This is a genomic window from Microbacterium testaceum, from assembly GCF_029761935.1.
Taxonomy (GTDB): Bacteria; Actinomycetota; Actinomycetes; order Actinomycetales; family Microbacteriaceae; genus Microbacterium; species Microbacterium testaceum_A.
This window is the reverse complement of the sequence record NZ_CP121699.1, coordinates 1353013-1410133: the sequence shown is the minus strand read 5'-3', so window position 1 is coordinate 1410133 and position 57121 is coordinate 1353013. Positions and strand designations below refer to the sequence as shown.

Sequence of the window (57121 nt, the reverse complement as noted above, 5' to 3'; positions counted from 1 at the left end):
GGTCGCCACACCCATGGTGAGAAGGGATGCCACGAGGGTGGCCTTGCGGCCGAAGCGGTCGCCGAAGTGGCCGAAGACGATGGCGCCCAGCGGGCGCGCGATCATCGCGGCGCCGAAGACGCTGAACGACAGCAGCAGCGAGGTGGTCTCGTTGCCGGTCGGGAAGAAGAGGATCGGGAAGACGAGGACCGCAGCCGTGGCGTACGCGTAGAAGTCGTAGAACTCGATCGTGGTGCCGATCAGGCTCGCGGTGATGACGCGGGAACGGGGGTTCGCGGGGGCCGCAGCGGATCGGGTGGAGGGGGAGGAGGTGGTCATGACTGCCTGACGAGAAGGTCGATCAATCGCGTCCGGGGTGGGGCGCAGCGGTGGCGCGCCGCGATCACGGGGGTGTGTGTGAGCGGGTGCGCGAGGGAGCACCGGAAACGTCTCCGAGTGGGGGGCGTTAGACCCTCCAGTCTATGCGCGTGCTGAGTGGACGCCGACGAGCGGCGTCGTCAGTGCCAGATCACCGCGAGACCGGCGTTGAGCAGAGCCAGGATGCCGATCGGCCAGAAGATCGCCGGCGACAGCGACCCGTTGCGCTTCTGTCGGGCCGAACCGATGCCCAGCAGTGCGCCGATGACGAGCAGGACGACGAGCTTGATGCCGATCTTGGCGTAGTTGAGCTCGTGATCGAGGCCCCACGGCGCCGAGAGCGCCAGGCCTGTGACCAGGGAGATGAGGAGGGCGTAGTTCATCAACGAGGTGACGCGCGCCCGGCGGCTGACCGCCTCGACGACCCACGCGCCGAAGAGGATGGCGAAGCCGACGAGGTGGACGAGGACGACGACGCTGCGCAGGATCTCCATACCCGACAGGGTAGGGACGCGGTGCGTCACCCGCCAGGAAGGGGGGCCTCACCGCGCGCGCTTCCTGGCCCGCGCGCACGGCCCCGGACCCGCGAGCCGCCCCTGAGGCTGTCGAAGGGCGCGCCCCGACGCGCCGACCTCGGTGGCGTCGACGGGCTCAGCCACCCGCACCCTCGGACGAGAACGGGCCCGGCGACCGCAGAGGTCACCGGGCCCGTCAGGAAGGACGCGTCAGCCGCGCAGCTCCCGCAGAACGAGGGCGGTGCGGATCGCGGCATCCGCGGCCTCTTCGCCCTTGTCCTCCTTGGAGCCTTCGAGCCCCGCACGGTCGAGGCCCTGCTGCTCGTCGTCCAGCGTCAGCACGCCGAAGCCGACCGGCTTGCCGGCGTCGAGGGCCACGCGGGTCAGACCGTCGGTGGCCGCCGACGAGACGAACTCGAAGTGCGGCGTGCCTCCCCGGATGATCACGCCCAGGGCCACCACGGCATCCGCTCCGCCCTCGAATGCCGCACTGGCGGCGACGGGGAGCTCGAACGAGCCGGGAACGCGCACGACGCGGTAGGTCGCGCCGGTCGCGTCGAGCACGCGCTTCGCGCCCGCGATCAGACCGTTCGTGATGACCTCGTGCCACGTTCCCGCGACCACGACGACGTTCAGGCCCGACGCGTCGACGCCGCCGGTCTCGGGTGCTCCACTACCGGCCATCAGGCGCTCTCTTCCTTCATGTGCGCGAGCGCGTCGCGCAGGTCGTCCTCGGCGATGATGTGACCCATCCGGTCGCGCTTCGTCTCGAGGTACTGGTGGTTGTTCGGGCCGACGCCCACAAGGAGGGGCACCTGCTCGACGACGTCGAGGCCGAAGCCGCGCAGCTGCTTCACCTTGTCGGTGTTGTTGGTCAGCAGGCGCACCTGCTCGACGCCGAGGTCGGCGAGGATGCCGGCCGCGGCGGCGTAGTCGCGCGCGTCGGCGGGAAGACCCAGGGCGAGGTTGGCATCCACGGTGTCGAGTCCGCGCTCCTGCAGGTTGTAGGCCCGCAGCTTGTTGATGAGGCCGATGCCGCGTCCCTCGTGGCCGCGCATGTAGATCACGATGCCGCCGTCGCGGTCGATCGTGTCGAGAGCCGCCTCGAGCTGCGGGCCGCACTCGCACTTCAGCGAACCGAACGCCTCGCCCGTCAGGCACTCCGAGTGCACGCGCACGAGGGGCGCCTTCTCGGTGAGGTCGCCCGAGACCACCGCGAGGTGGTCGGTGCCGGTGATGCGGTCCTTGTAGGCGAGGAAGCGGAAGGTGCCGTGCGAGGTGGGCACGTTCGACTCGGCGCGCAGGCTCACGCGGCGGCGGGCGGGCGCGGTGGCGGGCAGTGGGTCGGTCTCGTTGAGGTGAGCGATCAGCTGTTCGATCGTGATGACCGGGATGCCGTCACGCTCGCCCAGCTCGAAGAGTCCGGGCAGGCGCATCATGCTGCCGTCCTCGGCGACGACCTCGGCGATCGCACCGACCGGCTCGAGACCCGCGAGGCGCATCAGGTCGACCGCGGCCTCGGTGTGGCCCGCGCGCTCGCGCACGCCGCCATCGACGGCGCGCAGCGGCAGCACGTGTCCGGGACGGATGAGGCTGGTCGGAACCGACGCGGGGTCGGACAGCACGTTGAGGGTGCGCGCGCGGTCGGCGGCGCTGATCCCGGTGGTGACTCCGGATGCCGCGTCGACGCTGACCGTGTACGCGGTGCCGCGGGCGTCCTGGTTGACCTCGACCATGGGCGGCAGGTCGAGACGGTCGGCCCACTCGGCGGGCATGGGGGCGCAGACGTAACCGCTGGACCAGCGGACGGTCCAGGCGAGCCACTCGGGGGTCGCGAGCTGCGCCGAGATGATGACGTCGCCCTCGTTCTCGCGGTTCTCGTCGTCGGCGACCAGGATCGGCCGCCCCTGACGCAGGGCTTCCAGGGCCTCGGGGATGGTGGACAGGCTCATCGGGAGCCCCTCTCGGTCTGTGCGGCGGTCGCCGCGGGATTCTCTGTCGTGCGGAAGGCAAGCATGCGCTGGACATGACGGGCCAGGATGTCGGTTTCGAGGTTCACGGGCGTGCCGGCTTCGGCGCGGCCGAGTGTCGTGGCCGCGAGGGTTTCGGGGATGAGCGAGACCTCGAGCCACGGCTCGGGCTCGGAGGCTTCGCTCACGGCGCTCACGGTGAGCGAGACGCCGTCGATCGCGATCGACCCCTTGTCGACCACGAGCGGGGCGAGGGGGGCCGGGATGCCGACGCGCACGACGCTCCACTGCGCTCCGGGCCGCACCTCGCGCACGACACCGGTGCCGTCGATGTGGCCCTGCACGATGTGCCCGCCCAGGCGGCCGTGCGCGGCGGTCGCGCGCTCGAGGTTGACCGCGCGGCCCGGGGCGACGTCGGCGAGCGTCGACATGTCGAGGGTCTGCTTCATCACGTCGGCGGTGAACCAGTCGTCGCCCTGATCGACGACGGTGAGGCACACACCGCTCACCGAGATCGAGTCGCCGTGGCCGGCGTCCGACACCGACAGGGGGGCGCGCAGCGTCAGGCGCACGCCGTCACCCGAGGGGTCGACGGCCGTGACGGCCCCGATCTCTTCGACGATTCCGGTGAACATCAGGCGTCTCCTTCGTTCTCGCCCGCGGTCGCGGGCACAGTCTCGGTGCTTTCGGGTGCGGTCTCGGCTGGGCGGGCGACGACCAGCAGGTCGTCGCCGAGGGAGGTGACGGATGCCACCGCCAGGCGCTTCGCCGCGTCGATACTCGGCACGCCGACGTCTCCGAGTGCGAGGCGCGAACCGCCGAGCAGCACGGGCGCGATGTAGACGAGCAGCTCGTCGGCGAGGCCTTCGCGCACGAACGCGCTCGCGAGGGTCGGCCCGCCCTCGACGAACACGCGCTGCACGCCCTGCTCGGCGAGGTCGGCGAGCACCGCGCGCAGGTCGCGCGTCGAGCAGAACAGGGGATTGCGCGGGTGGCGGCGCACGGCGGCATCCGGAGCCGTTTCGCTCTCGCCGATGATGACCGGCATCGGCTGGTCCTCGAGCAGGGTCCCGTCATCCGCTCGCGCGGTCAGCGCCGGATCGTCGGAGCGCACCGTGCCGGTGCCGGCGACGATCGCGTCCGCCTGCGCGCGGCGCGCGTGCACGTCGCGGCGGGCGTCGGGTCCGGTGATCCACTGGCTCGTGCCGTCATCGGCCGCGGCGCGACCGTCGAGACTCTGCGCCCACTTCACGGTGACGTGCGGGCGGCCGCTGCGTTGCAGGTGCGTCCAGTCGGCGACGAGCGCCTCGGCGGCATCCGCCTCGGGTCCCGCCTCGACGTCGACCCCGGCTGCGCGCAGGCGGTCGGCTCCGCCGGCTGCGGCGTCGGTGGGGTCGTCGAGCGCGTAGACAACGCGCGCGATGCCCGCCTCGATGAGCGCGACAGCGCACGGGCCGGTGCGACCGGTGTGATTGCACGGCTCCAGGGTCACCACGGCAGTGGCGCCTTGTGCGGCACCGGGGGAGAGCTTCGACAGCGCGTCGACCTCGGCGTGGGCGGTGCCCGCGCCGCGATGGAATCCCTCGGCGAGAACCTCACCCGCGGGCGACAGGATCACGGCGCCCACCTGGGGGTTGAGTCCGCGCGGGCCGCGCCGGGCGAGCAGCAGAGCTCGCCGCATGGCGTCGATCTCGACGGCGGATGCCATTTCCTTGTCCTTCCCGCGGAGTCGGGGCAGGGCCAGCGGGAAGGCGCGTCGCGCCGTCCGTGCTGCCTCCTATCCGGACTAGCGAGGGCTCACCCTCGCATCACCGTCGGTCCCGGAATTCCACCGGATCGGCCCCACCGCGTGAGCGGAGGGGTTCGCGGACTGTCACCGCCGGTTCGGATTCTCACCGACCCCGGAGCACGTTTTTGTACTTCTGATCCTACTCAACGTGCCTCTCGCGGTTTCATTCCCGGTCATACGGCGACGTTTCGTGGTAGTTCTCTCCGGCTCCCGCGGCGCTGCGTCTCGCCCCCCGCGTCTCGCGATGCGGTCACTTGAGCAGTCGCGACAGTCGACGGTCGGCGAGCAGCTTGCCGCCGGTCTGGCAGGTGGGGCAGTACTCGAGGGAGTTGTCGGCGAAGAACACGCTGCGCACCTCGTCGCCGCACACCGGGCACGCCTCGCCGCGGCGTCCGTGCACGCGCATGCCGCGACGCTTCGCGTCCTTCAACTCGGCCGGAGGCTTGCCGCGGGCCGCGTCGATCGCCTCGGCCAGGGTCGTCGTCATCGCGCTGTAGAGGTGGTCGACCTCGGCCTCCGATAGGTTCGCGGCCAGGGCGTACGGCGACATCTTGGCCGCATGCAGGATCTCGTCGGAATAGGCGTTTCCGACCCCCGCGATGATCGACTGATCGCGCAGCACACCCTTGATCTGCGTGCGACGGCCCTCGAGCAGCGAGCCGAACGTCGCCCGGTCGAAGCCTTCGCTCAGCGGATCGGGACCCAGCCGCGCGATGCCCGGCACCTCGGCGGGGGAGCGCACGGCGTAGACGGCGAGCGACTTCTTCGTGCCGGCCTCGGTGAGGTCGAAACCCGAGCCGTCGTCGAAGCCCACGCGCAGCGCGATCGGCGTCTTGCCCGGCTTGATGATCGTCGTGGGCAGGGCGTCGTACCAGCGCAGCCATCCCGCCTTGGCGAGGTGGAACACGAGATGAATGCCGGCGTCGGACGCCACGTCGACGAACTTGCCGTGGCGATCGACGCCCGTGATGCGCGCGCCGACGAGGGCCGTCAACGGCGGGTCGTACGTCTTGAGCGCGTTGATCGCCGACACGGTGGCCTTGTCGACGCGCAGCCCCGTCACCCGCCCGCGCAGGTATTCGACGAGCCCCTCGACCTCTGGCATCTCCGGCATGCGCCCATCGTGCCACCGACCTCCGACATCGGCGCGGGGCCTTGCGTCAGGGTTCGAGCACCCGCCAGGGCTGGGGCGCGCGGTCGTCGTCGCGCAGCAGCCCTCCGACCCAGAGGTCGGAACGACCGAGGGAGTTCACGTGCGCGTGCCGAAGAAGCCCCTCGTAGCGGAATCCCAGCGCCCGCGCGACGCGTGCCGAGCCGGCATTGCCCACGACCGCGCGCCACTCGATGCGCTCTATCGCCGGACGCTCGGGCGCGAAGCCCCAGTCGACGACCGCGCGCGCGGCCTCGGTCGCCAGGCCCCGCCCACGCACCCTCGGCGACACCCAGTAGCCGATCTCGGGACCGCCGGAGGGCAGCTTCGCCAGGCCCACCATGCCGACGAGTCGCCCCTCGAGGCGGATCGCCCAGGTCGCCTCCGACCCCTCTGCCCACCACCCGCGCGTCAGCTCGACGAACGTCTCCGCGTCCTCGGGGAGGTATGGCGCAGGCACCGTCGTGAACCTCTGGATCGCGGCATCCTGGCATTCCGCGTGGATCGCCGCGACGTCGTTCTCGCGCGGCGCCGACAGCTCGAGGCGGGCGGTGCGCAGGATCTCCGGTTCCATCCGGCCACGCTACCGGGGGCGGTGAAGGTGGCGGGGCGGCGGCGGTGGCGGGGGCGGTGGCGGTGGTCGCGTCCGTCAATCGGCCGGGGGAGCCACACATCTCAGCGCCGTACGGCGACACAACGCAGGACTATCCGCCCGTTCCGCGCCCTCACACGCCATGGGTCGCGGATTGCCCGAGAGAATCCTGCGTCGTGCCCGGCACCGCGCACAGGCGGGCTAGCCCGACCCGGCGAGAGCTCGGTGACCGGTCCGGCGCGGCGCGAGCCTCGACAGACACAACGCAGGACGTTCACGGTGCGAAAGGGCAATGACACCGGCATCGTTGGCGACGCGAGGTGCTTCTCCTGCGCTGTGGCGAGGCTTCTCCCCATCGGCGTCGCCGCGCGAGTTGTTCCCGCCCGAGCCGAATTCCCTGAACGCCGCGGACGGACACGTCCACTGTGTGCGGAATGACCTCACCTTCATTTCCGGGAATCGAACCCGACCACACGCTGACCTACGCCGACTTGCGCGCATCGGGGGCGACCCGGGCCGAGGTGCGCTCGGCGCTGGCCGAGGGGGTGCTGGTGCGCGCCCGTCGGAACGTCTACCTCGATGGCACAGCGCCGCGAGCCGTTCGAGCAGCGCAGCGTGTCGGCGGTCGACTCGATTGCGTTTCCGCCATCGCTGAAGCGGGCATCTTCGTTCTCGACCCGAACGGCCTGCACGTCCAGGTCGAGCCGGAGCGTTCGCGGCTGAGGTCGCCCCATTCCCGCCGAACCCGACTGTCCGGTTCTCAGGGGGTCGTCGTCCACTGGCGCGCGTGCGCCGCGGGCAGCCTTCACACGGTCCCGATAGTCGAGGCTCTCGCGGCTGCGGTTCGTTGTCAGCCTCCTCGCGCCGCGATCGCGACACTCGACAGCGCCTTATTCACCGGTGCGATCGACGCGGATGGTCTTGCGGAGGTGTTCGGGCTCCTCTCGGCTCGATATCAGGTACTCCGACCCCTCACCGATGCTCGCGCAGAGGCGGGTTCCGAAACGATTGCCCGCCTTCTCTTGCGTGGGAACGGTTTCGACGTTCGCGTTCAGGTACTGATCGACGGAGTCGGGCGAGTTGACCTCCTGGTCGATGACTGGATCGTCGTCGAATGCGACAGTCGCGCTCATCACGGTGGGTGGGAGGCGCAAGAGCGTGACAGATTGCGCGACCTGCGCCTGGCTGAACGCGGTTACGTGGTCCTGCGTCCCTCCGCGAGGCTGATCTTTACCGAGCCTGAGATCCTCGCGCGCGCCGTTGCCGGCCTTCGGCAGCACCCCGCTCGGCTCAGCAGATGACAGTCGGGCGTGCCTGCTGAGACGTAACGCAGGAAGACAGGACTCCAGCAACCGCAGAGGGGATGTGAGCCCCACTCAGAGCGCCCATCTCCTGCGATCGGTCTCGATGACGTGCGGATCCGGCTGCAGTTCTTCAATCGCCTACTGGGCGATTTCTCCTCGGCGGGGAGGGCGTCTCCCTGACGCAGCGCAGGAGAATCGCTCGCGTGGCGACCGGTGGGGGCGGTCGCGAGAGGGGGCAGAGGCGCGGGGCTCCTGCGCTGTGTCCGGGGAGCCCGAGGACGGGCTTCCCCTCGACGGCAGTCGGACGCAATCGGGCCTCGGGAGGCCTGCCACCCGCCCCCGAAACGACGACGCCCGCACGACTCGGCGAGTCGTGCGGGCGTCGGACAGACGAAGGATCAGCCGCGGCGGAGCAGACCGATGCGGTCGTACACGTCGATGAGGGTCTTCTCGGCGACGGATGCCGCCTTGCCGGCGTTCACGGCCAGCACGCGGTCGAGCTCGGCGGGGTCGTCGAGCAGTTCCCTGGCCCGCGCGCGCACCGGCTCGAACTCGTTCACGACGACCTCGGCGAGGCCCTTCTTGAAGTCGCCGTACCCGCGGCCGGCGTACTCATCTTCGATCGAGGTGATCTCGCGGCCGGTAAGGGCCGAGTAGATGACCAGCAGGTTCGAGACGCCGGGCTTGGCCTCGCGGTCGAAGCGCACCGACCCTTCGGAGTCGGTCATGGCGCGCATGATCTTCTTCGCGCTGACCTTGGGGTCGTCGAGCAGCCACAGGACGCCCGCGTCGGACTCGGCCGACTTCGACATCTTGGCCGTGGGGTTCTGCAGGTCGTAGATGCGGGCGGTCTCGCGCCGAATCACGGGCTTGGGAACCGTGAAGGTCTCGCCGAAGCGCTGGTTGAAGCGCTCGGCGAGGTCGCGGGTGAGCTCGATGTGCTGCTTCTGGTCGTCGCCGACGGGCACGACGTCGGTCTGATACAGCAGGATGTCGGCGGCCATCAGCACCGGATAGGTGAAGAGGCCGACGTTGGTGGCGTCCGTGCCGTAGCGGGCCGACTTGTCCTTGAACTGCGTCATGCGCCCGGCCTCGCCGAAGCCCGTGAGGGTCGACAGCACCCACTGCAGCTCGGCGTGCGCGGGCACGTGCGACTGCACGTACAGCGTCGAGCGCGAGGGCTCGATGCCGGCGGCGATGTACTGGGCGGCGGTGCGGCGGGTCTTCTCGCGGCGCTCGGCGGGGTCGCCGGGTTGCGTCAGGGCGTGCAGGTCGACGACCGAGAAGAAGGCGTCGTACTGGTCCTGGAGGTCGCGCCACTGCAGGAGAGCCCCGATGTAGTTGCCGATCTGGAGGCTGTCGGCGGAGGGCTGCATTCCGGAGTAGAGGCGCTCGGTGGTCACCGTACGATCCTAGGCGGCGTGCGCGGGACGTTCCTGCCGTCGAAGTGGTTTCCCGGATGCCGGCACCCGGCCTGCCGAGGGATCTGGGACACCGCCCTCGGCGCAGGACGACCCGGATGCCGGTGTCCCGGGCCTGACGCGCCCCGGGCGGACACCCCGACGCTCCGGGCCGGACACCCGCGCGCCCCGGGCCGCGGGCGCCCCGCGTCCTCGGGGAAGCCCTCGGTGTCAGCGACCGAGTGTGTAGTCCACGATGACGGGGGAGTGGTCGCTCCACCGGGTGTCGTACGACGGGGCGCGGTCGACCCGGTACGACGTCACGCGCTCGGCCAGGGCGGGCGTGGCGACGTGGTAGTCGATGCGCCAGCCGCTGTCGGTGTCGAACGCCTTGCCGCGCATCGACCAGAACGTGTAAGGGCCGTCGACCTCGCCCATGGCGCGGCGGCCCACGTCGATCCAGCCGAGGCCGGTGCCGGTGGAGCCGTCGACGCCCTCGACCTGCTCGCCCGCGGGGCCGAAGAAGCGGTCGAAGTACGCACGCTCACGCGGGAGGAACCCGGCGTTCTTGCGGTTGCCGCGCCAGTTCTTGATGTCGAGCTCGCGGTGGCCGACGTTGAGGTCGCCGGTCACGAGGGCCAGCTCGCGCTCGGACTTCAGCTCGGCGAGGCGACGCTCCATCGCGTCGAGGAAGAGCCACTTCGCGTCTTGCTTGGGGGTGTCGACCTCGCCGCTGTGCACGTAGGCGCTGACGATGGTGACGGTCTCGCCGTCGATGTCGAAGTTGGTCTCGATCCAACGCCCCGACGCGTCGAGCGGCTCGGGGCCGAGGTGCGTGCGGGTCTCGACGCCGGGCAGACGGCTGATGATGGCGACTCCCGCGCGGCCTTTCGCGAGGGCTTCGTCGTTGACGATCTCCCACCCGGGGAGGGCCTCGGCGAGCTGGTCGGCGGTGGCCCGCACCTCTTGCAGAGTGACGATGTCGGCGCCCGAGGCGTCGAGCCACTCGACCATGCCCTTGCGGACGGCGGCACGGATGCCATTGACGTTGACGGAGACGATACGCACGGAACGAGCCACCCGACGAGCCTATCGACGACCTCCGACATCGGGCCCGCCGCGAGGGTGCCCACCGAGAGAGCGCGCACAGGCAGAGCACCCACAGATAGAGCGCCCGCAGACAGAGCGCCCACCGAGACAGCTCCATCCGACGGCGCTCACCGCCGGATCACTCCGGGATGAGCGAAACCCGACGCGGTGCCGGGACGTCGGCCCGCGCCCGTGCCAGCTGCTTCTCCGCCGTGTTCAGCCTGCGCTGGGCCCGCCACCGCCACGGCCAGTGCGAGAGAGCGAGTTCCTTCTGCGCCTCACGCACCCCCACCTGGGCGGCGATGACGAGGGCGGCCTGTTCCATCGCGAGTCGGTCCTCGGGAGAACGGAGCGGCACGTCGCGGTCTCCGGCGGCGACGGCGATCCAGGCGGCCGAGACGAGGATCACGATGCCGATGAAGCGGAACCACAGCAGGAATCCGATCAGCACGGTGAAGGTGGCCAGCAGCGGGTTCGAGGGTGTGTAGACGAAGAGGAAGCCGGCGGCGACCTGCAGCACCACCATGCCGGTCGCGCCGACGAGCGCCCCCGGCCAGGCGCGGCGCCAGGTGAGGGTCGTGCCGGTGAGGAACCGGAAGAGCGACGCGAGCGCGACGGTATTCACGCCGAAGGCCACGACGAGCGACACGATCCGTGCGCCGATCGACCAGCCGAGCGTCTCGCGATCCCACCCGATCAACCCGAACACGAGATCGACGGCGCCGGTGGTGATCGAGCCGAGCAGAGCGCCCACGAGCAGGGCGATGCCGAAGAGGATCGACGCGACGAGGTCGCGGGCTTTCAGCAGCACGTAGTTGCGCAGGTCGAAGGGCAGTCCGAACGTGTCGCGCACGGCGCGGCGGGTGAAGGTGACGAAGCCGATCGCCGTCCACACGACCACGACGACGGCCACGATGCCCGTGATGGTGAGCAGTCGACCGCTCTCCTGGGCGACGGCCTCGACCTGCTCGCGCTTGACCAGGCCGTTCTCACTGATGATCCCGGGGATGTAGCTGTTGACGATGTGGATGAGCCCGTCGATCGCCGTCTTGCTGCCGCCCAGCCAGATCCCGACGCCGGCGAACGCGAGGTACAGCGCCGAGAACACGGCGAAGAGCGCCTGGTAGCTCATGCCGGCGGCGAGCAGGAAGCCGTTGTGCCGCAGGAAGTGCCGCCACACGCGGATCGGGAACCACTCCGCGATCTTCGCGGCACGGGCGATGGGTTCGTCCAACCGCTCGCGTACGGCCGTCTGCGCCGCCTCGAGGCGTTCGCGCAGCGAGGTGTCGTCGTCGCGCACCGCGGGCAGCGGCCGCGGGTCGTGGCGGTGATCGGTCACCGGAAAAGCCTAATGAATGGATGCCGCGGCCTCGGCCGTTCCGCGGAGCCACGGCATCCGGCCCTTCTTCCCCCGCGTGAGTCGCCGGAAGATGTCGCCTCGGCCACGCCCGAAGCGACGGATCTCGGGGACTCGCGCGCGGAGGGAGGGCGGAAACGCCGAACGGCGGGGGCGCCGGCCCGTGAGACGAGCTCAGGGATCGGGCGCACCCGCCGTTCGAGAGGCTGAGGGTCAGCGACCGCCGCGGAGGACGGCCTGCTTGACCTCGGCGATGGCCTTGGTGACCTCGATGCCGCGGGGGCACGCCTCGGTGCAGTTGAAGGTGGTGCGGCAGCGCCACACGCCCTCTTTGTCGTTGAGGATGTCGAGGCGCACATCGCCCGCGTCGTCGCGCGAGTCGAAGATGAAGCGGTGCGCGTTGACGATCGCGGCGGGGCCGAAGTACTGACCGTCGGTCCAGAACACGGGGCACGACGAGGTGCACGCGGCGCACAGGATGCACTTGGTGGTGTCGTCGAAGACCTCGCGGTCGACGATCGACTGCACGCGCTCCTTGCCTGCCTCGGGCTTCGAGTTCGAGATGAGGAAGGGCTGAACCTCGCGGTAGGAGGCGAAGAACGGCTCCATGTCGACGATGAGGTCCTTCTCGAGGGGCAGACCCTTGATGGCCTCGACGTAGATCGGCTGCGAGATGTCGAGATCCTTGATCAGCGTCTTGCAGGCGAGGCGGTTGCGGCCGTTGATGCGCATGGCATCCGATCCGCAGATGCCGTGCGCGCAGGAGCGGCGGAACGACAGCGAGCCGTCGACCTCCCACTTGATCTTGTGCAGCGCGTCGAGCACGCGGTCGGTGGAGTAGAGCTCCACGTCGTAGTCGACCCAGCGCGGCTCGTCGTCGACCTCGGGGTCGAAGCGGCGGATGTTGAAGGTGACCAGGAACGACTGGATCCCGGTGTCCTCGGGGGTCTCGGCGACCTCGTCCGAGGTGTCGACCTGTTCGATGACGGTGGATGCCATCTCAGTACTTCCTCTCCAGCGGCGGGTAGCGCAGCTCCCCGGCCTCGTTCTTGGTGAACACCACGGGCTTCCAGCCGAGTTCGATGTGATCGGCGGGGTGCGACGAGTGGGGGTCGCCCGACAGGTACGCCATGGTGTGCTGCATGTAGTTCTCGTCGTCGCGCGTGGGGAAGTCGTCGCGCATGTGACCGCCACGGCTCTCTTCGCGGTTCTGCGCGGAGTAGACGACGACCTCGGCGAGATCGAGCAGGAAGCCCAGCTCCACGGCCTCGAGCAGGTCGGTGTTGAAGCGCTTGCCCTTGTCGTCGACGTGGATGTTCTTGTAGCGCTCGCGCAGGTCGGCGATCACGTCCATGACGTGGGCCAGCGACTCGTGCGTGCGGAAGACCTGCGCGCCCTTGTCCATCTCGTCCTGCAGCGTCTTGCGGAGCACCGCGATGCGCTCGGTGCCGCTGTTGGAGCGCAGACCCTCGATGAGCCCGCGCACCTCGGCGGCGGGGTCTTCGGGGAGCGGCACGAAGTCCGCGGTCTTGACGTACTCGACGGCGTTGCGCCCGGCGCGCTTTCCGAAGACGTTGATGTCGAGCAGCGAGTTGGTGCCCAGGCGGTTCGAGCCGTGCACCGAGACGCACGCGCACTCACCGGCGGCGTAGAGGCCCGGGACGACGGTGTCGTTGTCGGCGAGGACCTCGGCCTTGATGTTGGTCGGGATGCCGCCCATCGCGTAGTGCGCGGTCGGCATGACCGGCACCGGCTCGACCACCGGGTCGACGCCCAGGTAGGTGCGGGCGAACTCGGTGATGTCGGGGAGCTTGGTCTCGAGCACCTCGGCGCCCAGGTGCGTGCAGTCCAGCAGCACGTAGTCGCGGTGGGGACCGGCGCCGCGGCCCTCGGCCACCTCCTGCACCATGCAGCGCGCGACGATGTCGCGGGGAGCGAGGTCCTTGATGGTGGGGGCGTACCGCTCCATGAAGCGCTCACCGCTCGCGTTGCGCAGGATCGCGCCCTCACCGCGAGCACCCTCGGTGAGCAGGATGCCGAGACCGGCGAGACCGGTCGGGTGGAACTGGAAGAACTCCATGTCCTCGAGCGGCAGACCCTTGCGCCACACGATGCCGACGCCGTCACCGGTGAGGGTGTGGGCGTTGGAGGTGGTCTTGAAGATCTTGCCGAACCCACCGGTCGCGAAGACGACGGCCTTGGACTGGAAGACGTGCAGTTCGCCGGTCGCCAGGTCGTAGGCGACGACACCGGCGACCTGGGTCTTGCCGGCGGCGTCCTTCACCGTGATGAGATCGAGCACGTAGAACTCGTTGAAGAAGTTGATGCCGAGCTTGACGCAGTTCTGGAACAGCGTCTGCAGGATCATGTGGCCGGTGCGGTCGGCGGCGTAGCAGGCGCGGCGCACGGGCGTCTTGCCGTGGTCGGCGGTGTGCCCGCCGAAGCGACGCTGGTCGATCTTGCCCTCGGGCGTTCGGTTGAACGGCAGGCCCATGTTCTCGAGGTCGATGACGGCATCGATGGCCTCTTTGGCGAGGATCTCGGCGGCATCCTGGTCGACGAGGTAATCGCCGCCCTTGATGGTGTCGAAGGTGTGCCACTCCCAGGAGTCCTCTTCGACGTTGGCCAGCGCTGCGGCCATGCCGCCCTGCGCCGCACCGGTGTGCGAACGCGTGGGGTAGAGCTTCGAGATGACGGCGGTCTTCGCGCCGGGGCCGGCCTCGATGGCCGCGCGCATGCCCGCGCCGCCGGCGCCGACGATGACGACGTCGAACTGGTGGTAGTGGACGCCGTCCTTGACGATCGAGTCCGAGCTGGTCTGAGTGCTCACGTGTGCAATACCTCTGCTGTCAGGGGAGAGAAGGGATGCCGCCGGCTCACGCCGCCTGGCACACGTCCCACAGGGAGCTGCTCTCGGTCACACCGAGGCAGGGGTCGAAGGTGAAGACGACGAGCGTGCCGAGCAGGATCAGGAATCCGGCCGACACCCACAGCGATCCGACGAGAATCTTGCGGACGGTCGCGTTGCCGACGTAGTCGTTGACGATGGTGCGCATGCCGTTGGCGCCGTGGATGAGGGCGAGCCAGAGCATCAGCACGTCCCACCACTGCCAGAACGGCGAGGCGAGCTTGCCCGCGACGAACGCGAAGTCGATCTGGTGGATGCCCTCGCCCGTCATCAGGTTGACGAAGAGGTGGCCGAAGATCAGGACGATCAGCAGCACGCCGGAGGCGCGCATGTAGATCCAGCCCCACTTCTCGAGGTTGGAGCCCTTCTTGCGCACGCTGGGCGTGCGGGGGGCGGGGATCGTGGCGGCTTCTTGGGCGACGGACATCAGTGGCTCCCGGTGACGGCGCTGAAGACGTTGATCAGGTGGCGCGGGGTGAACCCGAGCATCGTGACGACCCACAGGCCCAGAACGCCCCACCACAGCTGACGCTGGTGGCGCGTGGCCCACGGCCAGAAGTCCACGAGGATGATGCGCAGGCCGTTGAACGCGTGGTACGCGATCGCACCGACCAGGGCCACCTCGCCGAGACCCATGATCGGGTTCTTGTAGGTGCCGATGACGGCGTCGTAGGCCTCGGGTGAGACGCGGATGAGCGCCGTGTCGAGGATGTGCACCAGAAGGAAGAAGAAGATGGCGACACCGGTGATGCGGTGAAGCACCCACGACCACATTCCTTCGCGGCCCCGGTACAGAGTGCCGCGGGGCCTCTTCGAGGTGGTCTCTTTCACCGACGGCGTGGCACGTGCTGGTGCTGACACGGTCGTCCTCCCTGATCGAACACGGTGTGGGGCCTCGCACGGGCCCCGAGCGTCACACGGGCGCCATTGAATACTACGGCCGGGCTATGAACGGCGGGGATGAGGGTCGCCTAACACTCTCTCGACATCGAGATAAATCGGATGCCGTTCACCCCTCCGTGGGCGCCGCCTCGACCTCCCGTGCGTTCGCAGGTGCGACCGCTAGGGTCGGAGCCATGGCAGACCCCGTTATCGACGACTTCTACGCCGTGATCCCCGCCGGCGGGATCGGCAGCCGCCTCTGGCCTCTCTCCCGTGCCGACGCTCCGAAATTCCTCCACGATCTGACCGGTTCGGGTCAGACGTTGCTGCGCGACACGTGGGACCGGCTCGCCCCGCTCTCCGGCGAGGGGCGTATCGCGGTCGTCACCGGTCGCGCGCACCGGGCGGCCGTCGAGCGGGAACTCCCGGGGGTCCCCGACCACAACGTCTTCCTCGAGTCGGAGCCCCGTGATTCCTCGGCGGCCATCGGCCTCGCCGCGGCGATCCTCGTCCGCCGAGAGCCCGACGTCATCATCGGATCGTTCGCGGCGGACCATGTCATCCGTCAGACTCGCCAGTTCGAGTTCGCCGTGCGTCAGGCCGTCGCGGTCGCCCGCGAGGGGTACATCTGCACGATCGGCATCCAGCCCGCCGAAGCATCGGTCGGGTTCGGCTACATCAAGCAGGCCGGTGAGCTCATCGTCGACGGCGCTCCCGAGGCCTACCTGGTGGAACGCTTCGTGGAGAAGCCCGACCTGGACACCGCGAAGGAGTACTTCGCCGACCGCGCGTACCTTTGGAACGCGGGCATGTTCATCACGCGTGCCGATGTGCTCCTCGCCGAACTCGCCGTCAACGAGCCCGAGCTGCACGCGGGCCTGCTCGAACTAGCCGAGGCCTGGGACGACCGCGACCGTCGCGGCCCCGCCGTCGACCGCATCTGGCCGGGGCTGAAGAAGATCGCGATCGACTACTCCGTCGCCGAACCGGCCGCCGAGAAGGGACGCCTCGCGGTCATCCCCGGCCACTTCGACTGGGACGACGTGGGCGACTTCGCGAGTCTGTCGAAGCTCAACTCCTCCGGCGGGCGCAACGAGCTCGCGATCCTGGGTGAGGACGCCCGCGTCCTCTCCGATGCCTCCAGTGGCATCGTCGTCTCGCAGACCAAGCGCGTCATCAGCCTCATCGGCGTGCGCGACATCGTGGTCGTCGACACCCCCGACGCGCTGCTGGTCACCACGAGCGAGAACGCCCAGCGGGTGAAGGGCGTCGTCGACGCGCTGAAGCTCACCGGTCGCGGCGACGTCCTTTAGGCGCCCGCCCCCTGATCGCCTCTGAGACCGGATGCCACACCTCGTGGCATCCGGTCTCGTGCATGTCCGGGTGTGTGGCGGTGGCGTGACGCGAGATTGCGTCTTTGTAACCATTGCCGCGCGCGGGGCTCCCGGCGCGCAAGCGCGGCGACACAGTAGGTAACGTGACGGGATCGTCCCTCAAACCCGTTGGGGGCATCCGTCTTGGAGGACCATTCGTGAAGACCACGAAGAAGGCCGTCGTCAGCGGTCTCGCCATGCTCGGCGCCGCCGTGCTGCTCGCCGGTTGCGGCGCTGCGCCCGAGAGCAACGGCTCGACCGCTGCTGCCGGGGGAGACATCGTCGAGGGCTTCACCCCCTGCATCATCTCGGATGACGGTGGGTGGAACGACCGCTCGTTCAACCAGTCGGCCAAGGAAGGCATCGACAAGGCGGCGAGCGAGCTCGGCGTCAAGGCGATCGAGGTCGAGTCCAGCTCGGCGAACGACTACGCCCCGAACCTCGAAAACCTCGTCGCCGAGGGCTGCACGTTCATCGTCGCGGTGGGCTTCAAGCTCAGCGCCGACACCGTCGCTTCGGCCAAGGCCAACCCGAACCTGCAGTACGCGATCATTGACGACCGTGCCGACACCGACAACGACGGCAAGACCGACGCCCCGAACATCAAGCCGCTGCTGTTCGACACCGTCCAGGCCGCTTACCTCGGTGGCTATGCCGCCGCCGCCTACTCGGCTGAGAACGGCGTGAACAAGGTCGGCACCGTCGGTGGCATCCCGATCCCGCCCGTCACGATCTTCATGGACGGCTTCGTCGACGGCGTCAAGAAGTACGACGAGGACAAGAGCGCCAGCGTCCAGACCTTCGGCTGGGACGTCGCCGCGCAGAACGGCTCGTTCACCGGTGGCTTCGCCGCCAACGACGCGGCCAAGCAGGCTGCTCAGGGTCTGCTCGACCAGGGTGTCGACGTGCTCCTGCCCGTCGGTGGCCCGATCTACAGCAGCGCCGCCGATGCGATCCGCGACAGCGGCTCGAAGAGCGTCATGCTCGGTGTGGACTCCGACCTCGCCAAGGCCGACCCGAACGTGTCGGACCTGGTGCTGACCTCGATCCTCAAGCGCATCGACACCGCCGTGTACGACTCGGTCACGCAGGCGGCCAAGGGTGACTTCGACGTGACCCCCTACGTCGGCACGCTCGAGAACGACGGCGTCGGCCTGGCCGACTTCAACTCGAAGTTCACGCTGCCCGCCGGCCTCGCCGACGAGCTGTCGGCGCTGCGCGAGCAGATCGTCTCGGGTTCGCTGAAGGTCACCTCGCCCAGCTCGCCGTAAGGCCCCGGGCCTGAGGCCCTTTGAGATCACAACCGCGGTCGCTCGGACCAGGAGTCCGAGCGGCCCCCGGGCCTGAGGCCCTTTGAGATCACAACCGCGGTCGCTCGGACCAGGAGTCCGAGCGGCCCCCGGGCCTGAGGCCCTTTGAGATCACAACCGCGGTCGCTCGGACCAGGAGTCCGAGCGACCGCGGTTTCTTTCCGTCTTCTTAACGTCTTCGAATAGGGTGCACAGCATGAAGCTCGAGCTCCGCGGCATCACCAAGCGGTTCGGGTCCCTGGTTGCGAACGACCACATCGATCTGGTCGTTCAGCCTGGTGAGATCCACGCTCTCCTCGGAGAGAACGGTGCCGGTAAATCCACACTCATGAACGTCCTCTACGGCCTGTACCAGGCCGATGAGGGCGAGATCCTCCTGGACGACGTCGTCCAACGTTTCCGCGGTCCGGGCGACGCCATGGCCGCGGGAATCGGCATGGTGCACCAGCACTTCATGCTCATCCCCGTCTTCACCGTGGCCGAGAACGTCATGCTCGGCCACGAGAACACCAAGGCCCTCGGCGCTCTCGATCTGAACGCGGCCCGCAAGCACGTGCGCGACGTCGCGCAGCGCTTCGGCTTCGAGGTCGACCCCGACGCCCTCGTCGGCGACCTGCCCGTGGGCGTGCAGCAGCGCGTCGAGATCATCAAGGCCCTCTCTCGGGATGCCAAGGTGCTCGTGTTCGACGAGCCCACCGCCGTTCTCACACCGCAGGAGACCGACGAGCTCATGGGCATCATGCGGCAGCTGCGCGACGAGGGCACCTCGATCGTGTTCATCACGCACAAGCTCCGCGAGGTGCGTGAGGTCGCCGACCGCATCACCGTCGTCCGTCTCGGCAAGATCGTCGGCGAGGCCGAGCCCACCGCCAGCAACGGCGAGCTGGCATCCCTCATGGTCGGTCGTGCCGTCGAGCTCACCGTGGTCAAGGACGCGCCGAAGGCGGTGGCATCCGGCGGTCTTTCCATCCGGAACCTGCGCGTCGTCACCGCCGAGGGGACCGTGGTCGTCGACGACGTCGACCTCGATGTGCGTCCCGGCGAGATCGTCGCGATCGCGGGCGTCCAGGGCAATGGCCAGACCGAACTCGTCGAGGCCATCGTCGGGCTCGCCGACGGCGTGACCGGCACCGTCGATCTCGACGGCACCGACCTCGTCGGCAAGAGCGTCCGCGCGATCCTCGACGCGGGCGTCGGCTTCGTGCCCGAGGACCGCAAAGAAGACGGACTGGTCGGCGGGTTCTCGGTCGCCGAGAACCTCATCCTCGACCGCTCCTCCGACGCGGCGTTCGTCTCCGGGGGGACGCTCAAGCGCGCGGCCCTCAGCTCGTTCGCCCGCGACCGCATCGCGGAGTACGACATCCGTACGCAGTCGGCATCCACCCCGGTCGGCACCCTCTCGGGCGGCAACCAGCAGAAGGTCGTCATCGCCCGCGAGATGAGCCGTCCGCTGAAGCTGTTCGTCGCCGCCCAGCCCACCCGCGGCGTCGACGTCGGCTCGATCGAATTCATCCACAAGCAGATCGTCGCCGCGCGCGATGCGGGCGTGCCCGTGATCGTCGTGTCGACGGAGCTCGACGAGATCGCCGCCCTCGGCGACCGCATCGCGGTGATGTACCGCGGCGGCATCGTGGGCATCGTGCCGGGGAACACCCCCCGCGAGGTCCTCGGGCTCATGATGGCGGGCGAGCAGCCCGCGGAGGAGACAGCGTGAGCGGCCACATCCCGAGCACGGGCGCGAACGGGAACCCCGGTCTCCCGCCCGAGCAGCTGCCGACCGCATCCGGTGCCCTGACCGGTCACACCCCGGCCGAGACGCCGGCACCGCCTCGCACGAACCAGTTCCTCACCGAGCTGCTGCGTTCGTCGTGGATCACCACGGTGCTCGCGGTCGTCGCGGCGATGATCGTCGGCGGCATCCTGATGGCCGCCACCAACGACCAGGTGCGCACGACGTCCGCGTACTTCTTCGCGCGTCCCGGCGACATGCTGGCCGCGATCTGGAACTCGGTGTACGGCGGGTACGAGGCGTTGTTCCGCGGTGCCGTGTTCAATTCCCGTGTCGCCGACTTCGGTGCGCAGATCCGCCCCCTCACGAACACCCTCGGGTTCGCGGCTCCGCTGATCGCGGCCGGTCTCGGCGTCGCGCTGGCGTTTCGCGTCGGCCTGTTCAACATCGGTGGGCGCGGTCAGATCCTCATCGCGTGCGCGTTCGCCGGACTCGTCACGTTCAACCTCGACCTGCCGATGATCATCCAGCTGCCGCTGACGCTCATCGTCGGTATCGCCGGTGGAGCGCTCTGGGGTGGGATCGTGGGTCTTCTGAAGGCGCGCACCGGCGCGCACGAGGTCATCCTCACGATCATGCTGAACTACGTCGCCTACTACCTGGTGACGTGGATGGTGCGCACTCCGGGCCTGCTGCAGCGCCCGGCCGGTGACCAGCCGATTTCGTCGGCCAGCCCAGCGAACGCGCAGTTCCCCGAGCTGTTCGGTCCCCAGTTCCCGCTGCTCGACCTCGGCTTCGTCTTCGTGATCGCCGCGACGGTCTTCGTCTGGTGGCTCATGGAGCGCTCGAGCCTCGGCTTCCGTCTCCGCGCGGTGGGGGAGAACCCCCACGCCGCGCGCGCCGCGGGCATCTCGGTGCCCCGCATGTACGTCTACGCGATGCTCTTCGCCGGAGGCCTCGCGGGCCTCGCCGGCATGAACCAGATCCAGGGTGCGGTGACCACGGGCTTCGACGGCCTCATCGACTCCGGCATCGGCTTCGACGCCATCACCGTGGCCCTGCTCGGCCGCAGCCGTCCGTGGGGCGTGTTCGCCGCCGGCATCCTGTTCGGTGCCCTTAAGTCGGGCTCGTTCACCATGCAGGCGTCGCAGGGCATCCCGGTCGACATCGTGCTCGTCGTGCAGGCCCTCATCGTGCTCTTCATCGCGGCGCCGCCGCTGGTGCGCACGATCTTCTTCCTCCCCAAGAGCGAGGCCGAGCGCGCGGCCAAAGACCGGGCCAAGGCGGCCAAGAAGGCGGTGGCGGCATGACCGCGACGCATCTCGCGGATGACGCGATCCAGTTGACCACGGTGCGTGTGCGCCACATCAAGCTGGCGGTGAGCCTCGCGGTCGTGACCGTGCTGCTCGCCCTGCTGTTCGCCCTCGTCCCGCGCGACGGACAGAGCACCTTCCGCCTCGGCGACCCGGCCTCCGACATCGACCTCGGCAGCGTCGCGGTTCCCACCGCGGTCACCAGCTGGAGCGTGCTCGTCCTGCTGGTTCTGCTCACCGCGTGGTCGGTCTGGGATGCCTTAGGCTACCGCCGCACCCCGCTCTGGCTGCCGATCGCCTTCGGCGCGCTGGCCGTCTTCGCGTTCTTGGTGTGGGCCGCGGCCGACGGACTGGTCCCCGTGACCGGTCTGCTGTTCGGAGCGCTCTCGCTCTCGGTCCCGCTCATCTTCGGCGCCCTGGGCGGCGTGATCGGCGAGCGCGTCGGTGTCGTGAACGTGGCGATCGAGGGGCAGTTCCTGTTCGGAGCGTTCAGCGCCGCGCTCGTGGCATCCCTCACCCGCAATCCCTTCCTCGGGCTCGTCGCGGCCATGGTCGGCGGCGTGCTCGTCGCGTTCGTCCTCGCGGCGTTCTCGATCAAGTACCTCGTCGACCAGGTGATCGTCGGTGTCGTGCTGAACGTGCTCGTCACGGGTCTGACCGGCTTCCTCTACGGTGCGCTGCTCGTCCCGAACGAAGACGTGCTGAACCGCCCCGAGCGTTTCCCCCGCATCGAGATCCCGCTGCTGGGCGACATCCCGATCATCGGACCGGTGCTGTTCAACCAGACCTTCATCGTCTACCTGATGTACGCCGTCGTCGCCGTGGTCGCGTGGGGCCTGTACCGCACGCGCTGGGGCCTGCGTCTGCGCGCGGTCGGCGAGCACCCCCAGGCCGCCGACACCGTCGGCATCAAGGTCAACTCGAGCCGCTTCTGGAACGTCTCGCTCGCGGGCGCCATCGCCGGCATCGGCGGGGCGTACTTCACTCTCGTCTCGGTCGGGCAGTTCACCAAAGAGATGACCGCCGGCCTCGGCTTCATCGCCCTCGCCGCCGTCATCTTCGGTCGCTGGGACCCGATCCGCGCGACGCTCGCGGCGCTGCTGTTCGGCTTCGCGACCAACCTGCAGAACCTGCTGACCGTGCTGCGCACCCCGATCCCCAGCGAGTTCATGCTCATGCTGCCCTACATCGTGACGATCATCGCGGTGGCGGGTTTCGCCGGCCAGATCCGGGGGCCCGCGGCCGCCGGAAAGCCCTACATCAAGGGCTGACCCCCTTCCCTTCACGAGAGGATCCACCACTCCACGATGACCGACATCGACTGGGACGAACTCCGTTCGGCCGCCACGGATGCCATGCACCGCGCTTACGCGCCCTACTCCCGATTCAAGGTGGGAGCCGCCGCGCTCGTCGCCGACGGACGGATCGTCTCGGGGTGCAACGTCGAGAACGCCTCCTACGGCGTGACGCTGTGCGCCGAGTGCGGACTGGTGTCCGACCTGCACATGAGCGGGGGCGGCCAGCTGGTGGCCTTCGTCTGCGTCGACGGTGAAGGTCGCACCCTCATGCCGTGCGGTCGCTGCCGTCAGCTGCTGTTCGAGCACGCGATCCCGGGCATGCTGCTCGAGACCGTCAGCGGCATCCGGACCATCGACGAAGTGCTCCCCGACGCCTTCGGACCCCGCGACCTCGAGGAGGCGGCACGATGAGCGCCGAGCAGTACGACGCCGTCGACATCATCCGCGCCCAGCGCGACGGGCGGGCCATCACCGAGGGCGAGATCCGCTGGCTGGTCGACGCCTACACGCGTGGGTACGTCATGGACGCGCAGATGTCGGCGTTCACCATGGCGGTCCTGCTGAACGGCCTCGGCCGCGACCAGATCCGCGTGCTCACCGACGCGATGATCGCCTCGGGCGAGCGCATGGACTTCGGCTCGCTCGGCAAGGTCACCGTCGACAAGCACTCCACCGGGGGCGTGGGCGACAAGATCACCCTTCCGCTGGCTCCGCTCGTCGCCGCGTTCGGCGTCGCCGTGCCGCAGCTCTCCGGCCGCGGTCTCGGTCACACCGGCGGAACGCTCGACAAGCTCGAGTCGATCCCCGGCTGGCGTGCGGCTCTGTCGAACGACGAGATCATGGCGCAGCTGCGCGACGTGGGCGCGGTCATCTGCGCCGCGGGCACGGGCCTGGCCCCCGCGGACAAGAAGCTGTACGCGCTACGCGACGTCACGGGCACCGTCGAGGCGATCCCGCTGATCGCCTCGAGCATCATGTCGAAGAAGATCGCCGAGGGCACCGACTCGCTCGTGCTCGACGTGAAGTTCGGCTCCGGCGCCTTCATGCAGGACATCGACCGTGCGCGCGAGCTCGCCGAGACGATGGTGGCCCTCGGCACCGACTCGGGCGTGAACACCACGGCGCTGCTCACCGACATGAACACCCCGCTGGGATTGGCGATCGGCAACGCCAACGAGGTGCGCGAATCGGTCGAGGTGCTCGCCGGTGGCGGCCCCGCCGATGTCGTGGAGCTCACGGTCGCTCTGGCGCGCGAGATGCTCAGCCTCGCGGGGCAGCCGGACGCCGACGTCGAGGCGGCCCTGTCGGACGGGCGCGCGATGGACGTCTGGAAGCGCATGATCCGCGCGCAGGACGGACACCCGGATGCCGCCCTCCCGACGCCGCGCGAGACGCACACGGTCGTGGCCGAGCGCTCGGGCGTCGTCACCCGCGTCGAGGCCCTGCCCTTCGGCATCGGAGCCTGGCGCCTGGGCGCGGGCCGCGCGCGTGCCGAGGACGCCGTCGTGCACGCCGCGGGCATCGACCTGCACGTGACCGTCGGTCAGACGGTCGCCGCCGGTCAGCCGTTGTTCACCCTGTCGGCCGACGATGAGTCGCGCTTCGAACGCGCCCTCGGCGCCGTCGAGGGCGCCCTCGAGATCGGTGACACCGCGCCCGCGGCGTCCCCGATCGTGCGCGAGCGCATCACCGCGTGATGGCATCCGGAAAGAGGAGCACCATGGCATCCGACGACCTCCGCATCGGCGGCCGGAAATTGCGCGATCTTCCGAAGGTCTCGCTGCACGATCACCTCGACGGCGGTCTGCGCCCGCAGACCGTCCTCGAACTGGCCGAGGAGGTCGATCTCGACCTCCCCGCGGACGACGCGAAGGGTCTGGAGGCCTGGTTCTCGGACCACATCGACGGCGGCTCTCTCGAGGACTACCTCGAGAAGTTCTCGGTCACCGTCGGCGTCATGCAGACGCGAGAGGGCCTCGTGCGCACGGCGAAGGAGTTCGTCGAAGACCTCGCCGCGGACGGCGTCGTCTACGGCGAGGTCCGCTGGGCGCCCGAGCAGCACCTCACGCGCGGGCTCAGCCTCGACGAGGTCGTGGATGCCGTGCAGGAGGGCATCGAAGCGGGAGAGGATGCCGCGGACGCCCGCGGTCGCGACATCCGGGTGGGGCAGTTGCTCACCGCCCTGCGGCACAACGACAACGCCCGGGACATCGCCGAGCTGGCCGTGTCGTGGCGAGGGCGCGGCGTGGTCGGCTTCGATCTGGCCGGCCCCGAGGACGGGTTCCTGCCGCAGCGGCACCGCGAAGCGTTCGACTACCTCGCCGAGCAGTTCTTCCCCACCACCGTGCACGCGGGGGAGGGGGCGGGGCTGGCATCCATCCGCTCCGCTCTGCTCGATGGACGGGCGCTCCGCCTCGGTCACGGCGTGCGCATCGCCAACGATCTCGACGTCGTCTCGCGCGAGGGCGAGGAGGTGCAGGTCACCTTCGGCGACCTCGCCCGCTGGGTGCGTGACCGCGAGATCACGCTCGAGCTGTCGCCCACCTCGAACCTGCAGTCGGGAGCCGTCACCGCCTGGGGCGACACGATGGACGCCCACCCGTTCGACCTGCTGTACCAGCTCGACTTCTCGGTCACCGTGAACGTCGACAACCGCCTGATGAGCGCGACGACGCTCACGCGCGAGCTGGGTCTGCTCGCTCAGGCCTTCGAGTACGACCTCGATGACCTCGAGGCCTTCCAGCTCAACGCGGCCGCCGGGGCCTTCCTGCCGGTGGAGGAGCGCGAGGAGCTCATCGAGATCATCTCGGAGGGTTTCCAGCGCTGACGCGCGAACGAGGCGGCGCTCATCGTTTCGATGGGCGCCGTCGTCGTTCGCAAAGGCGGCGGGAATATCGCACGGCGCGCGAAACTCCTGACATTCGCGCTCGTTGCGCCGGCGAGGCCCCGGAGCCGGGCGCGACCGCACCGATTCTCAGGAGTTTCGCCCCCCCCCCCGGTTCCGCCCACGGCGGTGCGGGCGGGGCGACCGCGCGGGGCGACCGCGCCGGGCGCGCGGGGCGTGCGAAACTCCTGAGGGATCTGCCCGGACGCCGTCCCACGAGCGGATCGCGGTGCTGCAGGGTCCTGAACTCAGGAGTCCGGCCCGGGGGCGCCGTGCCCCAGAATGCGCTCGAGTGCGGCGCGGACACGGTCCGGGTGGTACAGGATGTCTTCGGCGAGCAGCCTCAGCGTCGCGTAGCCGCGTTCCAGAGCCGCCATATCGCGGCGCCGGTCCTTCTTGTGCACGTGCCAGCCGCTGTGGAACTGCTCGCTGTCGCACTCGACGATGAGCCATCCATCGACCAGCAGGTCGACACGCCCCACGCCGCCGATCTGAACCTGTGGTTCGACATGGCAGCCGAGCTGACGCAGAAGAAGGCGAGCCAGCGACTCTGTCCCCGCTTCGGCACGCGAGTCCAGCAGTGGGCGCAGGGCGTGGAATCGATGGGGGACACGTGCGAAGACCTCGCTGACGTCCGCTTCATCGACGAGCCCGAGGTGCCAGGCGTTGTCGAGCGTGGCGACCGCAGACCGTGGCGGTTGGCACCGGATGGCCTGCGCGAGCGCTTCGACGACGTCGACCGCGGCGCGGTCCCGTGGCGCTGATGACGGACGCCAGTGGTAGATAACGTCGCGGGGTGCCGGAGGTCGGCGGCTCGCCAGCGGGTCCTGCTGCACATGGCGGTGCGAGTGACGATGGACGAACACCCCGCGCAGGGCCAGGAGGGCGACGCAGTCCAGTCGCCCACCCAGACGCGCCGCTGCGACGATGTCGTCGTGCGCGCCCGCCGCGACGAACCGCCCTTGCCGCACGCGCGTCAGAACGCCGTCTGCGACGGCGCGGTTGAGAGCGCGCCGCGTCCACCCGGCAGCGTGCAGTTCGTGGGTCGTCCAGACGGACTCCCGGTTCTCGTCGCGCCAAGGATCAAGGGACGTCATCCGCTCACACTGGTCGGTCTGGTCGCCCCCAGTGCGGCGAGGGCCCGAGCTGTGGATAACGGATGCTGGGGAGGAACCGGTGTCTCAGCCCTCGCTCGTGCCAGACTCCTGACTTTTCGCGCCAGACGGGCCTGCTGCCCCGCCGACGGTGATTGAGCGGAGAGATTCTCAGGAGTTTCGCTCGCGCCGCCGTCCGCCTGCCCCGCGACGACTGGGCGCCGGGCCCGCGCGTCAGGGCCGGGGGAGGAAGCCGGCGAGCTGCGCGGCGATCACGCGGTCGACCTCGGCCGGGTCTGCCGTCGGGGTGCCGTCGCCCGGCTGCGGGCCGTACGCGCCGAAGGAGGCGTGCGAGGCGCCGGGGATCTCGACGAAAGTCGTGTTCGCCGGGAGCTCGCCCTTGGCATCCGCGATCTTCTGCGGTGTGGACAGGCCGTCCTCCGAACCCGACAGACTCAGAACGGGCAGACCGGATGCCGAGAGGTCGTTCGCGCAGTACGAGGCGAACAGCACGAGGGCGTCGGCGTCGGATGCCAACTGGCAGGCCCGCACGCCGCCGAGGGAGTGGCCGCCGACCGCCCAGGTCGACACGTCGGGGGCGAGGTCCGTGAAGGTCGACAGCGGTCGCGGGTCGAAGAACGCGAGGTTCAGCCAGGGCTTCGTGATGACGACGGTGACGCCGTCGTCGACGACGGTATCGGCGAAGGTCGCGATGTACCCCTCGGCCGCGACCTTCGCCCCCGGGATGAATACCAGCCCCTGCCCGGTCGCGCCCGACGTGGGGGAGAGGACGATGCCGGACCCGTCGGCGGTGATGGTGAGCCCGGGGTTCGTCTGCGCGTCAGACAGCGGTTCGGGTTCGGCGCCCATGACGCCCACCTGGCTGTAGATCAGGATGCCGCCCACCAGCAGCACCACGATCGCGCCCAGACCACCGAGGATCCAGCGCAGAAGACGACGACGCCGGCGGGGCGCTCGGGGCGCTCCGCCGGCGTCGGACGGGGTCGTGTCGGTCACCTCTCGAGGGTAACGCGGGGCTCAGGCGGGCAGTGCCGCCTTGCGCGCCGCGACGATCTCGACGATGCGCGCGTACAGCGCGTGCTCGGGGTCGAGGCCGGTGACCTCCGCCGTGAACGCCTCGGCATCGAGCTCGCGCAGCATGCGCTGCAGGTCGACGGCCTGGGTGTCCTCGGCGTCCGAGAACTCGAGTGCGGCGGCCATGGCGGCGACCAGGGCGTCGACGGGCAGGCCCCGCTCCACGGCCTCGGCGGCGGGTCCGACGAAACGCTCGTGACGCGAGAGCTTGCGCAGCGGCTGACGCCCCACGCGCCACACCGTGTCGGGCAGGGCGGCGTTGCGGAAGCGGCGCAGGATCGTCGCGCGGTACTCGCCCTGCACGCCGGCATCCAACTCGTGCTTCTCGACCAGCAGCGCGCTGGTCTCCTCCAGCGCGGCCTCGACCTTCGCCGCGATCTCGGGGTCCGCCAGGGCGTCCGAGATGCGCTCGATGCCCGCCTGCGCACCGAAGTACGCGGTGGTGGCGTGCCCGGTGTTCACCGTGAAGAGCTTGCGCTCGATGTAGGGCTCGAGGTCGTCGACGAAGTGCGCCCCGGGGATGTGCGGGGGGTTGTCGCCGAAGGGCGGCCGCTCGATCGCCCACTCGTAGAACGGCTCGACGGTGACGTCGACGCCGCCGCCGGACTGGGCCGGGACGATGCGGTCGACCGCGGTGTTGGCGAAGACCGAACGGGATGCCAAAGCATCCCAGGACTCGCCGGCGAGCTCGACCACGTGCTCGCGCAGCTGGTCGGTCGCCCCGATGGCGTTCTCGCACGCCATGATCTGCAGCGGCGGGAGCGAGGGGTCGCGAAGCGCGAGACCCGCGACGATGTGCGGGGCGACGAACTTCAGGATCGTCGGGCCGACGGCGGTGGTCACCACGTCGGCGGTGGCGATCTCGTCGACGAGCGCTTCGGCATCCACGGAGCTGTCGATCGCGCGAAAGCCGGTCACCTCCTTGTCGACGCCGCCCTCGCCCACCTCGTGGACGGTGTACGACGACGCGGAGTTGATCGCCTCGACGAGGGCCGCTGAGACGTCGGAGAAGACGAGGTCGTACCCGCCCTCGTGCAGGAGAAGACCGACGAAGCCCCGGCCGATGTTGCCGGCGCCGAAGTGGACGGCCTTCATGCGTTGACGGAGCCCGAGAGGGCCTGGAAGAGCTCCTCGGGGGAGGAGGCGGCCTTCAGGCGCGCGACATCGTCCTCCTCGGAGAACAGGATCGCGATCTGCGACAGGATCTCGAGGTGCTCGTCGCCCTTGCCGGCGATGCCGATGACGAAGGTGACGGGCTCCCCGCCCCAGTCGACGCCGCCGTCGTACCGCACCACGGACAGGCCGGACTCGAGGATCGCCTGCTTGGTCTCGTTCGTGCCGTGCGGGATCGCGAGCTCGTTGCCCATGTAGGTCGACACGGTCTCTTCGCGCTGCTGCATGGCGGCGAAGTAGTCGGCGGTGACGGCGCCGGTGGCCTGGAGCAGGTCGGCGGCCTCCTTCATCGCCTCCTCGCGGGTGGCGCTGCCGGGGTGGATGCGGACGGATTCGCTACGGAGGACGTTCGACATGGTTCTCGCCTTTCTCGTCGTGCTGTCCAGCCTCGCAAACCGCGGGCCGGACGGGAAGACGCCAGGGGCCGGGCTGACGCACCGACCCCTGGCGTGCTAAGGGAATTACTTGGCTTCGTGCTGAGCGCGCACCATCTCCACGACCTCGTCGTACTTCGGCGAGTTCATGAAGTTGTCGACCGACACGTGGAGCGAGTCAGGCGACTGCGCCTTCGCGCGGTCGGTGAGCTGGTTCTGCGTGATGACCAGGTCGGCCGAGCCGTCGAGGTTCGCGATCGCCTGGTTGGTGACCGTGACGCCGTCGATGCCGGCCTTCTTGATCTTGTTGCGCAGGACACTGGCGCCCATGGCCGAAGAACCCATGCCGGCGTCGCAGGCGAACACGATGTTGTTCAGCTGCTTGGTCGTCACGGCGCCGGCGGTGCCGCCGAGGGCGGCGTCGACGTCGCGGTCGGCCGCCTCGGTCGTGCCCGAGCCGGTCGTTCCGGCGGCGCGGGTGCGGAGGGCACCGAGGGCGGAGGACTCCTTGCCCTTGTTGGCCGCGGTCTGGTCGATCGCGGCGGCGAAGCTGTCGCCCTCGGCCTCCTGGTCGCGCTTGCGCGAGGCGCGGAGGATGACGCCGGCCACCAGGAAGGTCACCGCGGCGGCCACGACGACCGACAGGTAGACCACGAGGAGGTTGGCGGGACCGGCGCCGATGGCGGCGACGGTGACGGCGATGATGCTGCCGGGAGCCGCCGGGAAGGCCAGTCCGCCCTGGAAGATCATGTTCGTCGCGACACCCGAGGCGCCACCGGCGATCAGCGCGAGGATCGTCATCGGCTTCGCGAGGGCGTACGGGAAGTAGATCTCGTGGATGCCACCGAGGAACTGGATGATGATCGCGCCGGGAGCCGAGGCCTTGGCCGCACCGACACCGAAGAAGGTGAAGGCGAGCAGCAGACCCAGGCCGGGGCCGGGGTTCGCCTCGATGAGGAACAGGATCGACTTGCCCGACTCCGCCGCCTGCTCGATGCCGAGCGGGGTGAAGACGCCGTGGTTGATCGCATTGTTGAGGAACAGCACCTTGGCCGGCTCGACGATGATCGACAGCACCGGCAGCAGGTTGAACTGCACGAGGAACGCGACGATGCTGCCGAGGACCGCGCTGATGCCGAGGAACACCGGACCGAAGGCGAAGAAGCCGACGATCGCGAGGATCATGCCCAGGATGCCGGCGGAGAAGTTGTTCACGAGCATCTCGAAGCCGGGGCGGATCTTGCCGTCCCACAGCTTGTCCATCTGCTTGGTGACCCAGGCCGCGAGCGGGCCCATGATCATCGCGCCGAGGAACATCGGGATGTTGGTGCCGACGATGACGCCCATCACGGCGATGGTCGCCACGACGCCACCGCGGGCGCCGTAGACGATGCGCCCACCGGTGTTGGCGATGAGCAGCGGCAGCAGGTAGGTGATCATGACGCTGACCAGGCCGACGTAGCCCTGGTAGGTGCTGCCGTCTTCGTTGGCCGTGAGCGCGGTCATCGCCCCGGGCCAGTTGATGGTCGCGGCGTTTCCGCCTCCGCCGAGGATCTCGGCGACCGGGGACCAGTGCCAGCCGAAGGGGCTCTTGGCACCGAAGAATCCGGCGGGGATGAAGAGCATGGTGATGAAGCCCCATGCGATGAATGCCGCGATGTTCGGCATGATCATGCCGGAGAGGAACGTGCCGAATCGCTGAACCGCGATCCGAGCCCCTCCCGGCTTCTTGGTGGGTGACGTCGTCGTCATTGCTGTGTCTCCTTGACTGACTGCACGGCCGGGGCCGTATGGGGGATGCGGCTGACGCCGCGGTGTCGACGGGGCGGCCGGAACCGCCCCGGGGTTTACGGGGTGTGGACGAGGGTGGAGGCGGCCTGCGCTGCCTCGCGGGCGGAGGCCGCGTCGTCCGCGGCCAGGGCGGCCTCGGCGATGCGGCGGGCATCGTCGAGAGTGTGGGCGAGCAGGGTCGCGCGCACGTCGGCGAGGGCTGTGGGGGCCATCGACAGCGTGGTGGCGCCGAGCCCGACGAGCACGACGGCGAGCATGGGGTCGGCCGCGGCCTCGCCGCAGATGCCGACGGGCTTGCCGTGCGTGCGGCCCGCGGCGCCGACCTCGCGGATGAGGCGGAGGACGGCCGGATGCCACGGGTCCTGGAACGACGCGACCGAGCCGAGCAGGCGGTCGGCGGCGAGCGTGTACTGCGTCAGGTCGTTCGTGCCGATCGAGGCGAAGTCGGCGATCTCGAGGATGCGGTCGGCCAGGAGGGCCGACGAGGGGACCTCGACCATGACGCCGGTCGTCTTCAGGCCGTAGTCCTTCGCCAGGGCGGTGAAGTACCGGGTCTCTTCGACGGTCGAGACCATGGGCGCCATGACCCACAGGTCGGCGGGGCCGGCCTCGGACGCCCGGGTCGCGGCATCCGCTTCGGCGAGAGCCGTCAGCTGCTCGCGCAGGATGTCCTCGCTGGCACGGAGGGCGCGCAGGCCCCGCAGACCCAGCGCGGGGTTCTCCTCGTGCGCGTCGTTGAGGAACGGCAGGGGCTTGTCGGCGCCGGCGTCGAGCACGCGCACGACGACCTTCTTGCCGGGGAAGGCGCTGAGCAGCTCGGTGTACGCCGCGCGCTGCTCCTCGACGGTGGGGGCCGAGCTGGAGCTGAGGAAGAGGAACTCGGTGCGGAAGAGGCCCACACCCTCGGCGCCGAGCTCGACGGCCTCGGCGGCTCCGCCGGGCTTGCCGAGATTGGCCAGCAGCGGAACCTTCGTGCCGTCGGCGAGAGCGCCGTCGGTGATGGGGGCGGATGCCGCGGCTGCGCGCGCCTCAGCACGGTTGGCGGCTCGCGCCTTCTCGTCGTCGCTCGGGTCGACGGTCACGACGCCGGCGGCGGCATCGACGATGACCGACTGCCCGTCGACGAGGTCCTTCGCTCCGGCCGCGCCCACGACGGCGACGATCGACTTCTCGCGCGCGAGGATCGCGGTGTGCGAGGTCGGGCCGCCCTCGGTGGTGACCAGGGCCAGCACCTTGTCGAGGTCGAGCAGGGCGGTGTCGGCGGGGGCGAGGTCCTTCGCGACCAGCACGAAGGGGTGACCGGGGTCGGGGATGCCGGGGGCCGCGACGCCGCGCAGGCGCGCGATCACGCGCTGGGCGACATCGTCGAGGTCGGCCGCGCGCTCGCCGAGGTAGCCGCCGAGGGCCACGAGCTGCTCGCGGAACGAGGCGAAGGCGTCGTGCACGGCGAACTCGCCGGTCTTGCCGGCGGCCAGGCGCGCGTCGACCTCGGCTTCGAGGGTCGGGTCTTCGGCGATCATCGCCTGCGCCTCGAGCACGTCGCGGGCGGCGCCGCCGGCCTGGGCGCCGCGGGCTTCGAGCTCGCGGGCGACGGCACCGATGGCCTCGCGCACGCGCGCCGTCTCGTCGTCGACGCTCAGCTCGCTCTTGGCGTCCTTCGGGGCGGGCAGGGGCTCGGCCATGCGCGCGATGGGTCCCTGGGCCACGCCCAGTCCGATTCCGACTCCACGGAGTTCCGTCATGGTGCTGTATTTCCTTTACTCGGCGTCGTGGTCGGTGGTGAGAAGCTCCGCGAGGCGCTCCAGCGTCGCTTCGGCGTTGTCGCCGTCGGCGGTGAGGGTCACATAGTCGCCCTGCTCGAGTCCCAGCGCGATGATCCCGAGGATGCTCGCGGCGTTGATCGGCTTCCCCGCGTCCTTGGCGAGGGTCACCGGGATGCCGGAGTCCTTCGCCGCCTGCGCGAAGAGCTTCGCGGGGCGCGCGTGCAGTCCGTGCGACGATCCGATGCGGACGGTGCGTGTCAGGTGGGGCATGGGTGTCCTCTCCGTCGAGTTCAGATCGTGTCCGCGGGCTGGGCGGAACGCAGGGCGTCCTCGACCAGGGCGAGGGTTCGGGTGCCGCTCTGGTCGGCGAAGACGTCGTCGGGCAGCAGGACGACGGTCACGCCGCGCGGGGCGGCCTCGAGGCGGATGCGCTCGAGTTCGGGGGCGAGGTGCGGGCCGACCAGCACGAGATCGGCGGCGTCGAGGTCGATCGGGAGGGACCGCGAGGTTCCCGCCGAGGCGGAGTAGTCCAGGCCCTTCTCGTGCGCAGCACGACGGACGCGTTGCGCGACGAACGTGCTCGACGCACCCGCTCCACACACCACGAGGATCCTCATCGACCGGCCTTTCTTCCTCTCGATTGTCCGCACCTGTCTCACAGCGGACAACCAGGTTCGTTTCCCACCCCCCGGAACGCGGATGCCGCAGCCGCCTCCTGCGCGCGCCGTCCCGAGCCGCGCCCGGTGCGGACGGGCGTGAAAGGATGGATGGAACGCTGCCAACCGGGGCGGTGCGGAGGACGGATCGTGACGACGAAGGCTCGCCAAGACCGCCTGCTGGCCCTGTTGCTGCGGGACGGGGAATGGTCGACCGCTGCGTCTCTCGCCGACGCACTCGGGGTGACCCCGCGCAGTGTCCGGTCCTATGTCACGGCGATCAACGCCCGCGTCCCCGGCGGAGCGGCGATCGAGTCCGGGCCCCTCGGCTATCGCGCCGGGTCCGACGCCGCCGCAGCCCTTCGGGCCTTGACCGGAACGGATGCCGGCACCCCCCGCGACCGTCTGCACACCCTCGTCCGGCGGCTCCTGGATTCCGCCGACGGCATCGACGTCTTCGACACGGCGGACGCCCTGCACGTGAGTGCCGCGACCCTTGAGGCGGATCTGTCACGCGTGCGGGGACTGCTCGGCGGAACGGAGCTGACGCTCGAGCGCTCGGCATCCACCGCCCGCCTGCGCGGAACCGAGGTCGCCCAACGCCGGCTCCTGTCGAAACTGGCGCACGACGAGATGGACGCCGGGCTCTTCGACCTCGACGCCCTGCGTCGCACGCTCGGCGAGCAGTCGGTCGGCGCCCGCGCGTTCGGGCCGTTCAAAGCCGAACTCGTCGCCGAACTCGGCGCCCTCGGCTACTACGTCAACGAGATCGGCATCGGCGACGTGGTGATGCACATCGCGATCGCCGCCGACCGCACCACGCGCGATCGGGCCCTTGGCTCCCCGGGCGGGGATTCGTCGGATGCCGCGGCCGCCGTCGTCGCCCTGCTCGACCGACTGACGGTGAAGCACATCGGCGTGCAACTCGGCTCGGGCGACCTGCGCCACCTCGCGACCCTCGTGCTGACCCGCATCGTCGCACCCGGCTCCCCGGCCGGCGACGACGTGCGCTCCCGCCTCGACCCGGCGGTCGAGGTGGCCGTGCGCCGGGTCGTCGAGAACGCGGCATCCGAGTTCCTCGTCGACATCGCCCACGACGACTTCATCCTGCGCCTGGCGCTGCACGTGCAGAACCTTCTGCACCGCTCGCGTGAGCAGGCGTGGTCGCGCAATCCGCTGACGCGGTCGCTGAAGTCGACGTACCCGATGATCTTCGAGGTCGCGGTCTACATCGCCAAGGGGCTGCAGGACGGCCTGGGCATCCCGATCCTCGACGACGAGATCGCCTACATCGCGATGCACGTCGGCGGCCGCCTCGAGCGCAGCCGCCGCGCCGACCAACTGCTGACGGCGACGATCGTGTGCCCCGGGTATTACGAGCTGCACGAGCTCCTGCGCTCGAGCGTCGACCGCTCGCTCGGCCAGGCGATCGAGGTCGTGGGCGTCGAGACGCGCATCGACCCGGCGTGGGACTCGATCGAGACCGACCTCGTGCTCACGACCATCGACCCGCCGCGGCCGGGCGACCGGTTCGTGCGGATCCAGCCGTTCCTCACCGACGCCGACGTCGAGCGCGTGCAAGCCGCCGCCGGTCGCATCCGCCGCGGGCGGCGTCTGGCGCGCCTGCGGGCCGAGCTCGAACGGTACTTCGCGCCCGAGGCATTTGTGCGGGGGCTGGATGCCGCTGACGGCGAGGCCGGCGTCATCCGACGCCTCGGCGGGATGCTCGTCGAGCAGAGCGTGATCGACGACGCCTACGTGGCTCGGGCCGTGGAGCGCGAGGCCATCTCGTCCACCGCGTTCACCGACGCGCTCGCCGTGCCTCACGCGATGGGCATGACGGCGACCCAGACCCGCATCGCCATCGGCATCGCCGACCCCTCGATCGCATGGGGCGAGGGTCGCGTGCAGGTCGTGGCGCTCGTGGCCTTCAGCGAGACCGACCGCGAGGCCTTCCAGACGGTGTTCGAGCAGTTCGTCGAGGTGTTCAGCGAGCGCGACAGCGTGCAGCGCATCGTCCGCCGCGCGGTGTCGTTCCCCGCGTTCCTGGACGAACTGGTCGCGGTGATCGACGGCTGAGGCGGGTCCTCGCCGCCGGTCGAAGCTTGCCCGCACGTCTCTCACGCGTTGTGGGGCGTAGTTGGTGGCTCCGGGGCGTGGATGGCACCTCTCTCGGTCGTTGTGGGGCGTGATTCGTGGCTCCGGGGCGTGGTTCGTGGTCCCGGGGCCACATCCGCCGCCCCGAACGGCCGCCCCGGCCCCGCTGGGCGACGGCGTGATGTCGAACGGCAGGGGCAGTTTGGCGCACGAGTCGTGCGCTATGCGCTGTGCGTCTCAGGCTGCGGCTGGCCTGGGCACCGATCCATGACCCACGGATGTGGGCGCGCCTGCTACTCGAAGCGGTTCACGGACGCGGTCCGGGGCGCACACCGAAGGCAGCAAGACGGCGGCCCAGAGCGGCGGCGTCGCTGATGTGTTCCCACCCCCAGCGCACCACGGCACGCCCCGTGGTGCCTCGGATCCAGTCCTCGCGCCGCTTCTCCGCTTCGACGACCTCGCGAGACGAGCGTCCAGAGGTGTCGGCGAGCTCGCGGTACTTCACCTTGCCGTCGAATTCTCCCCATGCGTTCGCTTCATCGAGCCCGAAGTCGAGCCAGTAGGTCTTACCACGCGGCCCGTCAACGGCAACCTGCAGTGACGGCGAGGCGAAGCCCAGCTCGTCGAGTCGGATTCGGCTGATGCTCTCTCCGGGGCGCTGTGCTCGTCCGTCTGTGAACTCCAGAGCGCGGCGCCCGCGGCGACGCCCGCGCGGAGAGACGTCGAGAGCGTCGATTGCGGACGCGCGAAACGTCGCCGCCTTGTCCAGGTCGTACGTGTTGGATGGTGTCCAAGCGATGGCGCGCAGACCGGCGTCAGCCGCTGAAACGGCCGACTCTCGCGATTCCCATCTCGCCACGTCAGCGACGGTTCGAACGAGTGACGTACATGCGATTCCGTTGATTTCCGTGATGTCATCGGTGCTGAGTTCTCCGCGGTGCCGGACGACGTCAGAAGCAGCGCTCGGTCGATTCTCGGGCGAGCAGACGTGCAGTCGCCCATCATCTGCGAGCAGCGGGAGTCCATGGAGGGCCGCAGCAGTGCGACCCGCGAAAATTGGGCGAGAGGTCGCGACGGCACCGTAGGAGCGTGCCCGAAGGACCACCTGCTCCTCGATCTTCAGATCCTGCAGCTCGGAAGCGCGTGCGAACACACCGCGCCGCACGGCGATGAGTTGGCCGGCCTTCAGAGCGCGGGCGATCTGGCGGGAGTCCCACCCCAGATCCTCCAGGTCACGACGACGACGCAGAGGAACGACGAATGCATTCGACATGGCCTGATCGTTGCGGTCACCGGCGCTCCCTCGCGGGCCGGGACGCCCCGACTGCGGACAGAGGGCGCGAACCCGTGGATGGGGAGGAGGGGCGCACCCCGCGGCAGCCTTTTCCCCACCAGGCTGCGGCCATACAGCCCGAGCGCGCTGACATGCCCATCCGTGGCCCCGGGGCCACGGGGCACGCCCCGGGGCCACAATCTGCGCCGCAGACCGTAGCCAGCAGGGAGGCCCCCTGCGCGCTTCACAGCGCGGCAGCACCAGCGATTCCGCGTCCCCGCATGCTCATGATGCCTGCGGCCACGTCCCCTCAGGCGCGGTGACCTGCTCATTCGTGGCCGCGGGGCCATGGAGTGCACCCCGGGGCCACGGTTCGCGCCCCGAACCGGGTCGGCGCTCGTCGTCCGCCGCGCCGGACCCCTCAGCGCACCGACACCAGCAGCTCCTCGGCCCCGGCGCGCAGGGCCTCGAGACGCCGGCGCGCCTTCTTGGCCGACGAGCCGCGCACGTCGAGGTACAGCTTCAGCTTCGGCTCGGTGCCGCTGGGGCGAACGATCAGGCGGGAGCCGTCGTCGAGCCACAGGCGCAGCACGTCGCCCGGGGGCAGTCCGTCGACGCCGAGCAGCAGGTCGTCGATGCGCGACACGGCGATCTCGCCCACCGCGGCGGGGGGCTGGGCACGCAGCGCGGCCATGATCCCCGCGATCTCGCTGACATCGCTCACGCGCACCGAGATCTGGTCGCTCGCGAAGGCGCCGAACGTGTCGCGGAACTCCTGCAGCAGGTCAGCCACGGTGCGGCCCTGAGCGCGAGCCTCGGATGCCATGCTCAGAAGAGCCACGGCGGCCGAGATCCCGTCCTTGTCGCGCACGGTCGTCGGGTTGACGAGGTAGCCGAGGGCCTCCTCGAAGCCGAACACGATGCCGGGCGCCCGCGAGATCCACTTGAACCCGGTGAGGGTGGAGTGGAACTCGAGACCGTAGTGCTCGGCGACGGCCTGGAGTCCGGGCGACGAGACCAGAGAGCAGGCGAGGGATGCCGGCGCCCCGGGACCGTCCGCATCGGAGCCGCCCGAGCCGGCCGTGGCCTTCGCCGCGCGCCACCCCAGCAGCAGCCCGATCTCGTTGCCGGTCAGCCGTCGCCACCCGCCCTCGGAGTCGGCGTCGGGGACCGCGACGGCCAGGCGGTCGGCATCCGGATCGTTCGCGATGACGAGCTCGGCGTCGACGGCGCGCGCGGTCTCGAGCGAGAGGTCCATGGCCCCGGGCTCTTCGGGGTTGGGAAACGCGACGGTCGGGAAGCGCCCGTCGGGGTGGATCTGCGCCTCGACGACGGTGGGCTGGGGGTAGCCCGCTTCGGTCAGCACGCGCGAGACGGTCTCCCATCCGACGCCGTGCATGGCGGTGTAGACCCAGTTGAGACCCTCGGCTGCGGCGGGTGCGGGTGCCACCGCGGCGGTCGCGGAGACGTACGCCTCGACGACCGACTCGGGGGCGTTGGCGTAGCCGACCGAGCGGGGGAGGGTGGTGATGTTGCCCTCGTCGGCGATCCGCTGGATGTGGGCGGCGATCTCGGCATCCGCCGGCGAGACGATCTGCGCGCCCTCGTCGGCGCCGCCGAGGTAGACCTTGTAGCCATTGTCGTCGGGCGGGTTGTGGCTGGCGGTGACCATGACGCCCGCGTCGGCACCGAGGTGGCGCACGGCGAAGGCGAGCACGGGCGTGGGCAGCAGGCGGGGGAGCAGGATCGCGTTCAGGCCCGCGCCGGCGAAGATCTCGACCGAGTCGCGCGCGAACACGTCGGAATTTCGGCGTCCGTCGTACCCGACGACGACCGTCGGCGTCTCGCCGCCCGAGCGCTCGAGCAGGTACGCCGCGAAACCGGCCGCCGCCTGGGCGACGAGCACGCGATTCATGCGGTTGGAGCCGGCACCGAGCGTTCCGCGCAGGCCCGCGGTGCCGAAGGCCAGCCGCGTCGAGAAACGATCCTCGAGGTCGGCGGCAGCCTCCGCATCGCCGTCCTCGACGCGCGCGAGCAGCTCCGACAGTTCTTCTCGGGTCACGGCATCCGGATCCTGCGCCATCCAGGCGCGGGCCGCGTCGACGTACGCGCTCACAACGCGCCGATCACGCGGGCGAGCAGCGCCGAGATCACGGGCTCGGCCTCGCGGCCGGCTTCGAGCACCTCTTCGTGGCTGAGGGGCGTCTGCTGGATGCCGGCGGCCAGGTTCGTGATGAGCGAGAAGCCCAGGATCTCCATGCCGGCCTGACGCGCGGCGATCGCCTCGAGGGCGGTCGACATACCGACGATGTGGCCGCCGATGGTCTTGGCCATCTGCACCTCGGCGGGCGTCTCGTAGTGCGGCCCGCGGAACTGCGTGTACACGCCCTCGTCGAGCGACGGGTCGATCGAGCGGGCGATGTCGCGCAGGCGCTTCGAGTACAGGTCGGTGAGGTCGATGAAGGTCGCGCCCTCGAGGGGCGAGTCGGCCGTGAGGTTGATGTGGTCGCTGATGAGCACGGGCTGGCCGGGCTTCCACGTCTCGCGGACGCCGCCGGCGCCGTTCGTGAGGATCATCGTTTTCGCACCCGTCGCGGCCGCGGTGCGCACGCTGTGCACGACCCGGCGCACGCCGTGGTTCTCGTAGTAGTGCGTGCGGGCGCCGATGACGAGGACGTTCTTGCCGCCGGGGGTGCGGACGCTGCGGAGCGTGCCGACGTGCCCCTCGAGGGCGGGCTTGGAGAAACCGACGACCTCGGTCGCGGGGAACGACGCCGTCTCCTCGCCGATGAGCTCGGCGGCGCGTCCCCAGCCGGACCCGAGGGTCACGGCGATGTCGTGGTGCTCGACGCCCGAGAGGCGGGCGATGTCGGCAGCCGCGGCGGCGGCGATCTCGAACGGGTCGACCGCGGGGTCGTCGAGCGGGTGTGAGGTGCTGTTGGACATTCCCCCACTCTAGAAACTGCGGGGCCTGCGGGCCAGACGGCACACACCTCGGATCATCGTGTCGGGCGCAGCTGTGTGGAGCATCGGCATCCGCCCAGCGCTGACAGAATGGATGCCATGGTGCAGAGCTTCGAGCGCAAGCAGTCCGTCGCAATCGTCGGCGGCGGCCCCGGCGGGTACGAGGCGGCTCTCTCCGCCGCGCAGCTCGGCGCCGACGTCACCCTCGTCGAGCGCGCGGGAGTCGGCGGTTCGGCCGTCATCACCGACGTGGTCCCCTCGAAGACCCTCATCGCCACCGCCGACGCGGCCGTCGCGATCCGCAATGCCAGCAGCCTCGGCGTGCAGCTGTTCGCCAAGGACGACCGCGGCAAGCCGCTGACCCCCGAGGTGGCGATCAACCTCGCCGCGGTCAACCAGCGCCTGCTCTCGCTCGCGCGGCAGCAGTCCGACGACATGCGCGCCTCGTTGCTCGAGGCGGGTGTCCGCATCATCTCGGGCCACGGACGTCTCGACGGCGACGGCGCCGTGGTGGTCTCGACCGAGGCCGGCGGAACCGACTTCGACCGTGTCGAGGCCGAGACCCTCGTCGTCTCGGTCGGTGCGTCTCCCCGCGAGCTCCCCTCGGCCAAGCCCGACGGCGAGCGCATCCTCACGTGGACGCAGCTCTACAACATGAAGTCGGTGCCCTCGCACCTCATCGTCGTGGGTTCCGGCGTGACCGGCGCCGAGTTCGCCTCGGCGTACATGAACCTCGGTGCCAAGGTCACGCTCGTCTCGAGCCGCGACCAGGTGCTCCCGGGTGAGGATCAGGATGCCGCGGCCGTGCTCGAGCGCGTGTTCCAGCGCGGCGGCATGACCCTGTTGGCGAAGGCGCGGGCCGATTCGGTCGTCAACACCGGCGATGGAGTCACCGTCACCCTCTCCGACGGCCGCACCATCGAGGGCAGCCACTGCCTGATGGCGGTCGGGTCGATCCCCAACACTGCCGGCATCGGGCTCGAGCAGGCGGGGGTGCAGATGACGGCATCCGGTCACATCCGCGTCAACCGCGTCGCGCGCACCTCGGTGCCCAACATCTACGCGGCGGGCGACTGCACGAACTTCTACCCCCTGGCATCCGTCGCCTCGATGCAGGGGCGTCAGGCGATCTTCCACGCCCTCGGCGACATCGTGATCCCGCTCGAGACGCGCCGCATCACGGCCAACATCTTCACCGCGCCCGAGATCGCCACGGTCGGCTTCAGCGAGCAGGACGTCACCGAGGGGCGGATCGCCGGCAAGGTGCGTAAGCTCCCGCTCTCGGCGAACCCCCGCGCGAAGATGCAGGGCATCACCGACGGCTTCGTCAAGCTGATCGCCCGCGAGGGCAGCGGCACCGTGATGGGCGGCGTGATCGTCGGCCCGAAGGCGTCGGAGCTCATCTACCCGATCGCGATCGCCGTCGAGCGCCGCCTCACCGTCGACCAGGTCGCGCGCGTGTTCGCGGTGTACCCCTCGCTGACCTCGAGCATCACCGACGCTGCGCGCGCCATGCACATCGTCGACCGCGACGACCCCGGCGAGGACTGAGCCCTCCGGATGCCGCGGCCTCGCGGCATCCGCCCCTCATCCGACGCCCGGGCACGGGCGTGGTGAGGCGCGGGACAGCGGTGCGATCCGCGGGCTCCAGGCGCTCCCTCCCGCGCGATAAACGCCGTTCCCGTCGAGAAACGCCGCCTCGCGGCGTGTCTCAGCACAGATGCCGTTTATCGCCGCCTGGCCATCTCGGACCGCGCCCCGGCTGATCGCGCCCCGGCGGGCCGTGCCCCCTCCTCTCTCGCGATAAACGCCCTTCCTGTCGAGAAACGCCGCCTAGCGGCGTGTTTCGGTACGGATGCCGTTTATCGCCGTCCGGCTGCGCCGCTCGGCTGCGCCGAACCGTGCCCCGCCCCGCCGCACCCCGTCGGATCGTGCCGCGCCGGACCGCGCCGCTCCGGACCGCGCCGCTCCCTTGCGACAAACGCTGTTTCTGCCGGGAAACGCGGCGTCGTGGCGTGTTTCGGTACGGATGCCGTTTATCGCCGTGCCGCAACGCGCCGCAGCCCGCAGGGCACCGCAGCGCGCCGCAGCGCGCCGCAGCCCGCCGTTGCTGGCGCAGCCCCCACGAACGACGGCGCCGCGCCCCCGAAGGAGCGCGGCGCCGTGTCGAACGGAGGGGCCCGTCAGCTGATCAGCAGCAGCTGGTGCCCCGCGGCGACCGTGGTGCCGGCCGAGGCGTCGATGCTCGCGACGGTGCCGTCCTTGTGGGCCTGGATGGGCTGCTCCATCTTCATCGCCTCGAGCACCACGACCAGGTCGCCCTTGACGACTTGCTGGCCCTCTTCGACGGCCACCTTGACGACGGTGGCCTGCATCGGCGACTTGACCGCGTCGCCGGTGGCGCCGGCCGTGGGCGAGGCACCGTGGGCGCGGCGGGACGGGGGAGCGGCGGCCGGACGACCGACCGAGGGAGCCGCGGCCGTGATGCGGTCGGGCAGGCTCACCTCGAGGCGCTTGCCGCCGACCTCGACGACCACCGTGTGGCGGCCGGGGGCTGCGGCGGGGGCTTCGAGCTCGCCGTCCCACGCGGGGATGTCGTTGACGAACTCCGTTTCGATCCAGCGCGTGAACACGCCGAACTCGCCGTTCTCGGCGGTGAAGGCGGGGTCGCGGACGACCTTGCGGTGGAACGGGATGACGGTCGGCATGCCGGCGACCTCGAACTCGTCGAGGGCGCGGCGCGAGCGCTCGAGGGCCTCGGCGCGGTCGCGGCCGGTCACGATGATCTTCGCGAGCAGCGAGTCGAAGGCGCCCGAGACGCTGTCGCCCGCGGTCACGCCGGAGTCGAGACGGATGCCGGGGCCGCCGAACGTCTTGAACACGTGGATCGGGCCCGGCTGGGGGAGGAACCCGCGACCCGGGTCCTCGCCGTTGATGCGGAACTCGATCGAGTGACCGACCGGGGCCGGGTCGTCGTAGCCGAGCTCCTCGCCCTCGGCGACGCGGAACTGCTCGCGCACGAGGTCGATGCCGGTGACCTCTTCGGAGACGGGGTGCTCGACCTGCAGGCGGGTGTTGACCTCGAGGAACGAGATCGTGCCGTCGGCGCCGATGAGGAACTCGCAGGTTCCGGCACCGACGTAGCCGACCTCCTTCAGGATGGCCTTCGACGCCGAGTAGAGGATGGCGTTCTGCTCGTCGGTCAGGAACGGCGCGGGGGCCTCTTCGACGAGCTTCTGGTGGCGGCGCTGCAGCGAGCAGTCGCGCGTGGAGACGACTACGACGTTGCCGGCGGCATCGGCCAGGCACTGCGTCTCGACGTGACGCGGCTTGTCGAGGTACTTCTCGACGAAGCACTCGCCGCGGCCGAAGGCGGCGACCGCCTCGCGCGTGGCCGATTCGAACATCTCGGCGACCTCGTCGAGCTCGCGCGCGACCTTGAGCCCGCGTCCGCCGCCGCCGTACGCGGCCTTGATGGCGATCGGCAGGCCGACCTCGTTGGCGAAGGCGATGACCTCGTCGGCACCCGAGACGGGGCCGGGGGTCCCGGGGGCCAGGGGTGCGCCGACCTTCTCGGCGACGTGGCGCGCGGTGACCTTGTCGCCCAGGGCCTCGATGGCGTCGGGGGAGGGGCCGATCCAGATGAGGCCGGCACCGATCACGGCGCGGGCGAAGTCGGCGTTCTCGGCGAGGAAGCCGTAGCCGGGGTGCACGGCGTCGGCGCCGGAGCGGCGGGCGACCGAGAGGATCTTCTCGATCGACAGGTAGGTGTCGGCACTGGTCGCACCGTCGAGGGCGTAGGCCTCGTCGGCGAGGCGGGTGTGCAGCGCGTCACGGTCCTGATCGGCGTAGACGGCGACGGAGGCCTTCCCCGAATCACGGGCGGCGCGGATGACTCGGACGGCGATCTCGCCGCGGTTGGCGACAAGGACCTTGGCGATCTTCGGCATCCTCCCAGCCTAGCGAGGGGTCACCCCGGCCTTTTGACCCTCCTCGATAAGAAACGCCGAAAAACGTGTGAGGGAGTCTACGAACGGTTCCACAGGTCGGTCCACGAACCGCCCAGTTCGCGCACAAGTCGGCGGACCGTCGAGAGCGACATGCCCACCACCGTCGAGGGGTCCCCGTCCACCCGCTCGATGAACGCCCCGCCGAGGCTGTCGACGGTGAACGCCCCCGCCACCAGCAGGGGCTCGCCGGTGGCCACGTACGCGGCGATCTCGGCGTCGTCCACATCGGCGGCGAAGGTCACCGAGGCTTCGGCGACGGCGAAGGCCTCGCGCGGCTCGGAGCCGGGGGAGAGGCGGAAGACGCTGTGCCCGGAGTGCAGAACCCCGGTGCGCCCTCGCATCCCGCGCCAGCGTGCGGTCGCGACATCCGGGGTGTACGGCTTTCCGAGGATCTCGTCGCCGAGGGCGAACATCGAGTCGCCCCCGATGACGAAGCCGTCGAAATCGGGCTCCTCGGCGCGCAGGCGGTGCGCGACGTCGGCGGCCTTGCGTTGCGCGAGCAACAGCACGTGCTCGGGGGCGGACAGGCGCCGGGCCTCGTCCGCCTCGACCTCGGCGATCACGGCTTCCTCGTCGACCTGGGGTGCCCGCGCCTCAGGCTCGATGCCCGCTTGGCGCAGCAGCATGAGACGAGCGGGAGAAGTGGATGCCAAGCACACGCGCATGCGACAACGCTACCCACGTGCGGGGGCGGCGGTCTCCGCGCCGCCCGGACCCCTCGACGAGCTCAGGGACCTCCCGCCGGGGGCGGTCGGGCGTCGCCGCGCCCGCCCCCGGCGGTCTCCCGGCCGCGTATGACAGGCTCGGAGGATGCACGACGGCGACCTCATCGAACTCGACATCACCGGCATCGCCCACGGCGGCGTCTTCGTCGGACGGCACGAGGGGCGGGTCGTCTTCGTCTCGGACACGATGCCCGGCGAACGCGTCCGCGCGCGGTTGACCGACACCCGCAAGAAGGCGTTCTGGCGGGCCGAGGCCGTCGAGGTGGTGGATGCCGCTCCCCAGCGCCGTCCGCACGTCTGGCGTTCGGCCGATATCGATGTGGATCCCGCGGAACGCGTGGGCGGGGCCGAGTTCGGTCACATCGACCTCGCGCACCAGCGCGCTCTCAAGGAGCGCGTGATCCGCGAGGCCATGGAGCGCGTGGGCCGGCTCGAGCTGCCGGTCGACGTGCGCCCCGCCGGCGACGCCGATCACCCCGAGTCCGTCGACGGAACGGGCTGGCGGACGCGCGTGAGCCTCCACGTCGACGACCGGGGCCGGGTGGGCGCCTACGCCGCGCGGTCGCACCACGTCGTCGAGACCCCCGACTTCCCCCTCGCGACAGAGGCCGTCGCGCGTGCGGCCGCCGAGGTGCGCGGGGGAGCGCGCCCCGGGCGCATCGACCTCGTCCAGCCGGCCGACGGACGCGTGCGCGTCCTGCCGCGGCCCGAGGGCGATCGCTCGACCGCTGCCCCCGAGGTCGTCGACGAGATCGTCGGTGAGCGCGTCTTCCGCGTCGATGCGGGCGGGTTCTGGCAGGTGCACCGCCTCGCCGCGTCCACGCTGACCTCTCTCGTCACGGCGGAGCTCACCGCTTCGGTCGGGGCCCTCGACCCCGAGGCGATGCATCTCGACCTCTACGGCGGCGTCGGCCTCTTCGCCGCCGCGCTCGCCGAGCTGGGCGGGTCGTCGACGCGCGTGGTGAGCGTGGAATCCGACCCCCGGGCGACGGAGCACGCCGGTGAGAACCTCGCCGAGTGGGTCGGTGCGCGGGCCGAGACGGCACGGGTCGATCGCTACGTCCAGAACCTCGCCGCCGGCGCTTCCGAGCGGGAGCGCGAGCGTCTGGAGCGCGGTGTCGTGCTGCTCGACCCGCCACGGGCGGGTGCGGGCCGGGTCGCCGTCGAGGGCATCGCCGCGCTGACCCCGTCCGCCGTCGTCTACGTCGCGTGCGACCCCGTGGCCCTCGCCCGCGACCTGGCGCTGTTCGCCGAACTCGGGTACCGCGCCGAGCGCGGCATCCGGGGTGTCGACCTCTTCCCGAACTCGCACCACGTCGAGGCCGTCACGGTGCTGCGCCGCTGACGCGCCGGGTCGCGCGACCTTCACCCGCGCGGCGGCCCCCGCGCCGATACGATGTGGGGATGACGCGCGTCGCCCTCATCGATGACCACGAGTCGGTCCGACTCGGGCTGGAGGCCGCCCTCGCGCGCACCGAGGCCACCGAGGTCGTCTTCTCGGGCGCGAACGTCGCCTCGTACCTGTCCTGGCGTCAAGCGGCGGCCGCGAACCCCGCCGACGTCGTGGTGCTCGACCTGACGCTCGGTGACGGCACGACGGTCTCCGAGAACGTCGACCGCGTCGTCCGCGACGGCTCCAGCGTCATCATCCACAGCGTCGCCGACCGCGCCGCCGCGGTGCGCGAGGCACTCGCCGCGGGCGCCGCGGGGATCGTCAGCAAGTCGTCGCCGACGCACGAGGTGCTCGGCGCCATCAGCACCGTCGCCCGGGGCGAGGTGCTCGACAACGTCGAGTGGGCGAGCGCCGTCGAAGGCGATCGGGAGTTCGCCGACGCGCAGTTGTCCGCTCGAGAGCGCGAGGTCCTGCGCCTGTACGCCGCGGGCCTTCCGCTCAAGGCCGTCGCCGACCGCCTCGGCGTCGCCTATTCCACCGCCAAGGAGAACATCACCCGCGTCCGCGTGAAGTACGTCGAGGTGGGGCGCCCGGCACCGACGAAGGTCGACCTGCTGCGGCGCGCCATGGAGGACGGCATCCTGCAGGACGCACCCGATGATGCTCCCCGCCATGGCTGAGAACCATCGGTCCGTGCTCGACGAAGCCTGGGGGCGGATCCCCCACACCCGCGAGGGGCAGGCGGAGCAGGGGTCGTTCACGCAGACGCGGATCGAGCGCGTCATCACCCTGATCGTGGGCCCGGGCTCCCTCGTGCTGGGGCTGCAGGCGTTCGTCGCCGCGTTCGGACCGGGAGATGAGGCGGCCGGGTGGCACATGCCTCTCGTCCTCGCCGTCTTCGTGCCGCTGGTGGCGATGATCATCGCCTGCACCGTGGGACGCTTCGCGCGGGTGTTCTCGGGTGTCTTCGCAGTCGTCTTCATGCTCGCCCTCGCGTTCTGGCCCGTTGCCACGGCCGGCGGACCCACACCGGTCCCCACCGAGAACCCCTGGATCTTCTACCTCATCAACGTCGCCACGGTCGCCACCGTGGTCGCGTTCCCCCTCTCGCTGCAGATCGTCTGGACGGTCGCCGCACCGCTGCTGTTCGGGGTGGTGCGCCTGCTGCAGGCCGGCGGGCGGGGAGAGTTCATCCTGCCGATCTCGCTCGACGCCTCGTTCGCGCTGATCCTCGGCAGCGTCCTGGTGACCCTCGGCTGGATGTACCGCTCGATCGCCGCGAACGTCGACCAGGCCCGCGCGTCGGCCGTGTCGAGCTACGCCGCTGCGGCCGCGACGGCCGCGACCGAGCACGAGCGGGTCGCGGTGGCGGCTCTCATGCACGACAGCGTCCTGGGCGCCCTGCTCGCGGCGGACCGCGCCACGACCCCGCGCGAGCGCACTCTCGCCGTCAGCATGGCGCGCGAGGCGCTGACCCGGCTGGCGAACGCCGAGAAGGACTCCCTCGAAGGAAGCGACGAGCCGGTCCCCGCGCTGCGCCTGGCCGACGACATCGAGGCCGCCGCTCGCGAGCTCGGGGTCGACCTGACCGTCGTCCGCCACGTCGACGAGGGCACACCGCACGTCCCCGGGCGGATCGCCCGCGCGCTCGTCCTCGCGGCGATGCAGGCCGTCGCCAACGCCGTACAGCACGCCGATGCGCAGGGCCTCACGGTGCAGTTGACGGGCTACGCCTCCCCGGGAAGCGTGTCGGTCCGGGTGCGCGACACGGGCCCCGGCTTCGACGTCACCGCCATCCCGGCCGACCGACTCGGCATCCGCGGTTCGATCGACGCGCGACTGGCGGCCGTGGGCGGTCGCAGCGAGATCGATTCGCACGCCGGCGGCACCACGGTCACCCTTGAGTGGGAGAGCGGAGACCGCTGGTGACCGTTCGCGCCATCCTGTCGGTCATCGGACTGGCCTTCACCGCCTACCTCGCGGCGCGCGGCCTCATCTGGACCTCTCCCGAGACCGTCGAGCGCGGGTGGCTCATCGTGGCGGCCCTGGTGCTCTACCTCCCGGTGACGTGGCTGTGGATCTTCGCGATCGGCGCGCGCGGCCGGCGGGGACAGCCGGCGCCGACCTCGGGTGCGCGACTGCCCGCCTGGGGGGTCGTGCTCGCTCTCGTGGTGGCGATCGTGGTGTCGAACGCGACGTTCCTCGCGGTCACCGAGGCCGGTCGCACGCAGCCTTTCGTCACGTGGGTGATCGGCGGTGTCGGCGCGCTCATGACCATCGTCATGGTGCGGCGCCGGCCCATCGTCGCATGGGTCGGGATGCTGATCCTCGCCGTGTCGACATCGTTCTGGTTGGGGCCGCTGCAGGCGCTCAGCCTGGGCCTGGTCGGCTCGATCGTGTGGGTGACCGCGGCGCAGCTCGTGACCATCGCCCTCGACCGCGCGGCGCGGGACGCCGAGCGTCTCGCCGAGCTCCAGCAAGCGGCATCCGCGTGGCAGGCCTCGCAGAGCGGCCGGCAACGAGAGCGTCGGCTTCACGTTCAGCGCGCGCTGCAGGCGGCGGGCCCCATCCTCGCCCGCACCATCGAGAACGGCGGCAACCTGCGCGCGGCCGACAAGCAGGCCGCTCGACGCGCCGAGGCCAGCCTGCGCGATGAGCTGCGGGGCAACCGCCTGCTCGACGACGACGTGCGGGCCGAGATCGACGCCGCGCGCCGCCGGGGGTCCGCGGTGAGTCTGTTCGACGAGGGCGGTCTCGAGGGACTCGGCGCCGCGGATCTGAAGGGCATCCGATCCGAGCTGGCGGGCATCCTGCGGGAGTCCGTGTCGGAGCGCGTGATCATCCGCACCTCTCCGCACCACGAGATCGCCGTCACGATCGTCGGGCGCTCGAGTGGTGAGAGCGCCGGGGGAGACGACGATCAGGTCGACCTCTGGCGCGAGATCCGTCGCCCGCGCTGACCCGCAGGCGGCAGCAGTACCTCGGCTGTGATCGAGCCCCGCGTGTGCGCGCCCCCGCGGCCGGCGGCGACGACGTGAGGGGGGTCCGTCGACGCTGCCATGCCCTCCGCGGGGGAAGAGGATTGGGGGTGAGGGGCGGCGAATGCGCCTGCCCCTCACCCGTGCGAACGGTTACCCGAAAACCGTCCGCGCGGTCGAATCCGGCTCTAAGGAGCGGTCCGACCGAACGCGTGATGCGTTCCAGCTCCTCCAGTATTCGGCAGTGTCCCTCGCCCGTCTGTAGGTATTTCGGGGGACATTTCGAACACGTGTCAGCCAGTGAAACCGCGCCATCCGGCGGTGCGGTTCAGCGGGGTGCGCAGGCCGCGAGCCGACAGCTCCCAGCGGGAGCGCGGCGTCTCGTCGGGAACCGTGGCGTCGGCCACCTCGCGCACGTAGGACTCGCTCACCACGACGATCGCCGCGGCCAGTTCCTCTTCGGTGGGCGTGCCGCGTACGACCTCCGCGACGATGGGTCGGGAGGCGTCGGGGTCGACGGTGTCGCTCACAGCGGGATGTTCCCGTGCTTCTTCGCGGGCAGGCTCGCGCGCTTGTTCCGCAGCGCCCGCAGGGCCTTGGCGATCGAGACACGCGTCTGCGCCGGCTCGATGATCCCGTCGAGCTCGCCGCGCTCGGCGGCGAGGAAGGGGGATGCCACGTTGTACGTGTACTCGTTAGCCAGGCGCGTGCGCACGGCCGCGACGTCTTCGCCGGCCTCTTCGGCGCGCTTGATCTCGCCGCGGTAGAGGATGTTGACCGCGCCCTGACCGCCCATGACGGCGATCTCGGCCGTGGGCCACGCGAGGTTGATGTCGGCGCCCAGCTGCTTGGAGCCCATGACGATGTACGCCCCGCCATAGGCCTTGCGCAGGATCACCGTCACCAGGGGCACGGTCGCCTCGGCGTAGGCGTACAGCAGCTTCGCGCCACGGCGGATGACGCCGGTCCACTCCTGGTCGGTGCCGGGGAGGTAGCCGGGCACGTCGACGAGGGTGACGATGGGCACCGAGAACGCGTCGCAGAAGCGCACGAAGCGGCTGGCCTTCTCTCCCGCGTCGATGTTGAGGGTTCCGGCCATCTGCGAGGGCTGGTTGGCGATGATGCCGACCGTGCGGCCCTCGATCCGGCCGAAGCCGATCACGATGTTGGGGGCGAACAGCGGCTGCACCTCGAGGAACTCCGCCGCGTCCACGATGCCGTCGATGACGGTGTGGATGTCGTACGGCTGGTTCGGGGAGTCGGGGATGACGGTGTTCAGCGAGCGGTCGGCATCCGTCGTCTCAAATTCGAAGGGCGTGTCGTAGACGGGGATCTCGGCGAGGTTGTTGTCGGGCAGGTAGCTGATGAGGCCGCGCGCGTAGTCGATCGCGTCGTCCTCGTCGTCGGCGAGGTAGTGCGCGACGCCCGAGCGGGTGTTGTGCGTGTGGGCTCCGCCGAGCTCTTCCATTCCGACGTCTTCGCCGGTGACGGTCTTGATGACGTCGGGGCCGGTGACGAACATCTGGCTGGTCTTGTCGACCATGATGACGAAGTCGGTGAGGGCGGGGGAGTACACCGCTCCACCGGCAGCGGGTCCCATGATGATCGAGATCTGGGGGATGACCCCGGATGCCGCGGTGTTCAGGCGGAAGATCTCTCCGTACTTGCCGAGGGCGACGACGCCCTCCTGGATGCGGGCTCCGCCCGAGTCGAGGATGCCGATGATCGGGATGCCGCTGCGCAGCGCCAGCTCCATGACCTTGATGATCTTGTCGCCGGCGACCTCGCCGAGCGACCCGCCGAAGGTCGAGAAGTCCTGCGCGTACACCGCGACCGTGCGGCCGTGGATCGTGCCGGTGCCGGTGACGACCGAGTCGCCGTAGGGGCGCGACTTGTCCATGCCGAACGCGGAGGTGCGGTGGCGCACGTACTCGTCGAGCTCGACGAACGAGCCGGGGTCGACCAGCATCTCGAGACGCTCGCGGGCGGTGAGCTTGCCCTTCGCGTGCTGCTTGTCGCGGGCGGCGGCTTCGGCGTCGACGACCGCCTCCTGGAACCTGTTGCGCAGGTCCGCGATCTTGCCGGCGGTGGTGAAGAGATCGGGCTGGTCGGTCACGCTTTCCACCCTAGCGACAGCGTCGGCGCCCGCGTTGGAGGGTGCGCACAAGCGAATGCGCGAGGCGCTGTGGCATCCGCCCATGTCCTCCCGTGTCGGGCCGCCGCGTCGAGCGCAAGAGGATGCCGTGAACCCGGCGCGTTCTCTAGGGTGAGCTCATGCCGATCCCCGCCGCCGGATACCCGCTCGCCGCCGCCCACAGCCCGCGCGTACAGGTCGTCGAGACGACCGACTCCACGAACGCCGACGTGATCGCGGCGGTCACCGCCGATCCCGAGGGCTGGCCGCACCTGTCGCTGCTGGTGACCGACGACCAGCGCGCCGGGCGCGGGCGGCTCGACCGCAGCTGGACGGCGCCGGCCGGAACCGCGCTCGCCGTCTCGGTCGTCGTCGACGCGGCGATGATCCCGATCGCCCAGCGCGGGTGGATCCCGCTGGTGGCGGGCGCCGCCATGACGCGTGCGGTGCGCGCCCAGCTCACCGGCCACGGCGGAACGGCAGAGCTGAAGTGGCCGAACGACGTACTCGTCGACGGGGGCAAGATCTGCGGCATCCTGGCCGAGGTCGTGCCCGGCGCGGCCGACACGGTCGTGGTCGGGGCGGGAGTCAACACGCGCATGAGCCGCGCCGATCTTCCGGTCACCACCGCGACCTCGTTCGCCGCGATCGGCGCGGAGTGCGACGACGACCGCCTCCTCGCCGACTACCTCGAGGATCTCGGCAAGATGCTCTCGCGCCTCGTGCACGACGACGTCGAGCGCGTGCACTCCGAGATCGAGAGACTCTGCGTCACCGTCGGCAAAGAGGTGACCGTCGCGATGCCCGACGGCTCCACCCTCCAGGGCACGGCCACGCGCCTCGACCGGGACGGACGCCTCGTCGTCGAGGCCGGCACCATCGAGACCGTCGTCTCGGCCGGAGACGTGGTCCACGTCCGCTGACGGCGAGGCGCCCCGCGTGGCACCGGCCCGCCGGGCCCCGCGCGTCGCACAATGAGACCGTGACCCAGCCGTCGAACTCGATCGGGCGCCCGCGGATGCCGGCGCCGGGGACGGCCGCGCCCGAGTTGCGCATCGCACGACTGCGCTCGCACGCGCGGCGCCTGTTCTGGTCGGCGCTCGTCCTGATCGGCGTCGCGGGGGCGACGGCTTTCTTCTACGACAACCTGCCGGCGCCCTACGAGAACTGGATGCTGCTGACCGCGGCGGGCGTGCTCGTCCTGTTGCTGGTGGTCATCCCTTACCTCGTGTGGCTCTCGCACACCTGGACCATCACGACGCGCCGCGTGATCGAGCGCTCCGGTCCGTTCGGGGCCAACCGGCGCGAAGTCTCCCACGTGCGCGGGTACGCCATCGAGATGCGGCGCGGCATCCTGCAGCGGATGTGGGGCGCGGGCACGCTCTCGCTCTCGAACGGCGTCGAGCCTCCGCTGCGCCTGAAGAACATCCCGCACGCGGTGCTCGTCCACGAGACGCTCGTCGACCAGGTCGAGGTCAACCAGATCCTCGCCCACCGCGACGCGCAGACCTTCGGCTCGGGCGCCGTCGGCGGTCTCTGAGCGCGCCGCGGCCACCGTCCGCCCCGGCGTGCGCACCTGCCCCCTGACGATATAACACAGGAGACGTACGCTCCTCCTGCCGAGATCGCGCTGCGACCGGGGTCGCGGCGCGCACATCTCCTGCGTTGTGTCCAGCGCAAGGTGCACCGGCGGATGACTCGGTCCCCATCGCCCGGCCACCCGGACCGACTCGCGCCCCCGCGGGCGGCCAGACAGAATGGATGCCGACGGAAGGAGCGGCATGGCGCTGCGAGTCGGAGTGGTCGGTGGCGGACAGCTGGCGCGGATGATGATCGCGCCCGCCGTGGAGCTGGGGGTCGAGATCCGCGTCCTCGCCGAGAGCGAGGGCATGTCGGCGGCACTCGCCGCGACCGCCGTCGGCGACTACCGCGACACCGCGACGGTGCTCGCCTTCGCCCGCGACGTCGACGTCATCACCTTCGATCACGAGCACGTGCCGCAGGACGTGCTGGCCGCCCTGGTCGACGCCGGCGTCGCCGTCCACCCTGGACCCGCACCCCTCGGCGTCGCTCAGGACAAGCTCGTCATGCGCGCGAAGATGGCCGAGCTGGGGCTCCCTCAGCCCGACTGGGCCGCCGTGTCCACGGCATCCGATCTGCAGGAATTCCTCGACGCGCACGGTGGGCGAGCGGTCGTGAAGACGCCGCGCGGCGGGTACGACGGCAAGGGCGTCCGGGTGGTCTCCGCCGCCACCGAGGCGGACGACTGGTTCGCCGCGCTCGCCGAGGACGGCAACGGCGGTGCCCTCCTCGCTGAAGAACTGGTCGACTTCACCCGAGAACTGGCCCAGCAGGTCGCCCGACGCCCCTCCGGCGAGGTGCGCGCGTACCCCGTCGTCGAGACCGTGCAGCGCGACGGGGTCTGCGCCGAGGTCGTGGCCCCGGCGCCCCGCGCCGACGCCCGCGTCCAGCGCGTCGCCGCCGAGATCGGCGTCGCGGTCGCGGAGGGACTGGGCGTGACCGGCATGCTCGCCGTCGAGCTGTTCGAGACGAGCGACCAGCGCATCCTGATCAACGAGCTCGCCATGCGTCCGCACAACAGCGGTCACTGGACGCAGGACGGTGCGATCACGAGCCAGTTCGAGCAGCACCTGCGCGCGGTCCTCGACCTGCCCCTCGGATCGACGGATGCCGTGGCCCCGTGGACGGTCATGATCAACGTCCTGGGCGGCCCCGCCGAGGGCGGCCTCGACGAGCGGTTCGCCGCCGCCATGGCGGCGCACCCCGCCGCGAAGATCCACACCTACGGCAAGGCCCCGCGCCCGGGCCGCAAGGTGGGCCACGTCAACGTCATCGGGGAGGACCTCGACGACGTCGTCTACGAGGGTCGCGCGGCCGCCGCGTTCTTCGACTGAGCGCGCCGTTCCGAGATCTTCCAGCGAGCCGCCCTACCCTGGACCGGTGACCCGGCCGCTGCATTCTTCCGAGACGCCCGTGGTCGGCGTCGTCATGGGCTCCGACTCCGACTGGCGCGTGATGAACGCCGCCAGCGAGGTGTTGACCGAGTTCGGCATTGCGCACGAGGTCGAGGTGGTCTCCGCCCACCGCACCCCCGACAAGCTCGTCCGGTACGGGCGCGAGGCGCGCGGACGCGGGCTACGCGCCATCATCGCGGGGGCCGGAGGAGCCGCGCACCTGCCGGGCATGTTGGCATCCGTTACCGCCCTCCCTGTCATCGGCGTCCCCGTGCAGCTGGCGACGCTCGACGGCCTCGATTCGCTGCTCTCGATCGTCCAGATGCCCGCGGGCATCCCGGTGGCCACCGTCTCGATCAACGGAGCGAAGAACGCCGGCCTCCTCGCCGCGCGGATCCTCGGCAGCGCCGACACCGCGCTCGCCGAGCGCGTCGAGGCCTACGCGCGCGATCTCGAGGCGCAGGTCGAAGAGAAGAACCGTCGCCTGAAGGATTCCCTATGACGCTCGCCGCCGCCCGGCCCCGCTCTCGGACGCACGTCGTCGAGCAGCGCCCGATGCGTCACCCCGACGCGAACTCGCGGGCGGTCATGACCCGTCGCGGGTGGTGGCTCGTCGCGCTCAACTTCCTGCTTCCCGGTTCCGCTCAGGTTCTGGCGGGCAACAGGCGCCTCGGCCGGTTCGGCCTCGGCGCCACCCTCGCGATGTGGACGATCCTGGTGCTCGCCGGTCTCGGAGCCCTGCTCATGCCCAGCGGACTGTTCGCCCTGGCGACCGGATCGTTCATCCCCGACTTCCTGTCGTGGTTCCGTCCGCTGCCGTTGACGCTGGTGCAGATCGCGCTCGTCGCGTACGCCGTGCTCTGGATCGTGCTGACCATCGACACGCTGCGGTTGGTCCGACTGGTCAAGGTCGGGCCCCTGTCCCGCGTCGCCATCGCCGTCGTCTCGGTGGCGCTGCTCGTCGTGTCCGGCTCGGGCGCGGCGTGGGCGGCACAGGCGGCGGGAACGACCCGCGACACCTTCTCGGAGCTGTTCGCGCAGTCCGCCCCCGTCGTCCCGCCGTCCGACGGGTACTACAACATCCTCCTTCTGGGCGCCGACTCCGGCGAGGGGCGCGACTCCATGCGCTTCGACAGCATCTCGGTCGTCTCGATCAACGCCGACACCGGCGCGACCACCATCACCGGCATTCCGCGCGACATGCCGCACTTCCCGTTCGCACCGGGGCCGATGCAGGACGAGTACCCCGACGGGCACACCGGATACGCCAACGCGACGTGCGGCTGGGGCAGCGGTATCAACCAGCTCCGCACCGAGGTCGAGGTCTGCCAGGACGGGAACACGCTGTACCCGAACGCGAAGGCCGAGGGGTCCGAGCCCGGCATCGAGGCGACGAAGGACGCCGCCGAGGGCATCATGGGCATCCAGATCCCGTACTACGTGCTGATCGACATGAAGGGCTTCGCCGATCTCGTCGACGCGCTCGGCGGCGTCGACATCGACGTCAAGGAACGCCTGCCCAAGGGCGGCCCCGCCTACGACGGCCAGCCGGTCGACGACTGGGCCTTCGGCTGGGTCGAGCCCGGGCAGCAGCACATGAACGGCGACACCGCCCAGTGGTACGCCCGCTCGCGGTACACGACGAGCGATTTCGACCGCATGCGCCGCCAGCGCGAGCTGCAGGAGGCGATCCTCGCTCAGACCACCCCGCAGAACGTGCTCACGCACTTCCAGGACGTGGCCACCGCCGGAACCAACATCGTCGAGACCGACCTGCCGCAGGGGCTCATCGCCCCGACCCTGGTGAACCTCGCCCTCGAGGCGAAGGGCCAGCCGGTCGGCACGCTCGAGCTGACCCCGGCGGGTGGTGTCGACGAGTTCGACCCCGACTACGCCCAGGTGCAGCAGATGGTGCACGACAAACTGCACCCGCCGACCGAGACGGAGGCGCCCTCCTCGTGACCGTGACCCTGCGCGTCGTGCTGGATCAGCTCGTCGCCCCGACCTCCCGCGACCTCGCCGAAGCCTCGGCCTCACTGACCGAGGCCCTCATCGCCACCGCCCCGCGCGGGTGCGACGTCGGCGCGATCGTTCCCTCGCCCGGGATCTCCGACGGCGAGGCCATCGCCGGCCTCAGCTCCGAGACGCGTCTGTCGATGCGTCGCCGCGAGCTCGCGGCATCCTGGCAGCTCGGCGTCGCCCCCGGAATCGGTAAGGGACTCATCCACTCGCCTACCCCGCTCGCACCTCTCGTGCGCCACGACCGCGTCAACGAGACGCACCAGATCGTGGTGACCCTGTGGGACCTGCGCGCGTGGGAGACCCCCGAGGAACTGCCCAAGGCCGAGGTCCTGGCCGGCCGCGCGTTGCTGTCGCGCGTGACCAAGCACGCGGACGCGGTGATCGTGCCCACGCACGCGATGGCCGAGCGTCTCGCCGAGGTGGCCAAGCCCAAGCTCGTCAAGAAGCTGCGTGTGATCGGCGGGGCTCCGGCCGCGGGGATGCGTGTGCCGTCGGATGCCGTGGGCCGCTTGCGGGCCCTCGGCCTGCCGCAAACCTTCGTCGCTGCGGCCGGGGGGAGTGCGGCCTCCGACGCCCTCGGGGGTGCGTTCGCCGCCGTCGTCGCCTCGGGATGGGAGGGCGACGTCGTCGTCCTCGACGTGCCCGAGGGCGACGAGCCCGCCGTGATCGACCTCGCCGCCGCCGCGGGGCTCGCCGAGGGGCGCGTGCACGCCCGCGGCGCGCTCGACCGCTGGGATCGGGCGGCCGTGCTCTCGCACGCGGCGGCGTTCGTGGCCTCGTCCGCGCGTGCGGACTGGCCGTGGCGCGCGGTCGACGCGCTCGCGGTGGGGCTGCCGATCGCGGCGGTCGACACCCCCGTGCTCCACGAGGTGCTGGCGGATGCCGCGGCCTTCGCCCCGGTCGACGAGCTCGGTGCGGCGCTCTCGCGAGCCCTGGGGGAGGACGCCGATCGCCTGCGCGTGCTGGCCGGTGACCGCGCCAAGGGATTCGCCTGGGGGGCCTCGGCCGACCGGGTGTGGGCGCTGCACGCGGAGCTGTGAGGTGGGCGCCCCTATGCTCGACAGCATGACAGCGCGCGTCGGGATCGTCGTCCGTACCCGGCGGCGGCCGGACTTCCTCCGTCGGGCGCTCAGCGACATCGGCACGCAGACCTACGCCGACCACCGGGTCATCGTGGTGAACGACGGGGGAGACCCCGCCGAGGTCGAGGCGATCGTCGCGGAGGCCGCATTCAAGGTCTCCGTCCTCCACATCGTCGACGGTGAGGGAGGGCGCTGCGTCGCCGCGAATCGAGGCGTTCGCGAAGCCGGTACCGAGTACGTCGTGCTTCATGACGACGACGACCGCTGGCATCCCGAATTCCTCGCCCGAACCGTCTCGTGGC

52 protein-coding genes and 1 riboswitch (2 of these 53 running past the window's edge) are annotated in these 57121 nt (G+C 70.4%); of the genes, 22 read left to right on the top strand and 30 right to left on the bottom strand.

What is annotated here, in order from left to right; all coding sequences use genetic code 11:
* The 8 genes from QBE02_RS06885 to QBE02_RS06850 all read right to left on the bottom strand — a co-directional run.
* Positions 1-318 carry the 5' portion of an MFS transporter gene (locus QBE02_RS06885; protein WP_279367647.1) on the bottom strand. Its footprint begins 1134 nt before the window's first position, so only the first 318 of its 1452 coding nucleotides appear in the window; it begins with the start codon at positions 316-318; its stop codon lies off the left edge, out of view.
* A 179-nt stretch (positions 319-497) separates the two neighbouring features.
* Positions 498-851 carry a hypothetical protein gene (locus tag QBE02_RS06880; protein WP_056226721.1) on the bottom strand — a complete coding sequence of 118 codons (354 nt, stop codon included), beginning with the start codon at positions 849-851 and terminating at the stop codon, positions 498-500.
* A gap of 231 nt (positions 852-1082) precedes the next feature.
* Complete coding sequence (ribH, locus tag QBE02_RS06875) at positions 1083-1556, bottom strand: 6,7-dimethyl-8-ribityllumazine synthase (protein WP_056226723.1); 474 nt, start codon at positions 1554-1556, stop codon at positions 1083-1085.
* Positions 1556-2824 (bottom strand): GTP cyclohydrolase II, encoded by a 1269-nt coding sequence (ribA, locus tag QBE02_RS06870; protein WP_279367646.1) that lies wholly within the window; start codon positions 2822-2824, stop codon positions 1556-1558. Before ribA ends, ribH begins: the two co-directional genes overlap by 1 nt.
* On the bottom strand, positions 2821-3477 hold the full coding sequence (locus QBE02_RS06865) for a riboflavin synthase (RefSeq protein WP_279367645.1): 657 nt from the start codon (positions 3475-3477) through the stop codon (positions 2821-2823). Before QBE02_RS06865 ends, ribA begins: the two co-directional genes overlap by 4 nt.
* Entirely contained in the window at positions 3477-4550 is a 1074-nt protein-coding gene (gene ribD, locus QBE02_RS06860; protein ID WP_279367644.1) for a bifunctional diaminohydroxyphosphoribosylaminopyrimidine deaminase/5-amino-6-(5-phosphoribosylamino)uracil reductase RibD, read from the bottom strand. The genes QBE02_RS06865 and ribD overlap by 1 nt, the downstream gene beginning before the upstream one ends.
* Positions 4551-4606: 56 nt before the next feature.
* A riboswitch (FMN riboswitch) is annotated at positions 4607-4755 on the bottom strand.
* Positions 4756-4881: 126 nt separating this feature from the next.
* The gene (locus tag QBE02_RS06855; protein WP_279367643.1) at positions 4882-5745 is read right to left on the bottom strand and encodes an Fpg/Nei family DNA glycosylase; all 864 of its coding nucleotides are present in this window, start codon (positions 5743-5745) and stop codon (positions 4882-4884) included.
* Positions 5746-5791: 46 nt separating this feature from the next.
* A complete protein-coding gene (locus QBE02_RS06850) occupies positions 5792-6355 on the bottom strand; it encodes a GNAT family N-acetyltransferase (RefSeq protein ID WP_279367642.1) in 564 nt (187 codons plus the stop codon).
* Positions 6356-6807: 452 nt separating this feature from the next.
* Between QBE02_RS06850 and QBE02_RS06845 the strand changes: the two genes are divergently transcribed.
* Positions 6808-7674 (top strand): endonuclease domain-containing protein, encoded by an 867-nt coding sequence (locus QBE02_RS06845; protein WP_279367641.1) that lies wholly within the window; start codon positions 6808-6810, stop codon positions 7672-7674.
* 401 nt (positions 7675-8075) lie between these two features.
* Here the strand turns inward: QBE02_RS06845 and trpS are convergent, their stop codons facing one another.
* From trpS to sdhC, 7 genes are all read right to left on the bottom strand, one after another.
* Positions 8076-9080: a tryptophan--tRNA ligase gene (trpS, locus tag QBE02_RS06840; RefSeq protein ID WP_279367640.1), complete on the bottom strand. Its 1005-nt coding sequence runs from the start codon at positions 9078-9080 to the stop codon at positions 8076-8078.
* A 228-nt stretch (positions 9081-9308) separates the two neighbouring features.
* Positions 9309-10157, bottom strand: coding sequence for an exodeoxyribonuclease III (locus QBE02_RS06835; protein ID WP_279367639.1), 849 nt, complete (start codon positions 10155-10157; stop codon positions 9309-9311).
* A 148-nt stretch (positions 10158-10305) separates the two neighbouring features.
* Positions 10306-11505: a YihY/virulence factor BrkB family protein gene (locus tag QBE02_RS06830; protein ID WP_279367638.1), complete on the bottom strand. Its 1200-nt coding sequence runs from the start codon at positions 11503-11505 to the stop codon at positions 10306-10308.
* 231 nt (positions 11506-11736) lie between these two features.
* Entirely contained in the window at positions 11737-12522 is a 786-nt protein-coding gene (locus QBE02_RS06825; RefSeq protein WP_144782429.1) for a succinate dehydrogenase iron-sulfur subunit, read from the bottom strand.
* A gap of 1 nt (position 12523) precedes the next feature.
* Positions 12524-14353, bottom strand: a complete 1830-nt coding sequence (sdhA, locus tag QBE02_RS06820; RefSeq protein WP_268103440.1) for a succinate dehydrogenase flavoprotein subunit — start codon at positions 14351-14353, stop codon at positions 12524-12526.
* A gap of 46 nt (positions 14354-14399) precedes the next feature.
* Positions 14400-14858 (bottom strand): succinate dehydrogenase hydrophobic membrane anchor subunit, encoded by a 459-nt coding sequence (locus tag QBE02_RS06815; RefSeq protein ID WP_056226744.1) that lies wholly within the window; start codon positions 14856-14858, stop codon positions 14400-14402.
* Complete coding sequence (gene sdhC, locus QBE02_RS06810; RefSeq protein WP_013583715.1) at positions 14858-15292, bottom strand: succinate dehydrogenase, cytochrome b556 subunit; 435 nt, start codon at positions 15290-15292, stop codon at positions 14858-14860. Before sdhC ends, QBE02_RS06815 begins: the two co-directional genes overlap by 1 nt.
* Before the next feature lie 215 nt (positions 15293-15507).
* Between sdhC and QBE02_RS06805 the strand changes: the two genes are divergently transcribed.
* From QBE02_RS06805 to QBE02_RS06770, 8 genes are all read left to right on the top strand, one after another.
* Positions 15508-16626: a mannose-1-phosphate guanylyltransferase gene (locus QBE02_RS06805; RefSeq protein WP_268103441.1), complete on the top strand. Its 1119-nt coding sequence runs from the start codon at positions 15508-15510 to the stop codon at positions 16624-16626.
* A 257-nt stretch (positions 16627-16883) separates the two neighbouring features.
* On the top strand, positions 16884-17957 hold the full coding sequence (locus QBE02_RS06800; protein ID WP_279367864.1) for a BMP family lipoprotein: 1074 nt from the start codon (positions 16884-16886) through the stop codon (positions 17955-17957).
* Positions 17958-18192: 235 nt separating this feature from the next.
* On the top strand, positions 18193-19710 hold the full coding sequence (locus QBE02_RS06795) for an ABC transporter ATP-binding protein (protein ID WP_279367637.1): 1518 nt from the start codon (positions 18193-18195) through the stop codon (positions 19708-19710).
* A complete protein-coding gene (locus QBE02_RS06790) occupies positions 19707-21035 on the top strand; it encodes an ABC transporter permease (protein WP_279367636.1) in 1329 nt (442 codons plus the stop codon). Before QBE02_RS06795 ends, QBE02_RS06790 begins: the two co-directional genes overlap by 4 nt.
* Positions 21032-22309: an ABC transporter permease gene (locus tag QBE02_RS06785; RefSeq protein WP_279367635.1), complete on the top strand. Its 1278-nt coding sequence runs from the start codon at positions 21032-21034 to the stop codon at positions 22307-22309. The genes QBE02_RS06790 and QBE02_RS06785 overlap by 4 nt, the downstream gene beginning before the upstream one ends.
* 36 nt (positions 22310-22345) lie before the next feature.
* On the top strand, positions 22346-22747 hold the full coding sequence (locus tag QBE02_RS06780) for a cytidine deaminase (RefSeq protein ID WP_013583709.1): 402 nt from the start codon (positions 22346-22348) through the stop codon (positions 22745-22747).
* On the top strand, positions 22744-24033 hold the full coding sequence (locus QBE02_RS06775) for a thymidine phosphorylase (protein WP_279367634.1): 1290 nt from the start codon (positions 22744-22746) through the stop codon (positions 24031-24033). Before QBE02_RS06780 ends, QBE02_RS06775 begins: the two co-directional genes overlap by 4 nt.
* A 23-nt stretch (positions 24034-24056) precedes the next feature.
* Positions 24057-25163, top strand: a complete 1107-nt coding sequence (locus QBE02_RS06770) for an adenosine deaminase (protein ID WP_279367633.1) — start codon at positions 24057-24059, stop codon at positions 25161-25163.
* A 305-nt stretch (positions 25164-25468) separates the two neighbouring features.
* Here QBE02_RS06770 and QBE02_RS06765 read toward each other — a convergent pair whose 3' ends face one another.
* The 8 genes from QBE02_RS06765 to QBE02_RS06730 form a co-directional block, all read right to left on the bottom strand.
* On the bottom strand, positions 25469-26317 hold the full coding sequence (locus tag QBE02_RS06765; protein WP_279367632.1) for an endonuclease domain-containing protein: 849 nt from the start codon (positions 26315-26317) through the stop codon (positions 25469-25471).
* A 231-nt stretch (positions 26318-26548) separates the two neighbouring features.
* Positions 26549-27331 carry an alpha/beta hydrolase gene (locus QBE02_RS06760; RefSeq protein ID WP_279367631.1) on the bottom strand — a complete coding sequence of 261 codons (783 nt, stop codon included), beginning with the start codon at positions 27329-27331 and terminating at the stop codon, positions 26549-26551.
* A 21-nt stretch (positions 27332-27352) separates the two neighbouring features.
* Entirely contained in the window at positions 27353-28504 is a 1152-nt protein-coding gene (locus tag QBE02_RS06755; protein ID WP_279367630.1) for a mannitol-1-phosphate 5-dehydrogenase, read from the bottom strand.
* Positions 28501-28938, bottom strand: a complete 438-nt coding sequence (locus QBE02_RS06750) for a PTS sugar transporter subunit IIA (RefSeq protein WP_056226758.1) — start codon at positions 28936-28938, stop codon at positions 28501-28503. Before QBE02_RS06750 ends, QBE02_RS06755 begins: the two co-directional genes overlap by 4 nt.
* A gap of 105 nt (positions 28939-29043) precedes the next feature.
* Positions 29044-30708: a PTS mannitol transporter subunit IICB gene (locus QBE02_RS06745; protein WP_279367629.1), complete on the bottom strand. Its 1665-nt coding sequence runs from the start codon at positions 30706-30708 to the stop codon at positions 29044-29046.
* A 95-nt stretch (positions 30709-30803) separates the two neighbouring features.
* Positions 30804-32489 (bottom strand): phosphoenolpyruvate--protein phosphotransferase, encoded by a 1686-nt coding sequence (gene ptsP, locus QBE02_RS06740; RefSeq protein ID WP_279367628.1) that lies wholly within the window; start codon positions 32487-32489, stop codon positions 30804-30806.
* Positions 32490-32504: 15 nt separating this feature from the next.
* Positions 32505-32780, bottom strand: a complete 276-nt coding sequence (locus QBE02_RS06735) for an HPr family phosphocarrier protein (RefSeq protein WP_056226762.1) — start codon at positions 32778-32780, stop codon at positions 32505-32507.
* 20 nt (positions 32781-32800) lie between these two features.
* Entirely contained in the window at positions 32801-33127 is a 327-nt protein-coding gene (locus QBE02_RS06730) for a PTS sugar transporter subunit IIB (protein ID WP_056226764.1), read from the bottom strand.
* A gap of 189 nt (positions 33128-33316) precedes the next feature.
* Between QBE02_RS06730 and QBE02_RS06725 the strand changes: the two genes are divergently transcribed.
* Entirely contained in the window at positions 33317-35245 is a 1929-nt protein-coding gene (locus tag QBE02_RS06725; RefSeq protein ID WP_279367627.1) for a BglG family transcription antiterminator, read from the top strand.
* 325 nt (positions 35246-35570) lie between these two features.
* Here the strand turns inward: QBE02_RS06725 and QBE02_RS06720 are convergent, their stop codons facing one another.
* The 3 genes from QBE02_RS06720 to QBE02_RS06710 form a co-directional block, all read right to left on the bottom strand.
* Positions 35571-36122 carry a hypothetical protein gene (locus QBE02_RS06720; RefSeq protein ID WP_279367626.1) on the bottom strand — a complete coding sequence of 184 codons (552 nt, stop codon included), beginning with the start codon at positions 36120-36122 and terminating at the stop codon, positions 35571-35573.
* A gap of 835 nt (positions 36123-36957) precedes the next feature.
* Positions 36958-38619 carry a phospho-sugar mutase gene (locus tag QBE02_RS06715; protein WP_279367863.1) on the bottom strand — a complete coding sequence of 554 codons (1662 nt, stop codon included), beginning with the start codon at positions 38617-38619 and terminating at the stop codon, positions 36958-36960.
* A gap of 29 nt (positions 38620-38648) precedes the next feature.
* Positions 38649-39482: a purine-nucleoside phosphorylase gene (locus QBE02_RS06710; protein WP_279367625.1), complete on the bottom strand. Its 834-nt coding sequence runs from the start codon at positions 39480-39482 to the stop codon at positions 38649-38651.
* A gap of 108 nt (positions 39483-39590) precedes the next feature.
* Here QBE02_RS06710 and QBE02_RS06705 point away from each other — a divergent pair, with 108 nt between their 5' ends.
* A complete protein-coding gene (locus QBE02_RS06705; protein WP_279367624.1) occupies positions 39591-41051 on the top strand; it encodes an NAD(P)H-quinone dehydrogenase in 1461 nt (486 codons plus the stop codon).
* Between the two features lie 632 nt (positions 41052-41683).
* On the opposite strand, the gene QBE02_RS06700 is transcribed toward QBE02_RS06705, so the two are convergent.
* Both QBE02_RS06700 and QBE02_RS06695 read right to left on the bottom strand, forming a co-directional pair.
* Positions 41684-43450, bottom strand: coding sequence for a biotin carboxylase N-terminal domain-containing protein (locus tag QBE02_RS06700; RefSeq protein WP_279367623.1), 1767 nt, complete (start codon positions 43448-43450; stop codon positions 41684-41686).
* Positions 43451-43527: 77 nt separating this feature from the next.
* A complete protein-coding gene (locus QBE02_RS06695; protein ID WP_279367622.1) occupies positions 43528-44175 on the bottom strand; it encodes a Maf family protein in 648 nt (215 codons plus the stop codon).
* 145 nt (positions 44176-44320) lie between these two features.
* Between QBE02_RS06695 and QBE02_RS06690 the strand changes: the two genes are divergently transcribed.
* The 4 genes from QBE02_RS06690 to QBE02_RS06675 are packed head-to-tail and all read left to right on the top strand — an operon-like array spanning position 44321 to position 48588.
* Positions 44321-45580, top strand: a complete 1260-nt coding sequence (locus QBE02_RS06690) for a class I SAM-dependent RNA methyltransferase (protein WP_279367621.1) — start codon at positions 44321-44323, stop codon at positions 45578-45580.
* A gap of 59 nt (positions 45581-45639) precedes the next feature.
* On the top strand, positions 45640-46308 hold the full coding sequence (locus QBE02_RS06685) for a response regulator transcription factor (RefSeq protein ID WP_056226776.1): 669 nt from the start codon (positions 45640-45642) through the stop codon (positions 46306-46308).
* Between the two features lie 13 nt (positions 46309-46321).
* On the top strand, positions 46322-47557 hold the full coding sequence (locus QBE02_RS06680) for an ATP-binding protein (RefSeq protein ID WP_279367620.1): 1236 nt from the start codon (positions 46322-46324) through the stop codon (positions 47555-47557).
* On the top strand, positions 47554-48588 hold the full coding sequence (locus tag QBE02_RS06675; protein ID WP_268103455.1) for a hypothetical protein: 1035 nt from the start codon (positions 47554-47556) through the stop codon (positions 48586-48588). Before QBE02_RS06680 ends, QBE02_RS06675 begins: the two co-directional genes overlap by 4 nt.
* A 311-nt stretch (positions 48589-48899) precedes the next feature.
* On the opposite strand, the gene QBE02_RS06670 is transcribed toward QBE02_RS06675, so the two are convergent.
* Both QBE02_RS06670 and QBE02_RS06665 read right to left on the bottom strand, forming a co-directional pair.
* Positions 48900-49136, bottom strand: a complete 237-nt coding sequence (locus tag QBE02_RS06670) for an acyl-CoA carboxylase subunit epsilon (RefSeq protein WP_279367619.1) — start codon at positions 49134-49136, stop codon at positions 48900-48902.
* Entirely contained in the window at positions 49133-50722 is a 1590-nt protein-coding gene (locus QBE02_RS06665) for an acyl-CoA carboxylase subunit beta (protein WP_371129294.1), read from the bottom strand. Before QBE02_RS06665 ends, QBE02_RS06670 begins: the two co-directional genes overlap by 4 nt.
* Before the next feature lie 158 nt (positions 50723-50880).
* Between QBE02_RS06665 and QBE02_RS06660 the strand changes: the two genes are divergently transcribed.
* From QBE02_RS06660 to QBE02_RS06630, 7 genes are all read left to right on the top strand, one after another.
* A complete protein-coding gene (locus QBE02_RS06660) occupies positions 50881-51663 on the top strand; it encodes a biotin--[acetyl-CoA-carboxylase] ligase (protein WP_279367618.1) in 783 nt (260 codons plus the stop codon).
* A gap of 59 nt (positions 51664-51722) precedes the next feature.
* Positions 51723-52280: a PH domain-containing protein gene (locus QBE02_RS06655; RefSeq protein ID WP_279367617.1), complete on the top strand. Its 558-nt coding sequence runs from the start codon at positions 51723-51725 to the stop codon at positions 52278-52280.
* Positions 52281-52521: 241 nt separating this feature from the next.
* Positions 52522-53655 (top strand): 5-(carboxyamino)imidazole ribonucleotide synthase, encoded by a 1134-nt coding sequence (locus QBE02_RS06650; RefSeq protein ID WP_279367616.1) that lies wholly within the window; start codon positions 52522-52524, stop codon positions 53653-53655.
* Between the two features lie 94 nt (positions 53656-53749).
* Complete coding sequence (purE, locus tag QBE02_RS06645) at positions 53750-54217, top strand: 5-(carboxyamino)imidazole ribonucleotide mutase (protein ID WP_279367862.1); 468 nt, start codon at positions 53750-53752, stop codon at positions 54215-54217.
* On the top strand, positions 54214-55677 hold the full coding sequence (locus QBE02_RS06640; RefSeq protein ID WP_279367615.1) for an LCP family protein: 1464 nt from the start codon (positions 54214-54216) through the stop codon (positions 55675-55677). Before purE ends, QBE02_RS06640 begins: the two co-directional genes overlap by 4 nt.
* Positions 55674-56777: a glycosyl transferase gene (locus QBE02_RS06635; RefSeq protein ID WP_279367614.1), complete on the top strand. Its 1104-nt coding sequence runs from the start codon at positions 55674-55676 to the stop codon at positions 56775-56777. The genes QBE02_RS06640 and QBE02_RS06635 overlap by 4 nt, the downstream gene beginning before the upstream one ends.
* A 25-nt stretch (positions 56778-56802) precedes the next feature.
* A protein-coding gene (locus QBE02_RS06630) for a glycosyltransferase family 2 protein (RefSeq protein WP_279367613.1) crosses the window boundary here: on the top strand, positions 56803-57121 show its start. Its footprint extends 617 nt past the window's final position; only the first 319 of its 936 coding nucleotides appear in the window; it begins with the start codon at positions 56803-56805; its stop codon lies beyond the right edge, outside the window.

What these genes read in the sequence shown, in the direction of transcription:
- QBE02_RS06710 (WP_279367625.1), bottom strand. Translation starts at nt 39,482, where the DNA reads ATGTCCAACAGCACCTCACACCCGCTCGACGACCCCGCGGTCGACCCG.
- QBE02_RS06660 (WP_279367618.1), top strand. Translation starts at nt 50,881, where the DNA reads ATGCCGATCCCCGCCGCCGGATACCCGCTCGCCGCCGCCCACAGCCCG.
- QBE02_RS06735 (WP_056226762.1), bottom strand. Translation starts at nt 32,780, where the DNA reads ATGCCCCACCTGACACGCACCGTCCGCATCGGATCGTCGCACGGACTG.
- QBE02_RS06640 (WP_279367615.1), top strand. Translation starts at nt 54,214, where the DNA reads ATGACGCTCGCCGCCGCCCGGCCCCGCTCTCGGACGCACGTCGTCGAG.
- QBE02_RS06795 (WP_279367637.1), top strand. Translation starts at nt 18,193, where the DNA reads ATGAAGCTCGAGCTCCGCGGCATCACCAAGCGGTTCGGGTCCCTGGTT.
- QBE02_RS06850 (WP_279367642.1), bottom strand. Translation starts at nt 6,355, where the DNA reads ATGGAACCGGAGATCCTGCGCACCGCCCGCCTCGAGCTGTCGGCGCCG.
- QBE02_RS06815 (WP_056226744.1), bottom strand. Translation starts at nt 14,858, where the DNA reads ATGTCCGTCGCCCAAGAAGCCGCCACGATCCCCGCCCCCCGCACGCCC.
- QBE02_RS06865 (WP_279367645.1), bottom strand. Translation starts at nt 3,477, where the DNA reads ATGTTCACCGGAATCGTCGAAGAGATCGGGGCCGTCACGGCCGTCGAC.
- purE (WP_279367862.1), top strand. Translation starts at nt 53,750, where the DNA reads ATGGGCTCCGACTCCGACTGGCGCGTGATGAACGCCGCCAGCGAGGTG.
- QBE02_RS06825 (WP_144782429.1), bottom strand. Translation starts at nt 12,522, where the DNA reads ATGGCATCCACCGTCATCGAACAGGTCGACACCTCGGACGAGGTCGCC.
- QBE02_RS06730 (WP_056226764.1), bottom strand. Translation starts at nt 33,127, where the DNA reads ATGAGGATCCTCGTGGTGTGTGGAGCGGGTGCGTCGAGCACGTTCGTC.
- QBE02_RS06805 (WP_268103441.1), top strand. Translation starts at nt 15,508, where the DNA reads ATGGCAGACCCCGTTATCGACGACTTCTACGCCGTGATCCCCGCCGGC.
- QBE02_RS06880 (WP_056226721.1), bottom strand. Translation starts at nt 851, where the DNA reads ATGGAGATCCTGCGCAGCGTCGTCGTCCTCGTCCACCTCGTCGGCTTC.
- QBE02_RS06775 (WP_279367634.1), top strand. Translation starts at nt 22,744, where the DNA reads ATGAGCGCCGAGCAGTACGACGCCGTCGACATCATCCGCGCCCAGCGC.
- QBE02_RS06755 (WP_279367630.1), bottom strand. Translation starts at nt 28,504, where the DNA reads ATGAAGGCCGTCCACTTCGGCGCCGGCAACATCGGCCGGGGCTTCGTC.
- QBE02_RS06745 (WP_279367629.1), bottom strand. Translation starts at nt 30,708, where the DNA reads ATGACGACGACGTCACCCACCAAGAAGCCGGGAGGGGCTCGGATCGCG.
- QBE02_RS06780 (WP_013583709.1), top strand. Translation starts at nt 22,346, where the DNA reads ATGACCGACATCGACTGGGACGAACTCCGTTCGGCCGCCACGGATGCC.
- QBE02_RS06855 (WP_279367643.1), bottom strand. Translation starts at nt 5,745, where the DNA reads ATGCCGGAGATGCCAGAGGTCGAGGGGCTCGTCGAATACCTGCGCGGG.
- QBE02_RS06800 (WP_279367864.1), top strand. Translation starts at nt 16,884, where the DNA reads ATGCTCGGCGCCGCCGTGCTGCTCGCCGGTTGCGGCGCTGCGCCCGAG.
- QBE02_RS06845 (WP_279367641.1), top strand. Translation starts at nt 6,808, where the DNA reads ATGACCTCACCTTCATTTCCGGGAATCGAACCCGACCACACGCTGACC.
- QBE02_RS06695 (WP_279367622.1), bottom strand. Translation starts at nt 44,175, where the DNA reads ATGCGCGTGTGCTTGGCATCCACTTCTCCCGCTCGTCTCATGCTGCTG.
- QBE02_RS06770 (WP_279367633.1), top strand. Translation starts at nt 24,057, where the DNA reads ATGGCATCCGACGACCTCCGCATCGGCGGCCGGAAATTGCGCGATCTT.
- ptsP (WP_279367628.1), bottom strand. Translation starts at nt 32,489, where the DNA reads ATGACGGAACTCCGTGGAGTCGGAATCGGACTGGGCGTGGCCCAGGGA.
- QBE02_RS06715 (WP_279367863.1), bottom strand. Translation starts at nt 38,619, where the DNA reads ATGGCGCAGGATCCGGATGCCGTGACCCGAGAAGAACTGTCGGAGCTG.
- QBE02_RS06690 (WP_279367621.1), top strand. Translation starts at nt 44,321, where the DNA reads ATGCACGACGGCGACCTCATCGAACTCGACATCACCGGCATCGCCCAC.
- QBE02_RS06785 (WP_279367635.1), top strand. Translation starts at nt 21,032, where the DNA reads ATGACCGCGACGCATCTCGCGGATGACGCGATCCAGTTGACCACGGTG.
- ribH (WP_056226723.1), bottom strand. Translation starts at nt 1,556, where the DNA reads ATGGCCGGTAGTGGAGCACCCGAGACCGGCGGCGTCGACGCGTCGGGC.
- QBE02_RS06685 (WP_056226776.1), top strand. Translation starts at nt 45,640, where the DNA reads ATGACGCGCGTCGCCCTCATCGATGACCACGAGTCGGTCCGACTCGGG.
- QBE02_RS06700 (WP_279367623.1), bottom strand. Translation starts at nt 43,450, where the DNA reads ATGCCGAAGATCGCCAAGGTCCTTGTCGCCAACCGCGGCGAGATCGCC.
- QBE02_RS06705 (WP_279367624.1), top strand. Translation starts at nt 39,591, where the DNA reads ATGGATGCCATGGTGCAGAGCTTCGAGCGCAAGCAGTCCGTCGCAATC.
- QBE02_RS06650 (WP_279367616.1), top strand. Translation starts at nt 52,522, where the DNA reads ATGGCGCTGCGAGTCGGAGTGGTCGGTGGCGGACAGCTGGCGCGGATG.
- ribD (WP_279367644.1), bottom strand. Translation starts at nt 4,550, where the DNA reads ATGGCATCCGCCGTCGAGATCGACGCCATGCGGCGAGCTCTGCTGCTC.
- QBE02_RS06750 (WP_056226758.1), bottom strand. Translation starts at nt 28,938, where the DNA reads ATGTCGAACGTCCTCCGTAGCGAATCCGTCCGCATCCACCCCGGCAGC.
- ribA (WP_279367646.1), bottom strand. Translation starts at nt 2,824, where the DNA reads ATGAGCCTGTCCACCATCCCCGAGGCCCTGGAAGCCCTGCGTCAGGGG.
- QBE02_RS06765 (WP_279367632.1), bottom strand. Translation starts at nt 26,317, where the DNA reads ATGACGTCCCTTGATCCTTGGCGCGACGAGAACCGGGAGTCCGTCTGG.